Genomic DNA, 57671 nt, shown 5'->3' with positions numbered 1-57671 from the left:
CACTTAATACACTTTTATTGTCGTCTACAATTAATACTTTACCTTTTTGCATAACAAAATTGTTTTGGTTGGTAACAGATTTATAGTTTAAAATTACAAATGATATGGCTTAGTATTTTATAAGTGTAAAAAATATTGACATTATTTGTATATATATTTTACACTTGCATATTCGTACATTCAGTTTAATGAGGTTAAAGCGCTGTTTTCTAGTTGGATACGTTTTTGGCACAACAATAGTATTAGTTTTGGCACACAATAAAATTATGAACTTAAAAATAACACGTATTCTTTTTTTGCTGCTACTAGTTAGCTTGCCTATTAAAGCACAACAAAGTTGGTCTTTAGACGAGTGTATTAACTATGCAGTTTCTCATAACTTAGAATTAACCAACCAAGCTTATACTGTTGCCTCTAGTAAAGAAACGCACAAACAAGCAATACGTAATTTGTTGCCAAGTGTAAATGGGTATGCAGATTATGTTATTAGATATGGTAGATCTACAGACCCAAACAATAATAATGTTATAGACACCGATTTCTTTTCTAATAACTACAGCTTAAATTCTTCTATAGATATTTTTAGAGGTTTTCAAAGAATAAACACAATTAAGGCATCTAAATATATTTACAAGGCAGTACAAGAAGATGCAGAACAACAAAAATACTTACTAGCATTTAGGGTAATGTCTGCCTTTTATGACATTCGTTTTTTTCAAGGAGCTGTGGCTATAGCAAAAGAACAAGTAAGTATATCAGACACCAACTATGCATTTATAAAAAAACAATTAGAGCTAGGTTTAATAGCGCAGGCAGATATGTACGAAGCAGAATCTGTTTTATTAACCGATAAACTATCTGTAACGCAGGCAGAAAACCAATTGGCAGCAGCAGAACTAAATTTAATTCAGGAAATGAATTTAGAGGGTGTATCTACTATAAACCTAAAAGAAGAACTATTAACTTTTAAGGAAAATGAAGAAGTAGATACAACAGTGTCAGATGCTGTTTACGCAAAAGCGAAAGGATTTTTACCAAGTATAAAATCTAGTCAGTTGCGTGTAAAGGCGGCTGAAAAAGATGTTGCAATTGCAAGAGGCGGTTTATACCCATCTATAACGATAAATGCAGGGTATGGCACAGGGTATTACGAGACTAATATAGACGATATTAGTAGAGAAATAATATCGTTTAAAAATCAAATAAGAGACAATGCCTCTAGGTCTATTGGTCTTTCTATGAACATACCAATTAGCAATAAGTGGTCTGGAAGGTCAGAAATTAAGCAACAGAAAATAGCACTGCAACAGGCAGAGAATAATTTAAAAATTCAAGAACAAGAGTTGTACAAATTAATACAACAATTGGTACAAGAAAAAAATGCATTAGAAATAGAGAATTTACAGAGTATAAAAAAGCTAAAAGCACAAGAGCTTAGTTTTTCTATCTCACAAAAAAAGTACGAGAAAGAAATGATTTCTGCTGTAGAACTGTACCAAGCAAAAGTATTATACACCACAGCTAAAAATGAGAATTTACAAGTACAAATAAGATTAAAAGTGAACCATAGTACGTTGGCGTTTTATCGCGGATTACCAGTATTTACCATAAACTAACAATTACAATATAGATGGATATTCAATTAGAAAAGAAAAAAGGATTACGCCCAAAGCACTATGCATATATTGCAATTGGACTAGTAGTTGCTTTTGCAGCCTACAAAATAATTTGGAGCAATTCTGTAGCTACTTTTAGGACAGAGAAAGATAAATTATCTATAGCAGAAGTTACTCAAGGTAAGTTCGACGATTACATTACAATTAACGGTAGCGCAGCGCCAATAGCAACTATTTATATGGATGCTTATGAAGGCGGTAGAGTAACCGAGAAATTGATAGAAGAAGGCGCAATGGTAAAAAAGGGCGACATTATTCTAAAGCTAGAAAACAGCAATTTATACGAACAAATTTTAGCAAGCGAGAGTAACCTAGCGCTAAAACAAAACGATTTAAGGTCTACCAAACTAACCTTTGACTCTAGACAAGTAGAAGGCCGTAAATCTTTAGCAACCACATCTTATGAGTTAACCCGTTTAAAGCGTAATTACCAACAAAACCAAGAGCTTTACAATGACGGGTTAATCTCTAAAGAAGCCTTTTTAACAGCAAAAGAAAACTACGAGCTATCTTTAAAACAGCATGATATTGTAAAAATACAGACAGAACAAGATGATAAAATGCGTAACACATCATTAGCCGGTTTAGATACAGATTTAAACAGAATGCAAAAGACATTATCTATGGTTTACGAGCGTCTAGACCACTTAAATGTGCGTGCGCCTGCAGATGGTCAATTAGGGTTTTTAGATGCCGAAATTGGCCAAAGCATAAACCAAGGTCAGCGTATAGGACAAATAAATGTGCTAACAGATTATAAAATAGAAGCCGAGATAGATGAACACTATATAGACCGTGTAAAAAGAGATTTAAATGCCTCTTTTGAGCGTAATGGAAAAACGTATAATCTGCGTTTACGCAAAGTATATCCAGAAGTTCGTGGTGGTAAATTTAAAGTAGATCTAGTATTTACTGCAGAAAAACCAGAAAACATAAGAGCAGGTCAAAGTTTTAATGTAAAACTACAATTAGGAGCCTCTTCAGATGCACTTTTAATATCTAAAGGCAGCTTTTTTCAAAGCACAGGAGGCCAGTGGATTTTTGTAGTAAACCCAGATGGTGGCGAAGCACTAAAACGAAACATAAGAATAGGCAAGCAAAACTCTAAACATTACGAGGTTTTAGAAGGTTTGCAAGCCGGCGAAAATGTAATTACCTCTAATTACGATAGTTTTGGAGAAGCAGAAAAAATAGTTTTAAAATAGGGTGTTCCCTACGGGCGGGCTTTACGTTTCAATCTTTTTTAAGAAAAATAAAAAAGGATTTACACTACAATCCCTAACACAAGATATAATCACATTAAAAAAATCAATCAACAAAATGATACAAATAAAAGACCTTAAAAAAAGCTTTAGAACCGAAGAAGTAGAAACTTTGGCGCTAAACAGTGTAAACCTAAATGTTGGCGAAGGCGAGTTTGTAGCCATAATGGGGCCATCAGGTTGTGGTAAATCTACCTTACTAAATATTATAGGAATGTTAGACAATCCATCAGAAGGCAGTTATCAATTTGCAGGTCATGAAGTAGGAGGTTTAAAAGAAAACCAGCGTACAGGTTTGCGTAAAGGTAATTTAGGGTTTGTTTTTCAGAGCTTTAATTTAATAGACGAGCTTACCGTTTTTGAAAACGTAGAGCTGCCATTAATCTATTTAAAAATGAACAAAGCAGAGCGCAAACAAAAAGTAATGGCTGTTTTAGAACGTATGAAAATTGCACACAGACAAAAGCATTTTCCACAGCAATTATCTGGTGGTCAGCAACAACGTGTAGCCATTGCCAGAGCAGTAGTTACAAATCCAAAATTAATACTAGCAGATGAGCCAACAGGTAACTTAGACTCTAAAAACGGTATAGAAGTAATGAACCTGTTAACCGAGCTAAACCAAGAAGGTACAACTATAGTAATGGTAACGCACTCAGATAGAGACTCGCATTATGCACACAGAGTCGTAAATCTTTTTGATGGCCAAATAGTAACAGAAAGTCATAACAAACCTTTTGAAGCAGTAGTAAAATAGTAAGAGTTCATCATCAATCAAAACCATCAATCAATCTATCAATCAATTAAAATAGCCAATCACCATGTTCAAAAATTATTTTAAAATTGCATTTAGGAGTCTATTAAAAAATAAAGGCTATAGTTTTCTCAACATATTTGGGTTGGCAATGGGTATAACCTGTGCTAGTCTTATTTTTTTATGGGTAGAAGATGAGGTAAACTACGATGCAATTTTCCCAAATAAAGAACAGGTGTACTATTTGCCAACAAACCAACAGTATAATGGTGAGTGGCGTACGTTTACTTCTACTCCAGGGCCTTTGGCAGAAGCTTTAAAAAAAGAAGTACCAGGCATAGTAAATGCAACAAGAGTTAGAGATGAAGAACATCTTTTTACATTAGATGATGCCTCTTTTTATAAAAAAGGGTATTACGCAGATCCAGATTTTATAGACATTTTTAGCTTAAATTTTATACAAGGTAATGCAGACACAGCCTTTAGTAGTACAGATGCTATTGTGCTAACCAACCAAACAGCATCTCAGCTATTTGGAGCTGGTAATAACGCTGTAGGTAGAGTTTTAAAAATAGACAATACAAAAACGTATACCGTAACAGCAGTAGTAGCAGATTTCCCAGAAAATGTTACTTTAAAATTTAATTGGCTGGCACCTTTTGAGCCTTATGCAAAAGATAACGATAATTTACAAACTTGGGGAAATAACTCAGTAGATACCTATATACAATTAGATAAAAAAGCAAATGCAGCAGTCGTAAATACTACCGTAAAAAAGTTTTTGCAAACCAAAACAGAAGATAGTGATACGTATGCTTTTATGCATAGTATGCTAGATTGGCGTTTGCGCGATAATTTTGAGGGAGGAGTACAAGTTGGTGGTAGAATAACATACGTTAATTTATTCTCTGTAATTGCTTGGATTATTTTAGTAATTGCCTGTATAAATTTTATGAATCTCTCTACCGCACGTAGCGCTAAAAGAGCCAATGAGGTTGGTGTGCGTAAAGTGTTAGGAGCAGGTCGTAAACGTTTAATTTTTCAGTTTATAACAGAGTCTTTGGTTATTGCTACTATAGCTACTTTGGTTAGTATTTTGCTTGTGTTTTTATTGTTGCCACAATTTAACATTGTCATAGAAAAACAATTAATTATGGGAGTAGCCAACCCAATGCATTGGCTCGTATTAGTGGGAATTACACTTTTTTGTGGTGTTTTTGCAGGTTGTTACCCGGCATTTTACTTGTCTTCATTTTTACCTGTAACTGTTTTAAAAGGAATTAGTAGCAATCAAAAAGGATCAATATTTATAAGAAAAGGATTGGTTGTAACACAGTTTGCAGCATCAATAATACTAATTATAAGTACTATAGTGGTGTATAAGCAGGTACAACACGTAAAAAACAGACAGTTAGGGTATAATAAAACCAATCTTGTAACAATGAATGTTAGAGGAGATGTTGTTAAAAACTACACTGCAATTAAACAAGATATGTTAGCCACGGGTATGGTAGATAATGTTGGTTTAAATAGCTATAACACACTATCTATTGGTAATAATGGTTCTGGAGCAACTTGGTCTGGTATGGCAGAAGCAAATAGTGAAATGCTTATTTCTTTTAGGTACATAAATTCAGATTTTCTTGCTACGGCAGGTATGGATGTTATAGATGGTAGAAATTTTAAACAGAAACCAGAATTAGACAGTGTAAATTTTATAATAACAGAGTCGTTTGCTAAGCTCATAGATCCTGTTTCTGCAGTTGGTAAAAGCATTTATTTTGGAGACGATAAATACAAGGTTGTTGGGGTGGTTAAAGACTTTTTATATGGCGATATGTATGGTAAAAGTGATCCGGTTATATTTTTAAATGCACCTAGTGAAGCAAGGTATATGTATGCACGTATTGCTAATAATACAGACATAAAAAATACACTTGCAGGTATGGCTGGTATAATGCAAAAACATAACCCAGCTTTTCCGTTTGAGTATGAGTTTGTTGATGATGCTTTTAATCAAAAATTTAAAAGTGAAATGTTAGTGGGTAGACTATCGCAAATATTTGCCTTACTAGCAATACTTATCTCTTGCTTAGGTTTGTTTGGTTTAGCCGCATACACATCAGAACAAAGAAGTAAAGAAATAGGCGTGCGTAAAGTTTTAGGCGCAAGCGTGGTAAACATTGTAAACTTATTATCTAAAGACTTTTTAAAACTTGTAATAGTATCTATAGCTATAGCAATACCATTAGCTTGGTGGGCAATGTCTAGTTGGTTGCAAGACTATGCTTATCGTATAAATATGCAATGGTGGATGTTTGCGCTTGCGGGTATAGGAGCAATAACAATTGCATTGTTAACGGTAAGTTTTCAGGCCATAAAAGCAGCAATAACCAACCCTGTTAAAAGCTTGCGAACAGAGTAGTTCTTTTTTTTAGCGTCTAAATAATTGACACTTTGTGTAAAAATATTTTACAATTAAATGTGATTTAGGTTATTTATGTTCTGTTAAGGTTCTGATTGGCAGTTACTTAATTGTTTGGCACAGAAATAGAAATACACTTGGCATCCTTAGGGAGTAATTCATCAGTTAAAATTAAAATCATGTTTAAAAATCAACTAAAAATAGCGTGGCGTAATTTAAAGAACAATCTGTTTTTTACTTTTTTAAATGTATTTGGTTTAGCTATAGGTGTTGCAGGTGCGTTGTTAATTTCATTATATATTTATGATGAACTTAGCTATGATAAAATGTTTACTGATGAAGAATTAATTCACAGAATTAATGTAGATATTAAGTTTGGAACACAGGCTAATAATTTAGCTGTTGTTACACCACCAATGGCTTCGGTTTTAGAAAGTGAATACTCAGAAGTACAACTTACAACAAGATTAAGAGGTTGGGGCGGTATGTTAGTACGCCAAACAAATTCTGATAAAAATGTAAAGGTTAATGGAAACGCTTATGCAGACCCATCTTTTTTTAAAATGTTTGGTTTAGAATTGTTACAAGGCACAAAAGAAACAGCATTACTAGAGCCAAATACTTTAATACTCAGCAGGTCAGAAGCAAAAACGCTATTTACAGAAGAAGACGTTGTTGGTAAACAAGTAATTTTAGACAATGATGAGGTATATACAGTAACTGGGGTTATAGAAGATTTTCCTAAGAATTCTTTTTTAAGAGATTATAACATGCTAATGTCTATGGCTAGTAACCCAAATGCAAAAGAAGTTACTTGGGGAAGTAATAACTTTAGCACATTTGTAAAATTAAACTCTAACACCAATATAAAGGACTTTAATAAAAGACTACAAAATATATTTATAAACTACGTTGCTCCTTACGCGCAAAAAACATTTGCTCCAACAATGACGGTGGAGAGTTTTATAAGGGACGGAAACTTTTATGTTTTTAGTGCCATGCCGCTTCGTAAAATACATTTACACTCAGACCGTATTGCAGAACTAAATCAGAATAACAACATACAAAACATCTATATTTTATCTTTTATAGGGTTGTTTTTAGTAGTGTTAGCTTGTGTAAATTTTATGAATCTTTCTACGGCGCAATCCTTAAAAAGAGCAAAAGAAGTAGGTGTCCGTAAAACACTAGGCTCTTCTAAGTCAGACTTAATAAAACAGTTTTTAATAGAGTCAGGATTGGTATCATTAATTGCATTAGTTTTTGCAGTTTTTGTAGCATTTTTAATTTTACCTTCATTTAATGATTTAGCAGATAAATCATTAGAGATTCCGTTTTTAAATCCACTTTTTTGGTTAGCTCTTTTAGGTTTTGCTTTAATTTTGGGCTTGCTTTCTGGTATTTATCCTGCATTTTTTATGTCAAAATTTAAACCAGTAATGGTTTTAAAAGGGGGTGGAAAATCTAGCGCAGGCGGAGGAAAAATAAGAAACGGATTAGTGGTTTTTCAATTTGCAATTTCTGTGTTTTTAATGGGGAGTACATTAGTGGTTTTTCAGCAACTACAATATATAAAAGGTAAAGATATTGGTTACACCAAAGAGCAGGTTTTGGTTTTAGATGATGTTTATGCTGCGGGAGACCAAGTAGCATCGTTTAAGCAAGAAATAGAGAAATTAGCGAGTGTAAAAAGTGTGTCACTTACTAGTTTTTTGCCAACACCATCTAACAGAACAGATCAATCTTTTACAGTAAAAGGAAGAGCTGTTGAAGATGCTGTGGTACAAATGCAAAAATGGGATGTAGATGAAGATTATGTATCAACTTTAAGTTTAAATATTTTAGCCGGAAGAGATTTTGATACAAAGTATAAAACAGATTCTACTGCTATTATTGTAAACGAAACGGCTTTGTCTAGATTAGGAATTAACCCTACGGATGCTTTAGGAATGACATTGGTAGACGACGGTGATAAAATTGAATATAAAGTTATTGGTGTAGTTAAAGATTTTCATATCTCTACATTACGTAATGCTATAGATCCGGTAAGTTTTAGATTAAGCCGTAGAGTAAGCAGTAAATTAGTGGTAAAATTAAGTCAGGGAGATTTTGCAAAATCTATTGCAAGTATTCAAGGACTTTGGGGAAACGTTGCTTCTGGACAACCGTTTAATTACTATTTTTTAGATGATTCTTTTAATGATGTATACCAAGCAGAAGAGCGTTTGGGAAAAATATTTATTGCATTTACAATTTTATCCATCTTAATAGCTTGTCTAGGCCTGTTTGGTTTGGCAACCTTTAATGCAGAAAAAAGAATAAAAGAAATAGGAGTGCGCAAGGTTCTAGGAGCAAGTATTGGCAACATTGTTTACAAGTTAACATTAGACTTTTTAAAGTTAGTAGTAGTGTCTATAGTAATAGCTATACCATTGGCTTGGTTTGTAATGACAAAGTGGTTAGAAGATTTTTCATACCGAATAGAAATAAACGGTTGGTCTTTTGTTTATATAGCATTTTTGGTACTTGCAATATCTGTTGTCACTGTAAGCTATCAAAGTATAAAAGCAGCAATAACAAATCCCGTTAAAAGTTTACGAGCAGAATAAATTCATCAATCAAAAAAATAGAACCTATGAAAATCATTCAAATTAAAAAACTAGCAACACTTTTTTTAGTAGTGATGACTATGAGTGTTACGGCACAAAATAATGTAACCAAAGTAGCTGCTTTTAACAAAGTAATTGTTAGTCCGCATATACAAGTAACCTTTATAGAAGGAGAAACAGAAAGTGTAACAATTGAAAGTAGCACGATAGAGAAACACAAGATAAACGTTGAGGTTTCTGGTAAAACTTTACGTGTGTATTTAGAAGGAGCAAAAGAATATACTAAAAGCGAAAAAACAAATAAAAATGGGTATAAGCAACGTAAATCTATTTATAAAGGTACAGTAGTAAAAGCTACAGTAACATATAAAAAAATTGAAGAATTGTCTTTAAGAGGAGAAGAAACTATAGTGTGTAAAAGCTTACTTAAACAAAACAAATTGCGATTAAAAATATATGGCGAATCTCAGGTGTTTTTAAATGATACAGACCTTAAAGATTTACACGCAACAATATACGGCGAGAGCTTTTTAGAACTAAAAACGGGTAGTGTAGAAAACCTAAAAATTACAGCTTATGGCGAAACTACAATTAACACATTGGGCATAAAAAACGATAACACAAAAATTACAGCTTATGGTGAAGGTAGTTATCGTGTACAGGTTTCTAAAAGATTAAAAGTTACAGCTTATGGTGAAGCAACTGTTGCTTACCAAGGAAATCCAGAATTAGATAAAGGCATTATTATCGGTGAAGCAACTATTCAGAAAATAAAGTAATACTAAAGTTATGTTTAAAAATCATATTAAAATAGCGTGGCGAAGTCTAAAGATGGATAAAATGTTTTCTTCATTAAACATTTTAGGGTTATCTATTGGTTTAACAATTGCCATATTGCTTTTTGCTTTTATCACTTTTGAGAAAAGTTTTGATACCCAGTATAAAAATTATGCAGATACGTATAGAGTCTTGGTTAATACAACTGGCGATGCCTTTGATAAGGAAATTATGGCTACTGCACCGGCTGCAGTTGCACCTACTTTAAAAGATGAATTACCTACAGTAAAACATACTGCCAGAATGTTGCAACACAGCTTTGGTGAAACAGCCTTTATAAAAGCAAACAACAATAATTTTTTAGAAAAAAGATTATTTTGGTGCGACCAAGAATTATTTTCAATTTTTGAAACTAAATTTATTAAAGGAGATGCCGCTACTGCAATTACAAGACCCAACACTGTAGTTTTATCTAAAAGTGCAGCAGAAAAATACTTTGGAACCATAGATCCAATAGGGAAAACGATAAAGGTAGATGACAAAACAGAGTTAGAGGTAACTGGCGTTTTTGAAGATTTTGCAGCAAATAGCACTATAGACTGTAATCTAATAGCATCATTTAGTACTACATATTTTTTTAAAGAACCAAGTTGGAGTAACTCTAGTTTTGAGACCTATGTGCAGTTAAAACAGAACGCCTCTAAATCAACTTCAGAAAAACAAATACAGCAAATTTTAGATAAAAATGTAGATAAGGAAGGGCAATGGTATACACTTACATTACAACCATTATCAGAAGTACATTTATACTCTAAAGATTATACAAGTACGTACACTTCTAGAATAGGAAGTATTTCGGAAATTAAAAACTTATCATTTTTAGCATTGCTTATTTTACTTATTGCCTGTGTTAATTATATGAATCTTATGACGGCTCGTTCTCAAAAAAGAGCAAAAGATGTGGGTATAAATAAAACATTAGGAGCTTCGTCTAAAAGTTTAATAGCTAGGTTTTATTCAGAAACAGGATTGCTAACTTTAATAGCGCTGTGTATTGGCGTTGTGCTTTCTGTGGTTATTATCCCTGTTTTTAATGGTATAACTGGCGCTAGCTTAGACTATAATTTTCTTTTAAGAGCAGATTTTATCTTAGGTATGTTTTTGGTGTGGCTCATAACTACGTTAATTGCGGGTTCTTATCCTGCATTTTACTTAGCTGGTTTTTCACCTAGCTCTATTTTAAAGCCAGCAAACAGAACGGTGAGTAATGCTGTGGTAAGAAAAGCATTGGTGGTATTACAATTTACAGCATCTGTAGTTTTAATTGTTGGCGTGTTAGTGGTTTACCAACAGTTAGAGTTTATGAAAAGCAAGGATTTAGGCTATACCCCTCAAAATGTTGTAGCAGTTTCTACCGCCGCAATAGAAACATATACCAACAAACAGGCTTTAGCAAATGAGGTTAAAAAATTAAGCTCGGTTATAGAAGTAGGTTCTGCTCAAGGTTTTCCTGGTATGGATGTTAGTGGAAGATCTTTACATAAAGATGATCAAGATGAAAATGGCAAAAATATACAGACCAACGTAGCAGATGCTAGTGTTTTAGAGGTGTTGCAATTAAAGCTTTTGGCAGGTAAAACATTGCCAAGTGTAAAACAAGAAGGAGACACGCTTGTAGATGTTGTTTTAAATAAAAAAGCAATTACTTATTTAGGGTTTACGCCAGAAGAGGCAATCGGTAAAAAAGTAGATATGCAATTAGGAGACGATGCTACTATAATTGGCGTTGTAGACGATTTTAATTTTGAGTCGCTACACAAGCCAATTGGTGCTTATGCTTTTCATAACAGTAGGTTTGAAGGAAGACCCTATTTATTGGTTCGTTTTAATAGCGCATCTGTAACAAGTACAATGCAGCAATTAGAAGCAGCATATACCAAGGTTGCTCCAGATTCTAGTTTTGATTATACATTCTTAGATAAAAATATGGAGCAGCTATATGCCCAAGACCGTAAAATGGCAAAGGTTGGATTATTATTTTGTTTACTAGCGATTTTTGTAGCGTGTTTAGGCTTATTTGGCTTAGCTGCATTTACAGCAGAGCAACGCAAAAAAGAAATAGGTGTGCGCAAAGTGTTAGGAGCAAGTGTTGTAGGGATTACACAAATGTTATCTAAAGATTTTTTAAAGTTAATAGGAGTATCATTACTAGTTGCTTTTCCGGTTGCATATTTTCTTATGCAAAAATGGCTAGAGGAGTTTGCTTTTAGAGTACATATAGGCTGGTTTGTGTTTTTTGTTGCAGGTATGTGTGCTGTTTTAATAGCATTACTAACGGTAAGTTTTCAGGCTGTAAAAGCAGCAACAGCAAATCCAATAAAGAGTTTAAGAACGGAGTAATTATAAAATAATGCTATGTATAATTTATATTTAAAGATTGCTTCAAGATACTTGTTAAAGAATAAATTATACTCTTTTATTAATATATTGGGGCTCTCTGTAGGGATTGCATCTTTTGTTTTAATTATGATGTACGTTGCTAATGAACGTAATTATGATAAGTTTAATGGCTCCGAAAACATATACCGTGTGTATATGGATTACATGGTAGGAAACTCGTTTTCTCCAGGAGATGCACAGAGTTATAATTTAAGTGGACCAACCTTAAAAAAGGAGTTCCCAGAAATAGAAGAATATGTTCGCTTTTTTCATCTTCAAAAGGCCGCATTAATTAAAGAAAATGAGATTTTCGAAAATAATAAAGGTGCAATTACAGATGCATCTTTTTTTAATGTGTTTGATTATCCTTTGATTAAAGGAGATGTAAAAAATGTATTAAAAGCTCCCAATACTATAGTACTACAAGAAAATTTAGCTAAAAAAATATTTGGTAAAGAGGATCCTATTGGCAGAACTCTTTCTGTCTTTTGGAAAGGTGAAACAAAAGTTACTGTTACAGGAATATTAAAGGATATTCCATCTAATACCCATCTAAAAAATAATTTTTTAATTTCTTTTGAAACCTTAAAAACATCGAAAGCTATTCCCGGACAGTATGAGCCTAATTGGAGTCAGAATAATTTTTTCACATATATAAAGATTGATAAAAAGGCAGATGTTAATGCTTTACAGTCAAAAATAAAAGAAAGTAATTTTGAAGATGATGTAGATGAGCGCCATAATATAGAATCCTTAGAGAGTATTCATTTAAATTCTAATAAGCCGTATGAAGCAGAAGCTAATGGTAGCGAAAGTAGAGTAAAGTTTTTATTGGCTATTGCATTTATAATTTTAATATTATCGTGGCTTAATTATGTGAATCTTGCAACTACAAAATCTTTGGAACGTGCTAAGGAAATAGGAATAAGAAAAGTTTCAGGAGCACAAAGACCACAGCTTATTTTTCAGTCTTTATTAGAGTCTATTATTCTAAATAGTATAGCAATTGCATTAGCCACGCTTGTTGTTGTATTTATATTGCCCTTTTTTAATAGCTACACAGGTAAAGAGTTAATTTTAACTTCATCTGTTGCGGTAGGCTTACTTCCGTACTTAGGATTTATTTTTTTAGGTACAATTTTATCGGGGTTATACCCGGCAATTGTATTAAGTGGCTATTCTCCGGCGGTTGCTTTAAAAGGAAAAGTAAGGGCTTCCTTTGGTGGACTTAATATTAGAAAAGGTCTTATTATAACTCAGTTTTTCGCGACAATTGTATTGCTTGTAGGCACTATTGTAGTAGCTAAACAAATTAAATTTTTAGAAAATCAACCTATAGGAGCAGATTTAGATCAGGTAGTAGCATTTAATTGGGAGGTTTTAAATAAAAGAGAGGACTCTCTATTAAAAATAGATTCTGAATTATTTGAATCTGAATTACGCAAATTGCCATATGTCAAAGATGTTGTTTCTGCGAAAACATACCCAGGAGGAGGTTATGATAATTTATCTTCTACAGTAGGGATTACCTACCCTAATGGCACAGTAGATGAGAATAGAATATTTTATACCTATAACGTAAGTCCAAACTATTTTAATCTTTTAGATATGGAGTTTGTTGCTGGAAGTTCTTTTTTAGAAACAGCAACAAGGAGTAGCAATAAAATAGTCATTAATGAAAAAATGGCAAGACATATGCAAATTAGTAACCTAGAAGATGCAGTTAATAAGACAGTAAAGCTTTGGGGAGAAGATTGGGTTATTTCTGGAGTCATTAAAGACTATCATCATTTTGGTTTAAAAACAGCGATAGAGCCAATTTTAATTAGGCACCATGAAGATAAGAATAACCTGTTGGTTAAATTTGATAAAAGTGTTACATCTGTAGCAGGCTTTGGTACTGTTTTGAAAGATATAGAAAACATTTGGGACAATGCGCATACCCAGAATGTGTTTAGTTATGCTTTTTTAGACAAAGAGTTTCAGGCACAATATAGCGAAGATAAAAATTTTGGAAGTGCATTTTTAATTTTTACGATTCTAACAATTTTAATTGCGTCTATGGGCTTATTTGGTCTTACGTCATACACGGTTGTCCAACGAAGAAAAGAAATAGGAGTGCGTAAAGTAAACGGAGCTAATATTATAAATATTTTAGCTGCGTTAAATAAGGATTTTGTTAAGTGGATAGCGTTAGCTTTTGTAATTGCTGTTCCAATCTCCTGGTTTACTATGCTTAAATGGTTAGAGGGTTTTGCATATAGAACCACAATAAGCTGGTGGGTTTTTGCTGTTGCAGGGTGCACCGCTTTAGTAATAGCATTACTTACTGTAAGTTGGCAAAGTCTAAAAGCTGCTTTAGCTAATCCGGTAGATGCATTAAAAGACGAGTAAATGTTATAGAAAAGATCATTTATACAAGAACATTATGATTAAGAATTATTTTAAAATAGCGTTTAGAAACTTATGGAATAACAAGCTCTTTTCCTTAATAAAGATTAGCAGTTTAGCCATTGGCTTAAGTGTATCTTTTGTTATTGGTTTAATGGTGTATTACGATTTTTCTTTTGATAAATTTCATCCAGATAAAGATCATATTTACAGAATAACAACAGAGTTTGTAACACCAGAAGGGAGTTTTTATAATCCAGGTGTTTCATATCCGTTAGGAGCGGGTTTGCAAGAAAACGCTACAGGTATAACTGCAGTGTCTTCTTTTTTAACGACGTATCCGTTGCACATAAAAAATACAGCTACAGACAAAACCTTTAAAAATCCAGATTTTGTTATTTATGCAGATAAAGAGTTTTTTAATGTATTTACATACAAGTGGCTGGCAGGTTCTAAAGACACTGCATTAGATAATCCTAACCAGTTAGTACTATCAGAAAAAAGGGCTAAAAAATATTTTCCGAATACAGCCTATACAGATATTATTGGTGCCAATATGGTGTATAACGATACTATACCAGTTAAAATTTCTGGTGTAGTTGCTAATTTTACAGAGCGTACAGATATTGTTTTTGAAGAGTTTATATCACTAAGAACGGCTAGACAGTCAGATATGACAAGTGTTGTTTTAAGTAGCAATTGGAATAATACAAACTCGGCATCGCAATTATTTATAAGGACAGATAAAAACACAAGAGCAGCAGATGTTCGGTTAGCATTACATAAGTTAGCAGATGTCCATAAAGATCCTAATGAAGTAGAATTTGGTAACGAGCGTAAGTTTTATATGCAGCCATTACAAGAAATGCATTTTGATGCAAATTACTATACTTTTGATTTTGATGAAGAAACTGCAAGTAAATCGGTTTTAATAAGTCTAGGGTGCATTGCTCTTTTTTTACTGTTGTTAGGTAGTATTAATTTTATAAATTTAAATACAGCACAAGCAACGCAAAGAGCAAAAGAAATTGGTATTAGAAAAACATTGGGTGGTTCTAAAAAGCAATTAATTTATCAGTTTTTAGGAGAAACATTTTTATTAACGGTATGCGCGGCAATAGTATCTGTAGCGCTTTCTTTTTGGCTACTTAAAATATTTGAAGAGTACATACCTGTTGGTTTAACGTCAGAACTATTTGCTGAGCCAATTGTTATAACGTCTATAATTTTATTATTAATACTTGTTACTTTTTTGTCTGGTTTCTATCCAGCACTTGTACTCTCTCATTTTAAACCAATAGCGGTACTTAAAAATCAGATTGTAGCTGCTAACGATAAAACATCAGTACGTAAATACCTAACTGTTTTTCAGTTTGTAATAGCACAAGTTTTTATAATAGCAACCCTTTTAGTGGGTAAACAAATATCATTTTTGTTACAAAAAGATATGGGTTTTAAAACCGAAGCCATAGCATCTTTTAGAGCTCCTTGGTATACTATGACGCCTGAAAAGCAACAACGATTATTAGCTAAAGTAGAAGCAATACCAGAGGTAAGCACAATTAGTTTAGCAGAATCCCCACCGGCTTCTTTTAGTACAAGCGCAACAAATGTCAGCTATTTTGGTAATGATGTTCCGGTACACACAGAATTACAATTATTATATGGCGATAAAAACTATTTAGAGCTCTACGGAATAGAATTACTTGCAGGCAGAAAACAGAATAACGACAATATAAAAGAATATGTAATTAACGAAACTTACTTGCGTTTACTGGGTTTCACAAATCCAGAAGATGCTATTGGTAAAATGATTAAAAGTGACGGAGAAGAACACCAAATAGTAGGTGTTATCAAAGATTTTAATCAACGCTCTTTAAAAACAGCAATTAAACCCTTAGCATTTATGGGTGCAGGCGGAGCAAATAGGAGTTTTAAAACGTTTCACATTTCTTTTGCCAACGTAAACGGGGAAAATTTACCCGTTACCACTAAAAAATTAGAAAGTGCCTGGAATGAGGTGTATACAGATGAGCCTTTTGAGCTTGTTTTTATGGATTCTGTAATAAAACGTTTTTACAGTCAAGAACGCAAAACGGCGGTATTGCTAAATTGGGCAACAGGTTTGGCTATAGTAATTAGTTGCTTAGGCTTATTAGGTTTGGTTGTTTATACAACAGAACGCAGAACTAAAGAAATAGGCATACGCAAGGTCTTAGGAGCATCTTTACTAGAATTAAATGTATTACTTAGTAAAGAATTTTTAAGTTTAGTAGCAATAGCTTTTGTACTAGCAGCACCAATAGCATATTTTGGATTAGATTATTGGCTGCAAGACTTTGCAAATAAAACCAAATTAAGTTGGTGGGTTTTTGCTATCAGTGGTATTGCAATGTTATTAATTGCATTGCTAATAATGGGTGTGCGCACGTATATATCATCAACTAGAAATCCAGTAAAAAGTTTACGAACAGAGTAAAAAAGATAAATTATGTTATTAGAATTAAACAATATATACAAGTGGGTACAGTCTGGCGGACAAAAAATATTTTTACTAAAAGATATTAATTTAAAAGTAGAAGAAGGCGAGTTTATTTCAATAATGGGTCCGTCTGGCTCAGGTAAGTCTACCTTGCTTAATATTATAGGTATGTTAGATGTTTTTAATGAGGGCGAATATCATTTTTTAGAAGATTCTGTACACAGCTTAAAAGAAAAACACCGTTCTAACTTATACAAGCAATACATTGGTTTTGTTTTTCAGGCATATCATTTATTAGATGAGCTTACCGTGTATGAAAACCTGGAAATGCCGTTACTTTATAAAAAATATAGCTCAGCAGAACGCAAAGCATTGGTAGCAGATATGCTAGATAAATTTAATATTGTAGGCAAACAAAAACTATTTCCTAGTCAGCTTAGTGGTGGCCAACAACAATTGGTAGGTATTGCAAGAGCGTTAATTTCTAGTCCTAAGCTTATTTTAGCAGATGAGCCAACAGGTAATTTAAACTCTAAGCAAGGTGAAGAAATAATGGAGATTTTTAAGGAATTGAATAAAGACGGAGTAACAATAATACAAGTTACACATTCAGAAAAAAATGCCACTTACGGGTCTAGAACCTTAAATTTATTAGACGGAAGAAAAGTATAAAAGGCATAAAAAAAGAACACAACAGCCCCCACCGTTGTGTTCTATCTAGGCCTAAATGCAAAAACCTAGTTATAGTAAGAAGGATCAACTTATTTAAAACCTTCTTATATAAATTATTTAGCTTTAAGTAAAATCATAGAAAATGTTTTTGTTTTGGTTTGTCTGTACTTTTTAATGTACTCCAAATAAGCATTCCTTTTTGATTCGTGATTTTCAAGATAAAAAGCATCGCATTCCATAGTGTCGCATTCTAAATTGCTTAGCGTAGAATTATTATATCTGCGCATTTCTGCTAGGTTATCTGTATTCTCTTGCTTAAGCTCTATTAGTTCTTGGTGTATAGCTTTGCTGTTGGCAATGCGTTCTTCAATCTCCATTAAGTAAGCCAACTCTTCTGTTATAAACTCTAAGTTATCTATCCAGTTGCGCAGCTCTTCCTTGTCCTTCTTCATCATTATGCTGGCGTCTTCCTCGTGGTTGTAAAACAATTTTGAACTCATAATACCGTATTTACATCTATATAATTATTTTTCTGTTCTACATTAGCCACAGTAAGTGTTTTTTCCCCAGAAGGGAACTCCCATAATAGTGTATCGCCTTTAGCGTAACCAATTACGGCAGTGCCCATTGGAGTTAAAATAGAAAGTTTATTATTTTTAAGATCACTATCTGAAGGCTTAACCAATTGAAAATTCTTTTGCCAGCCTTCTTCTGCTGCAATTGTGACAATAGAATTAAACCTAATAACATCTGTAGGCATATCTCTTTCGTCTTTAACAATAGCAGTTTTTAGCTCTTCATGTAACTTGGCAATAGATTTTTTGTACGTAATGTCTTTATGATAGCCAGAAAGAGTCATCAATTTTTTAAGCAGTACATACTCTTTTTTTTCAATAATTAAGCCTCCGTATTTCATCTTCTTTTCTGTTATTTATGGAAAAATTCCTCTTTGTACGTAAGCTTGTTCTAAGCGCTCTATAGCAATATTAAAAGCAGCAGTACGCATATCTATATCTTTTTCTAAAGCAGTTTTCATCACTTTGTTAAAAGATTCTTTTAGCTTTTTGTGCATTTTTTCCATTACTTCGTCTAGTTGCCAAATTTCTCCGTTACGGTTTTGCAACCACTCGTAATAACTACCAATTACACCGCCAGAATTACATAAAATGTCTGGTATAATAGAAACACCTTTATCTAATAATATTTTTTCAGCTTCTACATCTGTAGGTCCGTTTGCACCTTCGGCAATTAAAAAAGCTTTAATGCTGTCTGCATTGTTAGCTGTAATTTGGTTACCTAAAGCCGCTGGCACACAGATATCGCAATCAATACCAAAGAAACTTTCATTAAGAATTGGTGTGGCATTTTTAAAACCGGCAACAGCACCTTTGTGTTCCATTGTATGTTTGTACAAATCTTCTACAGATATACCATTCTCATTTAAAATAGAGCCAGATGCATCTTGTACACTAACCAGTATAGCTCCTTCTTTTTCTAAGAAATGAGAAGTCCAGTAGCCTACATTACCAAAGCCTTGTACAATGTATTTTTTACCTTTTAGATCTACTTTTTTATTTTCTGCCCAAAATTTTATACTTAAATATACGCCGTAACCAGTAGCTCTATCTCTACCTTCAGAACCACCAGCACCAACAGGTTTTCCTGTTACAACGTGCATATTTTTAGAACGTTCTGACGGTGCTTTTGTAGACATATATGTATCTAAAATCCACGCCATTGTTTGCGGATTTGTATTTACGTCTGGAGCAGGAATATCTAATTCCGGGCCAATATTATCTCCTAAAGCATAGGTAAATCTCCTTGTAATACGCTCTAATTCTGCTAGTGAGTATTTAGAAGGGTCTAACTGTATACCACCTTTAGCACCCCCATATGGCAAACCAGCCAAAGAAGTTTTCCAAGTCATCCACATAGCCAATGCTCTAGCTGCATCTATATCTACAGTTGGGTGGTAACGTAAGCCACCTTTGTAAGGTCCAAGTGCATTGTTGTGTTGCACTCTATAGCCTGTAAATATCTCTACATCGCCGTTATCCATTTTTACAGGAAAATGCACAACAAGTTCGTTGTTTGTGATGCTTAATATTTTTCTAATGTTGGGGTTTAAGTTAATACTGTCTGCGCTATAATTAAATTGTCGCATAACATTATCTAGCATCCCTTGCTTCAACTTTTTCTGTTGTTTTGCTATCATTATATTTAATTTAAAACTAATTCTCTTTTGTTTTCTTTTTTAATACTTAAGTCTTCACTTAACGTATAATCGTACTCGCTGCAATTGTATACAGATTTTTTATTTGTTGTTAAAACACAAATCTGCTGATGCTCGCAAGTGCCGCAAAGGCTCTTCTCTATTATTTTTATCATTGTTTTATTATTAACCATTAAAATGCTACTTGACCTTCACAAAAAAACCACACCACTTGAGTTAAACATTTAGAAAGCCAAGTAGACAAATCAATCAATCAACTATAAAAAATTTAATATCATTTTTTATAATAACTTACTCGTGTGTGTATTGGCAAGCTGTGTGCCTAAAAAGAAGGTATACTATTTTTATTATTTAAAATATTGATAATCAATACTTTAAATAATAAAAAATAATTTTAATGAAAAACTGGGGCGAGGAGAATTACCCCAGGTGGGTACTAATTACCCGTTTTTTATTTTAATTTTTGACGCAATGTTTTACGGTCTATTTGAAGAATTTCTGCAGCCTTAGTTTTATTGTTATTTGTAGCGGCTAATACTTTTAAAATGTATTCTTTTTCCATTTGCTGTAAGCTAGAGAATGAAGCGTCTGGAAATTCTATTTTGTATTTTAAATAATCTGGAAAATCTTTAATTTCAATTTTTCCATCGCTCATAATAACAGCGCGTTGTATTACATTTTCTAACTCTCTAATATTGCCTTGCCAATGGTATCTCTGCAACATCTCCAGAGCATCATCAGCAATACTAAGCAAACGGTCTTTATATTCTACGCCATATTTTCTTATAAATTGATCTACTAGTAGCGGAATATCAGACTTTCTTTCTCGTAATGGTGGTACACTTATTTGCACAACAGTAAGTCTGTAATACAAGTCTTCTCTAAATTTTTTATTGGTAATATCTTCTTGTAAATTATTGTTTGTTGCAGCAATAATACGCAAGTCTACCTTTTCTGCTTTTTGAGACCCAACCTTGGTAATTTCTTTTTCTTGTAGTGCTCTAAGTAATTTGGATTGCACAGCGATAGAGGCATTACCTATTTCATCTAAAAACAAGGTACCGTTATTTGCTGCTTGGAAAAAGCCGTTTTTATTCTCATTTGCACCTGTAAAAGCACCTTTTGTATAGCCAAAAAGTTCAGATTCTAATAAGTTTTCTGGTATAGCGCCACAGTTTACGGCAATAAAAGGTTGTTTGGCAAACTTACCAGAAAAGTGAATAGCTCTTGCTACAAGTTCTTTTCCCGTTCCACTTTCTCCATCTATTAATACCGTAGCCTTATTGTCTTTTACGCGCTCTATAATTTCGGTTACTTTTTCAAAAGCAGTGGACTGCCCAATCATTTGTCCGTAACTAGAAGTTATTGCTTGTTTTTTTTGTTTTGGTTCTTTAACTTTTTTAGAGCTTTCTAAAGACCTGTTTACTGCTTGTTTTAATTCCTCTTTTGTAAAAGGTTTGGTTAGGTAATCTGTAGCTCCAGATTTTATTACGCTCATAGCATCATCTACAGATGGGTATCCAGTAATAACTAATTTAGGAATATGTGGGTAATGTTCTGCGGTGTATTTTAATAGCTGCAAACCATCAATCTCTGGCATTTGTATGTCTGTAATTAGTAAATCTATGGTAGAGTCGTGCAATACATACAATGCTTGTTTTACAGACACAGCTTTGTATACGTGGTAATTTAGAGACTGTAAATGTCGTTGTAGAAGTTCTAATATGTGTATATCATCATCTACAATTAAAATATTTTCTTTTTCTAACCCCATTTTTCTACAATTTTGGAATTGTAACAGTAAATATAGTGCCCTTAGGTGTATTTGCGCTATAGCTTATGTTTCCTTTATGACTTTTAATAATACCATGCACCACACTTAATCCTAGTCCGGACCCATCACCAACAGGTTTGGTAGTGAAAAAAGGTTCAAAAATTTTATTTCCTAATTTTGGGTCAATACCAGAGCCTTGGTCTTTAATATGTATTTCTACAGTAGCAGATTTATCTTTAATTTCTAGGTCGATGATTCCCTTTTCCTTAGAAAAATAAATGGCATTTATGACCAGGTTGAAAAGTACTTGAGTAAGTTGTATACGATCTATTTTTAAAGCAATTTCAGGATTGCTAGAGGTCGTATTAATAGCGATACTTTTTGTTTTTAGAATAGGTTTAAGTAATTCTATCGCTTCTTTACAAATAGGAATAATATTTACTAGACTTTTTTGTTGCGGCATTTCGCAAGCAAAAAACATTAATTTTTTCACCACTTCTCTAGAGTAAATAGCGCTATTTATTATTTTATCTAGATCTTTGGTTGCTTGTTTGTCTTCTTTTGTTCTGTCTTTTAAGAGCTCTGCAAAACCAAGTATATTTGCTAGTGGTGTATTTAATTCGTGAGCAATACCAGCTGTAATTTCTCCTAAAATACGTAACCTATCAGACTGTTCTACTTGTCTTTTAATTAGAATTTCGTTTTCTTTAATTTCTTTTCGCTCAAGTAGGTTTCCTACCTCTAAACATACATTGTTTAAGAGCTGTTGTTCTTCTTCAAGAAAATCTAAAACACTGTATTTTTTAGAAGGGTATCCAACTTTTATAGTTCCAATTTCTTTATTAAAAAGAGTAATAGCAGATGTTAAAAAAACATAGTCGTTGTGCTCTTTTTTAGAAGTGATAGAATAATCGTCAGTCTTTAGAACCACATAGGTGTCTTCTGTATGTTGCCACGCATTTTTTAAACAAAATACAATAGCACGTAAACCAACTTCAACCTCATTATAATCGCAATTAACTATAATAGAAGTAACGTCATACAAACAAGTAAGCTCTTTAATACGTTCTTTTAATTTTTCTTCAGCAGTTACCATAAACCGTAAATTTAGGAGGGTTAAATTTACTACAAAAAAAATAGCTCTAGTAAACAAAATGAATACTAGAGCCAGGTTTTATACAAACAACTTGTGTTAGGCAGTAGGGTCTGGTGTCATCCTTAAATAAGGTTTAATTTCTTCTACTCCTTTTGGAAATATTTTTATGGCATCACTGGTCGCAATAGCCGGACTAACAACTACTTTTTCGCCATTTTTCCAGTTAGCTGGTGTAGCTACTTTATGGTTTGCAGTTAATTGTAAAGAGTCTATTACACGTAACAACTCGTAAAAATTACGACCTGTAGATGCAGGGTATGTAAGTGTTAATTTAACTTTTTTATCTGGGCCAATAATAAACACAGAACGCACAGTTAAACTGCTATCAGCATTAGGGTGAATCATATCATACAAAGTAGATACTTTTTTATCCTCATCTGCAATTATAGGAAAAGTAACTGTAGTATTTTGTACTTCATTAATATCTTTAATCCATTCTTTATGAGACTCGGCACCATCTACGCTTAACGCAATCATTTTTACGTTACGCTTATCAAACTCATCTTTAAATTGTGCAGCAGTACCTAATTCTGTAGTACAAACTGGTGTAAAGTCTGCAGGGTGAGAAAAAAGAATTCCCCAGCTATCACCTAAATAATCATATAAATTTATTGTTCCTACAGAACTATCTGCAGTAAAATTTGGTGCTTCATCACCTAATCTTAAACTTGCCATATTATTGTGTTTTAAATTAAAAATCTAGTTACCCTACAAAATTAATAGATTAATACCTTTTAAAGCGTTAAAATAGGTTAAACTTTGTGTAAACTAATCAATTAAAATAGAAACTTCAATTGCACGCTAATACTCTCTTGTTCAGGTTTTTTCTTGTCTGAAGTGTTTAAATTTGCTAATGAAATACCTAGTAAACGTACCGAATTTTCAAGCTTTTCTTGGTATAATAATTCTTTGGCAATTTCTAGTATTAGGTCTTTATCTGCTATAAAATAAGGAATAGTTTTACTTCTGGTTTGTAATGTAAAATCGCTATATTTTATTTTTAAAGTAATTGTTTTGCCTGCAATTTTAGTTTTCTTAAGTCGGCGTTCTAATTCACCAGCAATATTTTCTAATCGCTCTAACATAAAAACTTCACTACTTAAATTTTCATTAAAAGTACGTTCTGCACCAACAGACTTTGGTATTCTGTTAGGTTTAACTGGGCTGTTATGTATGCCTCTAACTACGTGGTAATAATAGGCGCCACTTTTACCAAAATGTTTTTCTAAAAACTCTAAGGTTTTATTTTTAAGATCTAAGCCGGTAAAAACACCAACTTTGTACATTTTTTCTGCCGTAACTTTACCAACACCATAAAATTTACGAATTTCTAGTTCTTCTAGAAATGAAAAAACTTCTTCAGGATTAACCGTTTTTTGCCCGTTTGGTTTGTTGTAATCACTAGCAACTTTAGCAATGAATTTATTGATAGAAATACCAGCAGAAGCGGTAAGTCCTAACTCATTAAAAATACGTTGTCTAATTTCCTTTGCGAGTAAAGATGCAGATGGGTTTCCTTTTTTATTTACAGTAACATCTAAGTATGCCTCGTCTAAAGAAAGCGGTTCTACAAGATCTGTATAGTCGTAAAAAATGGCTCTAATTTTTTGCGATATCTCCTTATATCTATCAAATCTAGGGGGCACAAAAATTAAATCTGGACAGTTACGTTTTGCCATATAGCCACTCATAGCAGAGCGTACACCAAACTTGCGAGCCTCATAGCTGGCAGCAGAAACCACACCTCTTTTTTCGCCACCACCAACAGCCAATGGCTTACCAATAAGCTCAGGATTATCTAGCTGCTCTACAGATGCGTAAAAGGCATCCATATCTACATGAATAATTTTTCGTAAAGGTAAATCCTTGGTCATACACAAATTTACGGTATATTTAGGTTGATGAAAACAAAAGAAAAAACAGCTATTGTCTTGGGTGCAACCGGTGTAACTGGTAGTGCATTGGTGTCTTTATTAACACACCATAATGCCTATGCAAAAATAAAGCTATTTTCTAGATCTGTAAGTGGTTTTACACATCCAAAAATTGATGAATATTTAGTGGATCTTCAGGACCTAGAAAAACATAAAAGTAGCTTTACTGCAGATGAGGTATATTGCTGTATCGGAACTACAAAGGCTAAAACTCCAGACAAAGAAACCTATAAAAACATAGATTACGGCATACCTGTACAAGCCGCAAAATTATGTAAAGAAAATAATATTAATACGTTTATGGTGATATCTGCATTAGGTGCAAATGCATCTAGTTCTGTTTTTTATAATAAAATAAAAGGCCAGATGGAAGATGATGTAATTGCGTTACAAATACCAAAAACATATATATTACAACCGTCTTTAATAGCAGGAAAAAGAAAGGAAAAAAGGTTGGGAGAGTGGTTGGCAAAACAGTTTTTAAAGGTGTTTCAGTTTTTATTAATTGGATCTCTAAAAAAATACAAACCAATACACCCAGAAACAATTGCAAAGGCTATGGTTTGGTTAGGAAATAATGAAGAAAACGCCACAAAAATACAATCTGATAAGATTAAGGAATTAGGAAAAGAATAGAATGTTAGAAATAGAACGTAAGTTTTTAGTGAAGAGTGATGCTTTTAAAACGGAAGCGATAACAGAAAAAAGAATAGTACAGGGTTTTTTAAATACAGATCCAGAGCGTACGGTTAGGGTCCGAATAAAAGGGGATAAAGGCTTTTTAACTATAAAAGGGAAGTCTAACCGTACAGGAACATCTAGGTTTGAGTGGGAAAAGGAAATACCAATCAAAGAAGCTGAAGCATTACTTAAACTTTGCGAAGAAGGAGTGATTGATAAGATACGATACAATGTTCCTGTTGCAAAGCACTTGTATGAGGTTGATGAGTTTTTTAGTGACAACGAAGGTTTAATTGTTGCGGAAGTAGAACTAAAAGATGAGGATGAAGAGTTTGTGAAGCCATATTGGCTAGGGGAAGAAGTCACTGGAGATATTAAATACTATAACTCCCAGTTAAGTAAAAAACCTTTTAAAAAATGGAGCTTGTAAAAACTAAAAAAGGCTAGTAAATTTTACTAGACTTTTTTAGTTGTATTTCTTTTGATTTAGTTAGAGGTGTAATTCAGTTTTTTCTCAATAGACTTAATCATAACATTAGCTATATCTAAACCAGTAGCTGCCTCTATGCCTTCTAATCCTGGAGAAGAATTTACTTCTAATAATAAAGGTCCTTTGTTAGAGCGTATAATATCTACACCAGCAACAGCAAGGTTTAATATTTTTGCAGCTTTTACAGCAAGTTTGCGTTCTTCAGCAGTTATTTTAATTAGTGATGCTATACCTCCTTGGTGAATGTTGGCTCTAAATTCTCCTTTTTGAGCTTGGCGTTGCATAGATGCCACAACTTTACCATTAACTACAAAACAACGTATATCTTGGCCGTTAGCTTCTTTAATAAATTCTTGTACTAGAATGTTTGTCTGCACACTTTTAAAAGCGTTAATAACACTCTCCGCCGCTTTATTTGTTTCTGCTAAAACAACACCTTTACCTTGTGTGCTTTCTAATAATTTAATAATTAGTGGTGCACCATTAACCATATGTATAAGGTCTTTGGTGTCCATTGGAGATTTTGCAAAACCTGTAATAGGAATGTCAATATCGTTTTTAGAGAATAGCTGAGATGCAAATAATTTATCTCTAGACTGTGTAATGGCTTCTGCAGTGTTTAAACAATACACTCCAAGATTATCAAATTGTCTAATTAATGCACAGCCATAAAAAGTAACAGATGGCTTAATCCTAGGAATAACAGCATCAAATTTATTTAAAACATTACCACCTCTGTAACGTATTTGTGGTGACTTTGTATCTAGTTTCATATAAGCGTTTTCTACATTTAAAAAAACAACTTCATGTCCTCTAGCTTCACCAGCTTCTACAATTCTCTTATTGCTATATAAATTTGGATTACTAGCTAATAAAGCAATAGTTAATCCAGATTTTTCTGCCATATGAGATGCATATTTTTTCTGAATTTCTTCTTCAGTAAAGTTTTGCACACAATAGCTTTCTGCAGGGTTAACTATATAACGTTGATTTAAAGCCTCGCGACCTAAAAGCATACGGTACTCCATAGTATCTCTGTTGGCAAGTGTAAGTTCTATACTATACACATTCTCCCCTAATTTAACATCTGCTCTTACTACCAAGCGTTCCTCAGAAATACCAACAGAACTTTTTACGGTTCTACGGTCTACTAAAGGAGCCTCACAAGTAATAGTTACACTTCTATTTTCTTGTATTGGATTTACCTCAAACCTTACCCATTCTTCAGAACCTTTGTTGTAGATTTTTACATTATTTGCTTGTATAGATGATGTTTTTGCGCCAGAATCTACACGTGCTTTTACAGCTGGTATTCCTAGGTCGCTAAAAACGCACCATTCTTCTGCTCCAATAATTTCTAATCCTTCAAATTTAGTAGTACTGCTCATAGGTAATATCTTAGTTTTTTTAAAAAGTGCGAATGTAACTTAAAAATAAATATTCCTATGTTTTCTTAAGGCTATTATTTTGCTAATATTCCGTCTTTTTCAATTAATGGAATTGTAGTTAAATTTGCTTCGGTAACTGTGTTCTTTTCAAAAAAGAAACGTTTTTCAAAAAGTTTATTATCAGCAAAGAAGGTTACAAAAAACTCATTGTTTAGTTGTAAAACATCTTCTTGCAACATTTCTACTTTGGCATACGAATTACCTTCTAAACTGGCAATAGAATGTCTCATTGTAGAGGTTAGCTTATCATCATCATATCCCTTAGACACAATAAGAACCATTTCTATAGGTTCTGCTCTGTTGTTAAGTACATAAGCATTCCATTCCTTGTCTAAAAACTCTTTGTTAAACTCGTGTATAATAGCAACGTTTACATCTTTAACAACAGGTATTATGATGTCTTTTTTCATCAATTTATAACTTTAAGTAGTTTTACAAGGCGCTTTTAAACTGTTCTAAAAAGCGTACATCGTTTTCACTTAACAAACGAATATCTGTAATTTGGTGTAATAACATAGCAATACGATCTATACCAACACCAAAGGCAAAGCCAGAGTATTCTTCTGGGTCAATACCACAGTTTTTAAGTACATTAGGATCTACCATACCACAACCACCAATTTCTAACCAACCGGTTCCTTTGGTAATTTTATAGTCGGACTCTGTTTCTAGTCCCCAATACACATCTACTTCTGCACTAGGCTCTGTAAATGGAAAGTATGATGGACGCAAACGAATCTTAGATTTACCAAAAAGCTCTGTCGTAAAAAATTGTAATGTTTGTTTTAAATCTGCAAACGAAACATCTTTGTCTATATATAAACCTTCTATTTGATGGAAAAAGCAGTGAGAACGAGCAGAAATTGCTTCGTTTCTGTATACTCTACCCGGAGAAATTGTACGTATAGGTGGCTTGTTGTTTTCCATATACCTAACCTGTACAGATGATGTGTGCGTACGCAACAACACATCTGGATTGGTTTGTATAAAGAATGTGTCTTGCATATCTCTTGCTGGGTGATATTCTGGCAAGTTAAGTGCAGTAAAGTTGTGCCAATCGTCTTCAATCTCTGGACCTTCAGAAACATTAAAGCCTATTCTAGAAAAAATCTCTATAATCTGATTTTTAACTATAGATATTGGGTGTCTTGCACCAATAGACATTGGTTGTCCTGGGCGTGTTAAGTCACCATAAACACTATCACTGGCTGTTGTGCTAGCTAATGCATCTTTTAAAGAGTTAACTTTATCTGTTGCAGCATTTTTTAGCTCGTTTATAGTTTGTCCAAACTCCTTTTTTTGTTCGTTAGGAACGTTTTTAAACTCGGCAAAGAAGTCATTTAATAATCCTTTTTTACCTAAATATTTTATTCTAAAACTTTCTATTGCGTCTAAGTCTGTCGATGTAAACTCGTTAACTAAGGCAATATGTTTTTTTATTTCATCTATCATAACACAAAAAATCCAATACGGGGCAAATTTAGCAATTATTCCCGTATTGGATTGTATTAATTAATGTTTTGTAACTACTCTAGTGTTTATCTTCTACATTTTCTTTAGTCCACTGTACGGCAGCATCAAAACTAGTAAAAATATGCTCTTTGGGTATTAAGTCTGGAATTATGTCTATACGTTCCATCATATATCTAGGTTGTTTTAATAAATTAACAAAGAGTACATTTATATTGTTCTTTCTTAAGTCTACTAAAACGTCTTCCATAGCATACAAGCCTGACTGGTCCATATACTGCATTCTACCTGTTCTAATAATTACAGTGTTTGCTGTAGTTGGAATTTGACTTGCCAGTTGCTGAAAATCACTAGTAGAACCAAAGAATAAAGGACCTTTTATATGTTTAATAAAGACTTCTTCTTTTAAATTTACAGGAAAGTTAGCTTCATCTTTCCAGGCTTTTTCTTGTAAGAGCGATTTAACATCAGAGCGTTCTGCGGTTAAGTCGCCAATTTTTTTCATAAACATTAAGGATGCAATAACAAGTCCAATACCTACGGCATACACTAAGTTCCAAGTTGAGGAAAGCACCAATACAACAAGCATTATTATAACTTCTGAGCTTACTTTAAGTGGACCAATTTTTAAATCGCGCGGCAAACTAGGAATAGCTTTTAAGCCTTTGTAATCCATAACGCCGATACCTACAGTAATTAAAATACCTGCTAAAACACCAGCTGGAATTTCAGAAGCAATAGGTCCTAAGGCTAATAAAACAACCAAAAGTAAAACACCTGCAACCATACCAGATAATTTGGTTTTTCCACCAGAATTAATATTCACCACAGTACGTATTGTTGCACCAGCACCAGGAATACCATTGAAAATAGCAGCTATTGTGTTACCAATACCTTGGCCAATTAACTCTTTGTTTGGTTTGTGTTTTGTCTTTGTCATATTATCTGCGACAACAGATGTTAGTAGGGAATCTATAGCGCCTAAAAGTGCTAATGTTAAAGCAGTAAAAACATAGGGAGTTAGAGATGTTATACTAAACTGAGAGAAAATTTCTAAGTTTGGCGTTGGAATGTCAGAAGGAATTTCTTCAATTCGCCTATATGGTAGTTTAAATAAAAAGGCTACGGCAGAAACGGATATAAGTGCTACCAATGTACTTGGTACAGCGGTAGTGATGCGCTTAAATCCATATATAATTAGTATTGTTGCTAATGCTAATGCGAGCTCTAACCAGTTAATTTGATGTATGGCCCTTGGAAATACTTTAAAAGCGCCTAATACTCCAGAAGCCTCTTTAGCAGCTAGCGTTTTAGCCTCTTTCATCATATCTTCTTGAGATACAGAACTGGCTCTTGTAATTGTTTCTTTAAAGTTTTCTAAAACTAAAATACCTTCGCCAGCTTCTTCTTTAAGTATGTTTTCTAAAATTACTTCTTCAGCTTGTGGTTTAAAACTATTGACTAAATCCGTATCTTCTTTAGGGTAATATCCAATAGCAGGTAGTATTTGGGTTATTAAAATGATGACACCAATAGCCGTCATAAAACCAGATACAACAGGGTATGGAATATATTTTATGTATTTACCCATACCAAGTAAGCCAAGGGTAATTTGCATTAACCCGGCTAAAATAAATACGGTTAATATGTAGGGTAAAGCTGTTTCTACATCGCCGTCATGAACAGCAATGATACTTGCAATAACCACCATACTTACCGCAGTCATAGGTGCTGTAGGTCCAGAAATTTGTGTGCTAGTGCCACCAAAAAGGGCAGCAAAAAAACTTATAAATATAGCTCCGTATAATCCGGCTGCTGGGCCAAGACCAGAACTAACACCAAAGGCTAAAGCTAGTGGTAGTGCCACAATACCTGCGGTAATGCCACCAAAAACATCCCCTTTTATGTTAGAGAAAAGATTTTTCATATTGTTAAAATGATTTTTAGAACGATTAAATTTTGATGACTTAATACGAACTAACGATTTATAAAATATACAATAAAAATGCTAGAACTGCTAAATTGTAGTTTGTTATAGCTTAAAAATTTTTGTGTTAATCTAAAAATTTTACTTCACCAGAATTAATATCGTACATGGCACCAACAATTTTTACTTCACCATTTTTTTGCATTTCTGCAAGAACATCACTTTCGGCTACAATTCTATCTATAGTTAGCAATACGTTTTTTTCTGCAACATGATCTACAAAGTCTAGGTTTTTAGAGTTACGCAAGCTTTCATCTTTTGGCTCTGTAACAGCATTTACAGCTGGCTTAATTTTAGCTAACATTGCAGTTAAGTTCCCTAATTTTGCATTGTCGCAAGCCCCTTTAATTGCGCCACAACTTGTGTGCCCTAAAACAACAATAAGTTTAGTGCCTGCTAGTTTACAGCCAAACTCCATACTACCTAAAATATCTTGGTTAACAAAGTTACCTGCAATACGCACACTAAAAATATCTCCTAAACCTTGGTCAAAAACCAACTCTGCAGAGACTCTTGAGTCTATACAGCTTAAAATAGTTGCAAATGGGAACTGGCCGTCACTAGTGTCGTTTACTTGCTCTAGTAAGTTTCTGTGTGCTTTTAGGTTATTTTGAAATCTTTGGTTTCCTTCTTTTAAAAATCTCAATGATTTTTCTGGGGTCATTGTAGATTGTGTTTCTTTAGTATGTGCTTTCATAAGTAAGTTTTTGTAATCTCATATTGTTTTATTCAAAGTAGAATACAACAAGTAATCTCTGTATAGAGATCTATTATTTAGAGCAAGTAAAATTGCTCTGGTTAAATTATTAAATAAAAATAGAATAATACTTTTAGGGTGTATACAATATAGACAAAGATTTGTCAAAAATATAACCTAAAATTAATTTACTTCTGGAGGAGGTACTAAAAGGATTAGCTGTGGTTTTTGGTAATTTTTGAAGTAATACATTGGCGTGTACAAGTCTTTTTTTGGTTTAAAAAAGGCGAGTTCTACTTTTTTAGCTATGTTAAAATCTTCTAGGTTTAAAACATTTACATTTTCTTCTTCTTCACCAGCATTATAAAAGATAGTTATGTCTATAGAATCATCAACAGTAAGCAATACCGCAGGAGTAATTATAAAACCTGTTAGTAGTATTGTAAAAAATAATGATAGTATTCTTTTTTGCATATTGCGTGTTAGCGAAGATGCTAAAATATAAAACAGAAGTTAGAATTTAGTTAAATTAGAGCTTTAAATTACTTTAATTCTTTAAGATCTTCTTGTTCTATCCAACCAGTTTTTCCGTCTATTAGTTTAATTTTATAATAGTTTTTTAATTGGTCTAAGACAAATACTTTGGTGCCTTGGTGCAGCTTAAAAACTTCTTTACCTCTAGAGTTTGGTTCTCCTATAACCAAAGATTCTTCATTAAAAACTATGGCTGGCCTATTCTTTTTAAAATCGGAATAATTAAAATAGGCTGCGGTTATTGCTAGTATAGAAAGAAAGAGAAAAGTTGTGCTAGCAATAAAAGAGATTCTCTTTTGCGTAGCATAATTAAAAAATTTAAAAGCAATGTACGCAACTACAAATAGCAGCATAAATAAGATGCTAATGTATGCCCATTCATCAAAAGTATAATAACCAATAACTTTATTGTAGGTAGATCTTAGGGTTGTAACCGGTAATGGGTTAATAACATCCAAAGTCATATTCTTTGCATACCCTAAATTGTTTTTTATTTCGGGGTCATTAGGTTTTAGTAGCAGTGCTTTTTCATAATAATAAATACTAGGAGCAACTTTATTAAGTTTATAATAGGCGTTACCTAAATTGTAATAAAGCTCAGCAGAGTGTTTGCCATTATCTATTATTGCTAAATAATCTTTTATAGCAGTATCATACTTGCCATCATTATAAGCTTCTGTAGCTTTTTTAAATAGGTCGTTATTTTGGGAGTATCCCAAAAATGAAATACATAAAACAAGTATAAAGAGTATCTTTTTCATAATTATAGTTGTTTATCCATTTGTGAAATTACTTCACCTGCTTTATCGTAATCTTGTTTCATTTGTACATTAGAAAATGGACTATAACGTGCCATTTCACAATTTTTTAAGAGTGATAAAAATCCGTCTATTGTACTCTTGTCTATTTCTTTTTCATTTAGCAACTCGGTTATTTTATCTTTACTAAAATCAGACGTTTCAATTTTTAATTTCGCTTTTAAGTAGTTGTGTAACGCTTTTTCTAAAGCAACATAGAAAGCATCTTTTTTACCTAAGGTTTTCTTAGCGGCAGATAAATATTTACGAGCTAATCTATTCGCTTTTCTCACTTTATTACCAACGACGTCTTTTGCAATGGCATCTCTTTTACGTCCCAAAAATATGGCAATTGGAATTAGTAGTATTGGTAATAATAACCATAAATAATAGTTTCTAGAATTAAAAAAGTAACTAGTATCAATTGGCTTTAAATTCCCTTCTGTTTTAATAAAATTAAACTGCTTACTTTTTATTTCTACAGATTGTTTAGTAGGTGTGTTAGAAGCCGTATCTATTTTGTCCTCGTTTTTTGTAGGTCCTTCTAATACATTTATTACGGTCTCGGTCGAGTTTAAAGTGTGGTATTTTTTAGTAGCAGGATTAAAATAACTGAATGCTATTGAAGGTATAGGGTATTTACCTCTGTATTGCGGTACAATTGTATAGCTATCACTTATTTTTCCTTCCATACCAGAGTACGAAGTGCTAATTTTTTCATTATGTTCAGGGTCGTACACCTCTAAAGACCCAGGTAGGTTTAAGGTAGGAATTTCAAATAATTTTAAATTTCCTTTACCTGTAACTTCTACTTTAGCTTGTAAAGACTCTGCTGCGTTTAGGTGTGTTTTACTTGTTGTTACAAAGAAATTAAAATCTCCTACTGCACCCGTAAAACCTGCAGGTTTTCCTTCCTCGGGTAATGCCTTGACATGTACAAATCTGTTTCCTGCAGAAACTCTTAAATTAGCTTGCGCATATATTGGACCTCCAAAGAAATCTCTTCCTTGAGTAGGTACTTGTACGCCCACATCTAAAGAAAGTGGTTCTAATACTAATTTTCCGGTTTTCTGTGGATATAAAACAACACGTTTTAATATTACAGATCTATATTCTTCTCCTTTGTATTTATCATCTTTGGTAAGATATCTTTTTACAGGAATATCTTGACTCCAAAAATTATTATATTTTGGGTTGTCTACAGCCTGAAATCCAGAAACCTCAATAGACGGACTAACATATAATTTGTAGACTACCGTTATAGCTTCATTTAAATAGGGGTCTCCTTTTGTTATTTCGGCTACTAAGTGCAAGCCTTCTTTTGCTATATCGCTTGCAGATGGTGGAGCATTAGGGTTTACAACAGCTTCTGTAACAGTTATTGTTTTAGCATCTGACTTGTATAATTGTCCGCTAATGGTAATTGTTGCGGGGTTTATAGTGATGCTCCCTTTTTTATTAGGTTGTAAAATATAGGAGTACGATAATGAAAATTTACGAACACCATTGTTCCAGGACCTACTAATAGCTGTAGATGGGCCCATTAAAACATTAAAGCCATTAAAGTCTGGTGCTGTAAAATTATCACCATCTTTATTTGTGGTAAATTCAACTTTAAGCCTTTCGTTAAGACCTAGTTTTTCTTTGCTAATCTTTACAGAAAACGTAACATTACTGTCTTGTGCATTTGCGCCTAAAACAGTAAAAAAAGTTAAAATATATAGTATGTACAGCTTTGTTTTCATTATATCTACTACCAATCTTTTTCGTTCTTTACTTTAGCGCCTTTTACTTTTTTGGCATCCATTTTTTCTTGAACCTTTTTTTCTTCGTTTTGCATTGCTTTTAGCAAGTTCTGAACCTGTTGTTTAGACAATTGGTTTGGTCTTGGTTGCTGTTGTTGTTCTTGAGGCTTATCACCTTTATCATTAGGTTTTTTCTGATCTTTTTTCTGATCATCACCCTTACCATCCTTATCGTCTTTGTTCTCTTTATCGCCTTCGTCTCCTTTGTCTTTTTTATCTTCGCCGTCTTTCTTGTCCTTGTCTTTTCCTTGGTCGTCTTTTTTATCGTCGCCGTCTCCTTCGTTTTTTTCTTTGTCCTTATTTTTTTCTTTTTGGTCTTCCTTGTTGTCTTTTTTATCGTCCTTATTTTGGTCGTTTTTCTTCTCTTCGTCTTGTTGCTTTTTAAGCATTTCTTTTGCTAAAGCAAAATTGTATCTGGTTTCCTCATCAGTAGGGTTGTTTCTAAGGGCTTGTTTGTAAGCTTCTACTGCTTTTTCGTATTCTTTATTTTTCATAAAAACATTACCCATGTTGTGGTATGCCTTATGTTTATCTTTTTTATTTGTAGCTAATTCGCCAGCTTGTTTAAAACGGCCAAAAGCTTCGCTATATGTTTCGTTACCGTAATAAGCATTACCTAAGTTATAAGGTGCGGCAGCATTACCATTACTTTTAGAAATAGCTTTTCGATAGTTTGCTTCTGCTTCTGCAAACTTATTTTCAGCCAACTCTTTATTAGCTTCCCAAGTTAGAGTTTTAGATATGTTTAGTGCTTTTTCTTTTTCTTTAACGTCTGCATCTTGTGCATAAGTAAAGCATCCTGCTAAAAAAACAATGTATACTAGCTTTTTCATTTATTCTACTTCTTTTTCGTTAAACAAATTAAGTTTTTGAAGCCATTTTGTTTTTCGGTCTAAAAGAAAAATGTCTAAAAACAAGAAAAACAATCCTGCACCAATAAACCATTGAAACTGGTCTTTGTACTCAGAAAATTGTTTGGCTTCAAACTCGGTTTTATCCATTTTATTTAATTCTTCCTTTATAATTTTTACAGCAGCTTCAGTATTTGTGCCATCTATATATTGTCCGTTTCCATCATCTGCAATATCCTCTAGAACATCTTTGTTTAGTTTGGTAATAACAACATCACCTTGTAAATCTTTTTTAAGACTTTCTAAAACACCGTTTCTTTTTATAGGAATTGGCGCACCTTTTTCAGACCCAACACCAATGGTAAATATTTTAATACCTTGGTCTACTGCTTTTTCTACAGAACCTGTTGTAGAACCTTCAGAATGGTCTTCTCCGTCAGAAATAATAAACAAAACTCTGTTGGTTTGTTCGTCATCATCATAATAGGTAGATGCTAAATCTAACGCTTGGTTTATAGCTGTACCTTGAGAAGAAAGCATATCGGTGTTTAAACCTTGTAAAAACATTTTTGCAGCACCATAATCTGTTGTAATTGGTAACTGGGGATACGCTTGCCCTGCATAGGCTATAATGCCAATACGGTCGCTGCCAAGTTGTGATATAACTTCTGATACTATACGTTTTGCTTTTGCTAATCTACTTGGCGCTATATCTTCTGCCAACATACTTTTAGATACATCTACGGCAAATACAATATCTACACCTTCTCTTTTTACTGTTTCTAGCGTTGTTCCAATCTTAGGGTTTGTTAAACCTATAATTAATAATGTTAAGCCTAGAATAAAAACAATAAACTTTAAGATTGATTTAAAGCTAGATTTTGTTGGAGTTAACCTTTTTAATAAATAAGAATTAGCAAATTTCTTTTGTGCTCTTTTTTTCCAGATTAGGAGCAGCACAAAGATGATCACCATTACAGGAATGATGAAAAGTAAATAGAAATATGATTTTTCGTCTATTTGTATCATTTGTCTTTCTTAATCTTATTGTTTAGATAAAACTTCTAAATAATGTGTTGCGCATTACCCATTCTAGTAAAAGCAAAATACAAGCCAAAAGAATTAGAGGTCTAAATTTCTCTTCAAAATTGGTGTATTTAATTTCTTCTATATCTGTTTTTTCTAGCTTATTAATTTCATCATAAATAGCAGCTAACTTTTTGTTGTCAGTGGCTCTAAAATATTTTCCGCCTGTAACTTGTGCTATTTCTTCAAGTAATTTTTCGTCAATCTCTACTTGCCTCATTCCATATCTATAGGTGTGGTCTGGATTAAAAGCAATAGGCGTTAATGCATTTCCATTTGTACCTAGGCCAATAGTGTAGGTTTTTATCTTGTATTCTACAGCTAAATCTGCAGCAGTTTTTGGCTCTATAAAACCAGAATTATTTACACCATCTGTAAGCAGAATTATAACTTTACTTTTAGACTTGCTGTCTTTTAATCTGTTTACCGCAGTTGCTAACCCCATGCCAATTGCAGTACCATCCTCTAACTGTCCGTGTGTAATTTGTCTTAAGGAAGATAGTACTATAGACTTGTCACTAGTAATTGGTGTTTTTGTATAACTTTCGCCAGCATAAGCTACCAAGCCAATACGGTCGTTGGGTCTCTTTTTAATAAATTTTGCAGCAACTTGTTTAAGAGCAGTTAACCTGTCGGGCTTTAAATCTCTAGCCAACATACTAGAAGATACATCTATAGCCATAACAATGTCTATACCTTTAGTAGTTTTTGTTCTGGTAGATACATCTTTAGTTTGCGGTCTTGCTAAAGCAGTTATAATGGCCGCCAAAGCCAACAAACGAAATATAAAAAGCAGTGGCTTTAGCTTGACTAAAATACTAGTATCGGTAAAACCTTTAGTGCTAGATATTTTTAAAGCAGCAGTTTCTTCTTTGCGTTTAAAGAAATACCATAGCATAGCCAAGGGTAGCAATAATAGCAACCAAAAAAGCTGTGGATTAGCAAAAGTGATATTCTCTAACATTTATTCTTTTTTATCTTCTTTAACTTCAATTGAATTAAAAATACGGTCTGCAATTTCTTTAGAATAGCTATCGTCTGCTAAATAAGTGATAAGTATTTGCTGCTGAAAACCTTTGCCTCCAAAACAAATTAAAGCGTATTCTCCGTTAACCAATTCATCAGATTTAGGGGATTTAAATTTGCCTGAACCATATATTTTTAATCCTTTAGATTCTGATATAAAGGTTGTAAATTCTTCTTGTTTTGTTGTGATATTTTTAGCGCCAGAAGCCTCTAGTTGTTGTAAGACTTTTTCAGCAACCTGATTAAAATCTGGGTCTGTTTCTGGATTTACAAAAGTTGATGATGAAACGCTAACAGCAAATAACGTGTTGTTGCTATTATATGTAAACAATTGTAGTTCTTTAATAACAGCTTTTGCTTCTTCAGGTAAATCAACAGTTTGTCTAGACAATACCTTAGGTGTTTGTATGTGTATTGGTGGGTAGCCATAAGAACTCTGTACCCAGTCACTTTCTAGAAGCTCTTTAACAGGATGACCAAAAGCGGTGTCTTTAACCGTTTTAAAACCATAAACTTTTACAAGAACACCAGTAGCAATTAGCAATACGCCAACAAAAGTAGCAATGGCAATAATCCATTTTTTCTTTTCTTTTTTACGAGCCTGTTCTTCTAAGTATTCCTCATTCTTAAGCAATTCTTCTTTTGTAGGTTCTGGTAAAGCTTCGTGTGTTTTTTCTACAATTTGTGCAATAGCCATACGGTCTTGCTCTGCAATAGACGTTTCTGGTTTTTTCTTAGCAAACTTTACCAAATCGGCAGTTTGTAAAACACGCTTAAATTGTGAGATTGTATCGTTGTCTAATTTAAGCTGTCCGGCATCTTTAAGCATTTCTAATTTGCTTATAAGCTGATCTGTTGTGCTTTCTAGAGCAGATATTTTTACATCTTCTTCTAAATAAGAACGTACAATTGTAGTAAGTTCAGAATAATACTCTTTGTATTCATCCTGAATAATATATTTAGAATTCTCTAATTTTTTAAGTTCTATTAAAGCCCGATCATATGGAGGTAATAATGCTATTTTTTCTTGTTCAGTTAAAGGCTTTTTTCGTAGAATAAACCAATAGATTAAAAAGACAACAAGTAACAAGCTTACCGCAATTATAGAAACAAGTACCCAAGGAAATGTAGATGGTTTTTGCACTTCTATAAGTGGCTTTATGTCGTACATTTTTTGAGCAAAAGTATCTACTTTAACTGTGCCAACATGTACTCTTAAAGAGTCTGTGAAAAAAGCTTGTCCGTTTACATCTATACGTTGTCTTGGTATTGTGTATGCACCTGAATCGAACTGAGTTAATGCATACGCACGTTGTAGAGTTATACGATCTTTGTATTTTGTAGTGTCTATTTCTAATGCTTCAACCATTTCTAAAGGAGAAAAGGTTTGGTCTTCAGGAAATATAACTTGTGCTGTAGAATCGGCATCTACTAAAATGGTGTACTTTATTTGTTCGCCAATTCTTATTGCAGTGGTGTCTATGTCTGCCGTTACTTTTGGTTTATTTTGCGAGTAGCTAGTAAACGAACCTAAAAAAAGACACACTAGGGCGCACATTGTTTTTAGCAATGTGTTACTATTATTCTTTATTTGATCTTTAATAATTGTCATTATCCTCTTCGCTTAAAATAGCCTAATAATTTTTTAACATAACTCTCATCTACTCTACAGCTTAGTGTTCCACAACCAGATTTGGTAAATGTTTCTTTAAAATAAGTCACTTTGTCTTGGTAATGTTTACCGTAAGCTAGTCTTACTTTTTTAGATTGTGTATTAACTAGTTGTATAGCTCCAGTCTCTGCATCTTGCATTTGTACCATACCAATATTAGGTATCGTTTCTTCTCGCTCATCATAAATGCGTATGCCAGTAACATCATGTTTTTTACCCGTTATACGCAGGGTTTGTAAATAATCTTCGGTAATAAAATCTGATAGCACAAAAACAATGGCTTTCTTTTTCATTACGTTGGTTAAATACTTTAAAGCTTCTGTTAAGTTGGTTTTAGTGCTTTTAGGTTTAAACTCTAAAAGTTCTCTAATAATACGTAGTGCGTGACTTTTTCCTTTTTTAGGCGGAATAAAAAGTTCTACTTGATCAGAAAATAAGATTAACCCAACCTTGTCATTATTTTGCAATGCAGAAAAGGCGAGTGTAGCAGATATTTCTGTAACAACATCTTTTTTAAATTGATTGGTAGTTCCAAAGTTTTCAGATCCACTTACATCTACCATAAGCATCATTGTAAGTTCTCGTTCTTCTTCAAAAACCTTAATGTATGGCTCGTTATAACGTGCTGTTACGTTCCAATCTATGGCGCGCACATCGTCTCCAAATTGGTATTGGCGTACCTCACTAAACGTCATACCACGTCCTTTAAACGTAGAGTGGTATTCCCCGCCAAAAATATGGTTGGAAAGACGTCTCGTCTTTATCTCAATTTTACGAACTTTTTTAAGTAATTCTTTAGTATCCATTTCTCAGATTGCAGTGTACATTAACAAGGTTCAGTTACTGTGTTTAAAATGTAAACAAAAAAGCAACTGCGATATAATAACTGACGACTGATTTAAGGCACTTCTACTTCGTTTATAATCTTGTTAATGATTTCTTCAGAAGTAATATTTTCTGCTTCAGCCTCATATGTAATTCCAATTCTGTGTCTTAAAACATCATGCACAATTGCTCTAACATCTTCAGGAATAACATAACCTCTACGTTTTATAAAAGCATAACATTTTGCTGCAGTAGCTAAATTTATACTACCACGCGGGGATGCTCCAAAACTAATAAGTGGCTTTAAGCTTTCTAGATTGTATTTTTCTGGGTAACGAGTAGCAAAAATTATGTCTAAGATGTATTTTTCAATCTTCTCATCCATATAGACTTCCCTAACTGCTTTTTGTGCATTTAAGATTTGCTGTACAGTGACTACTGGCTTAACCTCGTCATAAGAACCTTTTAAGTTTTGACGCATAATTAATTGTTCCTCGTTTAATTTAGGATAATCAATTACTGTTTTTAACATAAAACGGTCAACCTGTGCTTCTGGCAATGGGTAAGTACCTTCTTGCTCTACTGGGTTTTGGGTAGCCATTACTAAAAAGGGCTTTTCTAAAACAAAAGTTTGATCCCCAATAGTAACTTGCTTTTCTTGCATTGCCTCTAGTAAAGCTGATTGTACTTTTGCAGGAGCCCTGTTAATTTCATCAGCTAAAACAAAATTTGCAAAAATTGGACCTTTCTTAATAGAGAAATCATTCTCTTTCATATTAAAAATCATTGTACCTACAACATCTGCAGGTAAAAGATCTGGTGTAAATTGTATTCTACTAAACTTGCCTTTTACGGCTTTAGATAACGTGTTAATTGCAAGTGTTTTAGCTAGTCCGGGAACACCTTCTAATAAAATGTGACCTTGACCAAGCAACCCAATTAGTAGGCGTTCTACCATATGCTTTTGACCCACAATTACTTTGTTCATCTCTAGCATTAGTAGATCTATAAAAGCACTTTCTTGAGCTATCTTCTCATTAACCGCACTAATATCTACTGTAGTATTTTCTTCCATAAGCCATTAAAAATTGTTGTGCAAAATATAAAAGTATTTAATAACACGCAAAATCTAAATTTATTTGCGTTTCTGCTGTTAATAATAGGTTAAATGTTGCGTAATACTACTATTATTATGAACTATTTAAGGAATTAATTTCTAATTTTCACATACTGTTATGAAAACCAGACAAGAACGGTAAAAAAGGAAGTTAGAGGTGTTGTCCTGAAAAATTACAGAACTTACCTTATAAAATGTAGAAGAGAGTTTGTTGTTGTAGAGGAAAGGTAATACTAGTTAACTATCTTTAAATTTGTTAGAGGCTTCTTGGATAATTGGTTTTATAAAGATGGTTTCAATTTCTAATGGCGAGAATTGAATTTTATAAGTTGATAGTTTTTTATTGAAAATATTACTTTTTTCAATTTTGTTATCTGTTAACTCATTTAAAATGTAATAATATGTGCTTTTATTTAAACTCTTTGTTAATGTAAGATCAAACTTTTTGTTATTAAAAAGGACATAGGCTAGTAACGAGCAATGCCATTCTTTGTATTCAGTACTTTGCTTAATTTCTTGGACAATTTTAGAATTATCTTGTTGAGAAAAGCAATTGAAAGACGTTAAAAATAAAAGTGTTACTGTGATATTTTTCATAGCCAAGTTATTTGTTAATATTAAGCATTCATTAATGTAAGAAAAAACTTTAAAATATAAAATTAATATAATTAAACACTTCGGAATATTATTCCTTTTCTATTGTTATTTGGTGGTGATTTTATTTTTTACTTTTACAGCTATTATGAAAACAACACAAAACTACTCAAGAATTATTGCTGGCACAATGACCTGGGGAAACTGGGGCAGAGGACTTTCTGAATCTGAAATTATTAAATTAATGCAACATTGCTTAACTGTAGGTGTAACTACTTTTGATCATGCAGATATTTATGGCGGCTATACAAATGAGGCTATGTTTGGTGCTGCCTTTGCAAATAGTGGCATTTCTAGAAAAGATATGCAACTTATCACCAAATGTGGAATTCAGCATGTTTGTGAAGCTAGGAGCAATAAAATTGGCCATTATGAATACAGCAAGGAGTATATTATCAATTCTGTTAATCAGTCTTTAAAAAATTTAAAAACTGATTATATAGATTTTTTGTTGTTACATAGACCTAGTCCTTTAATGCATCCATTAGAAGTTTCAGAAGCTATTTATCAATTAAAAAAAGAAGGTAAAATAATAGATTTTGGAGTGTCTAATTTTTCGCCATCTCAAATACAAATGATAGAAACTGCGGTTCCTGTTTTAGGGAATCAAGTAGAGTTTTCTTTAACTCAGAATAGGGTTATGTACGATGGTACTTTTGACGATTGCATTACAAATAAAAGAATGGCAATGGCTTGGAGTTCTTTAGGATCTTATTTTAAAGAGAAAAATGAGAAAACTACTAGAATTAAAGAGGCTTTAGAGGGACTCACAAAAAAATACAATGCAACAGAAGATCAGCTTTTATTGGCTTGGGTATTAAAACACCCGGCCGTAGTTTTTCCGGTAATTGGCACTGCAAATCCGGACCGTATAACAGCTGCTATTAACGCCTTAGAAATTAATTTAGAGTTAGAAGATTGGTTTGTTTTATTAGAAGCAAGCCAAGGGCATTCTGTTCCTTAAAACATAAAAAATGAACATAAAAAACAAAGTGGCACTAATAACTGGTGCTACAAGTGGTATTGGCAAAGCAACAGCTGAAATTTTCGCAAAAAATAATATAGACTTAGTCCTTTGTGGGCGTAGACAAGATCGTTTAGATGCGCTTAAAAAAGAGTTGGAAAAAGAGGTTGCGGTACATACTTTAAATTTTGATGTGCGTAACAAAACTACAGTTTTAGAACAAATAGAGGGCTTGCCGCTTGAGTTTGCTAATGTAGATATTTTAATAAATAATGCAGGTAATGCACATGGTCTACAGCCTATACAAGAAGGTAGTTTAGAAGATTGGGACGCTATGTTAGATATAAATGTTAAAGGTTTATTATATGTTTCTAAAGCTATAATTCCTAAAATGGTAGCTAAAAAAGCCGGACATATTATAAATATTGGGTCTACAGCAGGGAAAGAGGTGTATCCAAATGGTAATGTGTACTGTGCCAGTAAGCATGCGGTAGATGCAATAAACCAAGGTATGCGTATAGATTTAAATCCGTTTAATATTAGAGTTGGTGCTGTAAATCCAGGAATGGTAGAGACCGAGTTTAGTGAGGTTAGATTTAAGGGAGATACAGCAAAAGCAGCTAAAGTCTACCAAGGTTTTAAACCATTACAACCAAACGATGTTGCGGATATTATACATTTTGTGGTTACAAGGCCATACCACGTAAATATTGCAGATTTGGTAGTTATGAGTACCGCGCAAGCAAGTAGTACAATTATAAATAAAAATTGATTTTCTATTTTGTAATTAACATTTTTAAAAAATGATTAACAAGCGTCTTTTAGTTAAAAACCTTCTGGCTCATAATGACGAGAATAGTTTTTATGACAAAAAGCGCTTTATAGACATTGGACAAAAAGAAGGAAAAGCAAAATTTTTAAAACACGTTTGTGCTCTTGCCAATAGCAACCCTAACAACAATTCTTTTATTGTAATTGGTGTAGAAGATGAGGACAATAAAATAGTAGGGGTAGATTTTTTCGACGATAGTAAAATACAAAATCTGGTAAATGCGTATCTAGATAATCCTCCCTTAATTTCTTATGAGAACATACCTTTTCCTCAGCTTTCAGAGGGCAAAGTCGTGGGTTTGGTTACTATAAAATCTAATGGTAAGGTATGTGTGTTGCGTAAAAATATTTGGAAGTATTACGGAGGTTCTGTCTTTTTTAGAGAGGGCAGTATTAGTATGCCAAAAGCATACGGAATAGAATTAAAAGATATTAATTCTGACGTTGTAGCAACCATAGAACAACACGCCAAAAATAATATTGAGTTAACTTTAGATGGAGTAATAGATTTTATAAATAATAGGCATAAAAACTTAACAAGTAACTATAAAGTTTTTAAAGAGCAGTTTGTGGTTTGTTGGGCAGGTAATCAGAAAATAACAAAAGATAAAACGTATTATTCTAGGGTAGATATAGAGTTAATTAACGAGCAAGTTAAACTGTTTTATTCTACCTTAGATGAAATAACAATAGCCTTTAATGAAGATTCTTTTACTATAACAGAATTTGTGCAATTAGGTTTGGGAAAGGAACAAAAGTACTATCCGTTTGAAAAAGTAGTTCTAAATTTTAACGATAACGGAACCTATTTTATTCATAGTAATTTAATTTTTGAACCGCCGCGATACAATAAAAAAGGGCTGCATCATATTTTTAATGCTACCAATTTTATTGTAGATAAGTTAGATAAAAAACAAAAGTTAAGCAGTCAAGAAGAGGAAGACTTAAAACATTTGCCAGATGTATATTTAATCTGTTTTTTAAATGATTTTCCAGAGGCATTTGTGCAAATGGAAAAGGCAAAGCCACTACTTAAAAAGTATAACAAAGAAGTTTATCAATCTTTAAAAGAAGCTTTCAGAATTTTAAGGAAAGTAAAGTATAATTAAAAAGATAACAGGCAGAACTATTTGTAATTTTAGTTTGAGTAATTGGCCTAAAAACGTTATCTTTTTTGACTAAAAATAAAACACAACCAGAATGGGAATATTTGATGAAATTAAAAAGAAGTTAAGTCACGAATTTATAGATATAATTGAGTGGTTAAACAGCACAGATGATACCATTGTGTATCGTTTTGAGCGTTACCAAAACGAAATAAAAAACAACGCACAATTAATTGTTAGAGAAGGGCAAGTAGCCGTTTTTATTAACGAGGGACAGTTGGCAGATGTTTTTAAGCCAGGAACATACACCTTAAATACACAAAACTTACCAATTTTAACAACCTTAAAAGGTTGGAAATATGGTTTTAATAGTCCGTTTAAAGCAGAGGTTTATTTTGTTAGCACAAGCTTATTTACAGATGAAAAATGGGGGACTAAAAACCCAATTATGCTTAGTGATGCTCGTTTTGGATTAACTGAAATTAGAGCATTTGGTACGTATAGTTTTAGAATACAAGATGCTGGTAAATTTGTAGTAGATGTTGTTGGTACCGATGGTAACTTTACCAATTATGAAGTTAATGAGCACTTAAAAAGTTTAATAGTAACGCGTTTTACAGATACTGTTGGTGAGGCTAACTTGCCAATAGAATTATATGCAGCAAACACATCAGAGCTTTCTGAAACCTGCCAAGAGGTAATGCAACCTGAGTTTGGGCGTATTGGTATAGAATTAGAGAAATTCTATATAGAAAATGTCTCTATGCCAGAGGAACTTAAAAAGGAAATTTTTGAGTACAGTAGGTTAGATAAAATAGATTTAGGAAAGTTAACTCAGTTTAAAACAGCTAAAGCAATTGAAGCTGCTGCCAAGAATGATGGCGGCACAGCAGGAGCAGGTATGGGAATGGGAATGGGCTTTGTAATGGCGCAGCAAATGGGCGGAATGATGAATCCTCAAATGATGCAACAACAACCGGCGATACAGCCACAGGGAGGCGCGGTGCCGCCACCAATGCCAACCCAAGTACAGTATTTTTATGCTGCAAACGGACAACAAATGGGTCCTGTTGCTTTTGATAAATTAAAAGAGCTTTTTGCAAACAGAACCATAAATAAAGATTCTTTATTATGGAAGCAAGGAATGCCTAGTTGGACAGCTTTACAAGAGATTGAAGAATTGAAAGTATTTTTAGGAGGTAATACACCGCCACCATTGCCAACTGTTTAATTAATTTTTAGGGTGATGAAAAAAATGACTTGTAGAGAATTGGGAGGCGCTTGTGAGAAAGAGTTTTTTGCAATTACTTTTGAAGAAATATCGGAACAAAGTAAACAGCACGGTATAGAAATGTATAAGCTGGCAGATAATGCACATTTAGAAGCAATGAAAGAAATGCAAGATTTGTGTAAAGATCCTTCTGATTATCAAAAATGGGTTCAACAAAAAAGAGCAGTATTTAACATGCTGTAGTTTTTGATCATCAACCTAAAATAATAGTTTTTTACTGCTTTATTAAGCAGTAACTTTTATGGAAGAATTAAAGCAATCTGAACAAAAGAAATCTTGTGCCAATTGTGGCGCAGAATTAAAGTATAAACCTGGCTCGCAGCAATTAAACTGTGGGTATTGCGGGTACGAGGAGTTTATAGAGCAGGCTAAAAGTAGTTTTGAAGAATTAGAGTTAGATCACTATTTAAAAGTGGTTGGCGATAATGCGTATACAGAAACTATAGAATTGCTGCACTGTAAAAACTGTGGTGCCAACCAGCATATAGAAGAAAACTACAAATCTTTACATTGTGTTTACTGTAGTGAACCTTTAATTACAGAAGATATAGAAAAAGAAGGATGGATTTTGCCGAGTGCAGTTCTCCCCTTTCAAATAGATGCAAATAAGGCTAGAAGCATTTTTAAAAGCTGGGTAAATGGTATTTGGTTTGCTCCAGATAAGCTAAAAAAAGCAGCTTTAGATCCAGAGGGTATTCGTGGTTTATATATGCCACATTGGACTTTTGATGCAGATATGACTGCAGATTATATAGGCAAACGTGGGGAGTATTATTATGTTACCAAGACATATAAAACAAAAAATGGTACAAGCACCAGACAAGAACGTAGAACAAGATGGTATTCTGCATCTGGCAGGGTAAACGGTTTTGTAGATGATATTCTAATTAACGCATCAGAAAAAAAACAAAGGGAAGTGCCTGCAAAAGTGGCATTTTGGAACCTAAAAGAGCTAAAGCCTTATAACTCTGGGTTTTTAGCCGGTTTTGTTACCGAAAAATATACAATTTCGTTAAAAGATGGTCACCATCAATCCTTTGCAAAAGCAAAAGAAATTGCTCACAATTGGATACGAAAAGATATTGGTGGGGATACACAACAGATATCTTCGGCAGACATTAAGCTAGAGGAAGAAACATTTAAACATATTTTATTGCCTATTTACGTTAGCGCATACAATTACGATGGTAAAGAATATCGATTTTATGTAAATGGACAAACTGGGAAAATAAGTGGTACAAGGCCATATTCTTTCTGGAAAATTTTCTTTTTAGTACTTTTACTAGTATTAATAATTGGACTATTTATTTTATTTACTCAATGAGAACATTAGTTATAGGAGATATACATTCAGGATTAAAAGCATTACAGCAATTGTTGCAAAAAGCAGCCGTAACTAAAGAAGATCACCTTATTTTTTTAGGAGATTATGTAGATGGCTGGAGTGAGGCGGTAGAGACAATTAATTTTTTAATTGAATTAAAAAAGACTCATAATTGTACATTTATAAGAGGTAATCATGATGAGCTTTGTCTTAACTGGTTAAAGACAAAAGAACATAACGATACTTGGGTTTTACATGGCGGTGTATCTACAAAAAAATCTTACGCAGATGTAGACGATACTACCAAAAGTGAGCATATGGATTTTTTAGAAAGTCTAGAAAACTATTATTTAGATACTAGCGATAGACTTTTTTTACACGCAGGTTTTACCAATTTAAAAGGAGTAGATTATGAATATTTTTCAAAATCTTTTTATTGGGATAGAACTCTTTGGGAGCTTGCTTTGGCTGTAGACCGTTCTTTATCCAAAGAAGACAATAGGTATCCGCATCGATTATTACTATATAAAGAAATATATATAGGACATACACCTGTTACGCGCATAGGTAAAACTGAGCCACACAATGCTGCTAATGTATTTAATATAGATACAGGTGCCGCTTTTAAAGGTCCATTATCTATGTTAGATATAGATACAAAAGAGGTGTGGCAAAGCGATCCGGTAGCTTCGTTTTATCCTACAGAAAAAGGAAGGAATTAAAAATTATTAACGACATTTGTAAAAACAATCATTAAACATGTCTGCACACAATATAAGATTAGAAGTAATGAAAGCCATAGAAGGCAAGGTAGATGGTTTTATAGACTCTTACCTTGTTCCTATAGATAAAATATGGCAACCAACAGATTTTTTGCCAGATTCTCAAAGTGATAACTTTTTTAGTGAAGTAGAGCAAATAAGAGAAGAAGCTAAAGAATTAGGTTATGATTTTTGGGTTACACTAGTAGCAGATACCATTACAGAAGAGGCTTTGCCAACATATGAGTCTTGGTTAATGGATGTAGAAGGTGTAGATCAACATGATGGGCCAGAGAATGGCTGGTCTAAATGGGTAAGACACTGGACTGCAGAAGAAAATAGACATGGAGATGTGTTAAATAAATACTTGTACTTATCTGGAAGGGTAAATATGAGAGAAGTAGAAATTACTACACAGCATTTAATCGCAGATGGTTTTGATATTGGAACAGATAGAGACCCGTACAAAAACTTTGTATATACTTCTTTTCAAGAATTAGCAACAAACATATCTCATAAGAGAGTGGGGCAAATGGCTAAGAAAAAAGGGAATACCTTACTTGGTAAAATGTGTAATATTATTGCAGGAGACGAAATGCGTCACCACTTAGCATATAGAGAGTTTGTAAAAATTATTATGGATCAAGATCCTAATGGTATGATATTGGCTTTTGCAGATATGATGAAGCGTAAGATTGTAATGCCAGCTCATTTTTTACGTGAGTCTGGAGGAAGCATAGGTACAGCTTTTGAAACTTTTAGCAATTGTGCTCAGAGATTAGGTGTGTATACTGCTCAAGATTATATAGAAATTCTTAGCAAGTTAAACGGCTATTGGGATATCGAAAATGTAAGAGGTTTAAATGATTCTGCTGAAAAAGCAAGAGATTATTTAACGAAGTTACCATCTAGATTGCAACGTATATCAGACCGTATGAAGATTGATGATGATCAGTACCACTTTAAATGGGTACAAGCTAACGGCTTACTTTAATACAATAGTATAAAAAAGTAAAACCCGATTCTATTATTTAGAATCGGGTTTTTTTAGCTTTTTATTTGTCTTCTAGTTTTAAAATTCCAGTGGTGTAAGCTCTAGTGCTTAAACAGAGTTCTTCGTCTGTAATTAAAGACCTGCCTAAGCTAGGAATCATTTGGGTTAACTTTTGTTGCCAAGCCTTAGATTTTACCTGCATAGGAAAACATTCGTTTAGTACAGATAACATAATAGATACAGAGGTAGATGCTCCTGGAGATGCTCCTAACAATGCAGCTATTGTTTTATTTTTATTGGTTACAATCTCGGTTCCAAATTTAAGTACACCACCTTCTTTTGCGTCTTTTTTAATAATTTGGACACGTTGCCCTGCTGTAATAAGTTCCCAATCTTCTATTTTGGCATTGGGATAATATTTTTCTAAAGCCTTAAAGCGCTCTTCTGGCGACTGTACTACTTGTTCTATTAAGTATTTTGTTAGGGATAGGTTGTGTAAGCCAGCTCTTAACATTGGAAAAATATTGTGTGCATCTATAGAAAGAGGCAGGTCAAAATACGATCCGTTTTTTAAGAATTTAGTAGAAAAACCAGCATATGGTCCAAAAAGCAATGAGCGATCGCCGTTTAACATTCTGGTGTCTAAATGTGGAACAGACATTGGTGGCGCACCAACTTCTGCCATACCGTAAACTTTAGCCTCGTGTTGTAGAATAACATCTTGGTTGTTGCACTTTAAAAACTGACCACTTACGGGGAATCCGCCATAGCCATCTGCTTCTGGGATATCAGATTTTTCTAATAGTTTTAATGCGCCACCACCGGCACCAATAAATACAAAGTTACTGTGTATGGTTTTTTCTTCATTTGTGTGTAAATTTTTAACTTCTATTTCCCAAGTGTTATCTTTTCTATCGTCTATATCTTCTACTTGGTGACCTAGAAATACTTCCACGCCATCGCAAGATTGCAAATAAGAGATCATACCTCTTGTGATAGTTCCAAAATTTACATCTGTACCAATGGGCATTCTAGTTGCGCCTATTTTTTGATCTTTATTACGGCCCGTCATCATTAATGGGGCCCATTCTTTAATTTCTTGAAAATTTTCTGAATGCAACATATCTTTAAACATTGGATATGCGGTAAGTGCTGTATGTCTTTTTTTTAAAAAATCAATATTTTCAGTACCCCAAACAAAACTCATATGGTCAATATCATTTATAAAAGGGTTGTTCGCTGGGAGTAAATTGTTTTTTACAAGGTATGCCCACAACTGTTTAGAAACCTCAAAAGACTCACTAATTTTTAGTGCTTTGGAAATATCTACTTGTCCGGCTTCGTTTTCTGGAGTATAATTAAGTTCGCAAAAAGCTGAGTGACCAGTACCTGCGTTGTTCCAGGCATCAGAACTTTCTGCGCCAACCTTATCTAGTCTTTCGTAAATAGAAATTTTAGCATCTGGAATTAATTGTTTTAATAAAACGCCAAGCGTAGCGCTCATAATACCTGCTCCTATAAGTGTAAAGTCTTGTTTTGCTATCATATGTGGTGGTGTTTACTACAAAGCTACTAAACGTTTTAATAGGGTTGGTTGTTGTGCTTTATTAATTTTAGTGCCTGTTTTTAATTTTATGAAGTAGCCAACAATAGGATTATTAACTATGCTTTTGTACTAAATTTGTATAAAGTTACGCTATGGTATTCTTCTTTTGGTTGTAGTATAACAGTAGGGAAATCTGGATTGTTTGGGCTGTCTGGGTAGTGTTGTGTTTCTAAACAAAATGCAGCTCTTGGGTGGTATTTTTTATTTGTTTTACCTACAACAGTATCGGGTATAAAATTACCTGTATACAATTGTACGCCGGGTTCAGTGGTAAGTACCTCCATTGTAATACCTGTTGTGGTTTCTGTTACTTTAGCCGCTAAGTTTAAAGTTTCGGTGTGGTTTATAACGTAGTTGTGGTCGTAACCGTTTCCTATTTTAAGTTGCTCATCATCTGCAGTAATATCTTTGCCAATAGTTTTTTCTTTTGTAAAATCTAGAGGTGTATTTTTTACAGGAGTTAGTTCACCTGTAGGTATACAGGTTTGATCTACACTTGTAAATTTAGTTGCGTTTATTTGTAAATTATGATCTAGAATATCACCATTGCCTTCGCCCTTTAAATTAAAATAAGAGTGGTTGGTAAGGTTTATAATGGTTGTTTTATCTGTAATAGCCCAATATGTTATTTTTAAGGCATTGTCTTCTGTTAATTGGTATTGTACAGTAATGGCTAAATTACCAGGGTAGCCCTCTTCCATATCCGCAGAAACGTAAGTTAGCTCTAAGGTGTGCGCACAAGTTTGTTTGGCAACCCATACGGCAGCGTCAAAACCCCTTGTGCCTCCGTGTAAGTGGTTCTCTCCGTTATTTGTTGCAAGTGTATAAGTTTTGTTGTCTAATGTAAATTTACCCTTTGCAATACGGTTTGCATACCTGCCTACAATAGAACCAAAGTATGCATTTGGGTTGGTTCTGTATTCTTCTAATGTTTTATAACCAAGTACAACATCTTTAAAATTGCCTTCTTTGTCTTTTACCCATAAAGAGACAACAGTACCTCCGTAATTTGTAATTTGAGCAACAGAACCTTGTTTGTTGGTTAGTGTATAAAGCGCTACTTTTTTGCCATTTAAAATAGTATCAAAATCGGCAGCATTTAGTAATTGTGGCAACATTGTAAAAGGTATTATTTGGTTTATTTTTTTTGAAGCTCTACTAAAATAGGGCAATGGTCGCTGTGTTTGGCTTCGGATAAAATAACAGCTCTTTTTAAACGACTTTCTAAGGTTTTGCTCACCATACCATAGTCTAAACGCCAACCTTTGTTGTTGTTTCTAGAGTTAGCTCTGTAGCTCCACCAGGAGTAGTTGTGTGGTTCTTTGTTAAAATGTCTAAAACTATCTATAAAACCACTATCCATAAAATTACCAATCCACTCACGTTCTACAGGTAAAAAACCAGATACATTTTTGTTGCGTACAGGATCGTGTATATCTATTGCCTCATGACAAATGTTATAATCGCCTAGAACCACAATGTTTGGAATGTCTTTTTTTAGTTTATCAATATAGATCTGAAAATCTGACATATATGTAAGCTTAAATTCTAGTCTGTCTAAGTTTGTTCCAGAAGGCAAGTACATACTCATTACAGATACATCTCCAAAGTCTGCCCTAATGTTGCGCCCTTCAAAGTCCATATAATCTATTCCTGTGCCATATTCTACGTGGTCTGGTTTAGTTTTAGATAAAATAGCAACACCACTGTATCCTTTTTTTTGTGCACTATACCAATAATTATAGCCGTAACCAGCATCTTCAAACAAAGATAAATCTAGTTGTTCTTTTAAGGCTTTAATTTCTTGAAGGCATATAACATCTGGGTCTGTGGCAGTAAGCCAATCTATAAAACCTTTGTTTATTGCTGCACGAATACCGTTAACGTTATATGAGATTATTTTCATTTTAGAATATTAAAACATTAAAAATAGTCAAAACAATGGGTTCTATGAAAAATGAATGAGAGAGATTCTTACAAAAAGTCCTATTTTCGCAAACTGAAAAATAAGACATAGAAAATAATACATTATGAAAAAGGGATTATTAGTACTATTATTTATACTAACGGCAAAAATGGTGTCTGCACAGGCTTATTCTAACTTTGATAAAAATCAAGAAGTTAGGTTTAATATTGGAATGTTTTTGGCAACAACATCTGTAGAGTTTGGTTACGAGTATTTTTTAGGTGATGACACAAGTGTTGGTGCTATTCTTCATTTTGATGGAGATGCAGAAGATTACAATGGCAGCTTTGGTTTTGGACCAAATTTTAGAGCCTATTTTGGAGATACGCCAAGAAGCGGAGCTTTTGCTGAAGCTTTAGGGTTGTATATTAAAGGAGAAAAAAAAGTAACAGAGTCTGGTTCTAGGATTAAAAAGGAATATGGTAATGTAGCCCTTGGTTTAGGAGGAGGTTATAAATGGGTAACCCGCAGCGAGCGTTTTACGTTGGAGCTTAATGGTGGTTTTGGAAGAAACATTAACCCAAAAGATTTTCAGGACGATTTTATTTTTAGAGCAGGACTTTCTATTGGTTTTAGATTCTAAACTAAAATCCGAAATATAAAAAGAGCTCACTATTGGCAAATGCTATAGTGAGCTCTTTTTTTTTTATCAACTTAAAAACTTAAATTCTTTTAAGCCATTCTTTCATAGATACTTCTGCATCTATAATAGATTTTAAATCTGTAATGGCAACACGTTTTTGTTCCATAGTATCTCTATGGCGTATTGTTACTGTTTTATCTTCTATTGTTTGGTGGTCTACAGTAATACAAAAAGGAGTACCATTGGCATCTTGTCTTCTGTAACGACGACCTACGGCATCTTTTTCATCATAAATTACTTTATAATCCCATTTTAAATCTTCTATAATTCCTTTAGCAATCTCTGGTAAACCATCTTTTTTAACAAGCGGTAAAATAGCGGCTTTAGTAGGTGCTAGTACTGCAGGTAATTTAAGAACAGTTCTGGTAGATCCATTTTCTAATTCTTCTTCTACAAGAGAGTTAGAGAAAACGGCTAAAAACATACGATCTACGCCAATAGATGTTTCTACAACATATGGTACGTAGCTTTCGTTAATTTCGTGGTCAAAATATTGTAGTTTTTTACCAGAATGCTTTTCGTGACTGCTTAAATCAAAATCTGTTCTAGAGTGTATGCCCTCTAATTCTTTAAATCCAAAAGGAAATTTAAATTCTATATCTGCAGCAGCATCTGCGTAGTGTGCTAGTTTATCGTGATCATGGAAACGGTAATTATCTTCTCCTAAACCTAAAGATAAGTGCCATTTAATACGATTTTCTTTCCAAGACTCATACCATTCTTTTTGTGTGCCAGGGCGAACAAAAAATTGCATTTCCATTTGTTCAAATTCACGCTGACGAAAAATAAATTGTCTTGCGACAATCTCGTTTCTAAACGCTTTTCCTATTTGGGCAATACCAAAAGGAATTTTCATACGTCCAGTTTTCTGTACGTTTAAAAAGTTTACAAAAATACCTTGTGCTGTTTCTGGTCTTAAGTAAAGATCCATTGCGCTATCTGCGGACGCTCCTAATTTAGTCCCGAACATAAGGTTAAACTGTTTCACATCTGTCCAGTTCTTAGTGCCAGATACTGGGCAAACAATGTCTAACTCATCAATAAGGTTTCTTACATCTTCTAAATCTTCTTTTTCTAAAGAAGATCCCATTCTAGATAAAATTGTATGTATCTTTTCTTGGTAACCTACAACACGTGGGTTGGTTGTAATAAACTCTTGTTTGTTAAAAGAATCACCAAAACGCTTAGCAGCCTTGGTAACTTCTTTTTCTATTTTATTTTCTATTTTGGCGCAGTAATCTTCTATTAAAACATCTGCTCTGTACCTTTTTTTAGAATCTTTGTTATCTATTAAAGGGTCATTAAATGCATCTACGTGTCCAGAAGCTTTCCAAACCGTTGGGTGCATAAAAATAGCAGAGTCTATACCAACAATGTTATCGTGTAGTTGCACCATTGCTTTCCACCAATATTGTTTAATGTTGTTTTTTAGCTCTACTCCGTTTTGTGCGTAATCATATACAGCACTTAAACCATCATATATTTCACTAGATTGAAATACGTAACCGTATTCCTTAGCGTGGGATATAACCTTCTTAAATTTGTCTTCTTGATTTGCCATATGGCAAAAATAGAACTTTAGTGTTAATAGATTGAATTATTTTAATTCAAATTCTATAGAAGAAAGCAATTTTTGATCTTCAAACACATTTAATGTGTAGATTCCGGCCTTTAAAGAACCAGAAGGCACTTTGATATTATCGCAAATTTCTTCGTTTACACCCGTGTAAATAATGTCTATAGACTTACTATATTCATTTCCATTTACATTAATTATGTTGGCGTTATTTGCAATAACACTTTTATTAGGGTTTAAAAACTGAAGATATAATCTTTTCTTAATATTAATATCTTTAGGGCTTCCTGTGATTACGGTGCAAGCTCTAATTTTAGAAATAAGATTGGCTTTGTTTGTGTTTATATCTCTACCGCTACGTATTCTAAAAGCATGTGCTTCTGTACGGTTTAGTTTTAAAAATGTTTTGCTTTTTAATTCTTTATTTAGTTTGCTGGTGGCATCTTCTAAATTATCTTTTTCTGATAATGCTAGAGCTTGTGACTTGTATTGCTCAGCTCTTTTCTTTGCTTTTTCTACGCTTTCACTTAAAACAACATTGCTGTATTTAAGAGAATTATATTTTATATTTAAGCTATCATATTTAAGTTGCCACTTGTATAAAGCCTTTTTATTTTCTGCGTATTTTTCTATGTCAAAATTTAGCTGGCCAATAGAATCTAATAACATAGAAACATTGCTGTTTGCTACTTCTAAATCTATATTGCTAACTTCGTTTTCTGAAGATAAGCTTTCTATGTTGGCTTGCATTGTAGATAACTTGTCTGTAAGCACCTTTTTTTGACTCTCTAAATAAGTTATATTGCTGTTTGATTGGGCGTTACTATAATAAAAAGCAATTAAGATACCCAGTATCACGGCCGCAAGCGCAGCTATAATTACTTTGTATTTTAAATTGTTATCTTGTGGGTCCATCAAAAGTAGGGGGTAATTTTAAGTAGGGTTATAATTGGGGTACTATAAGTTTTCAAATATACTAAATCATATCAATAAAATACTAATGCCATTGGGGTGTTTTGGATGTAATACACCTTTGCTATTAGGTGAACGGTTAATTTGTACCGTTTGTCGAAATCAACTACCCCTTACCGAGTACAATTTCACCGATGAAAACCCAGTTGACCGTATTTTCTATGGTAGAATTGATATAAAAAAAGCAAATTCTTTCTTATTTTTCACTAAAAATGGCATAGTAAAAAACATAATTCATCACTTAAAATACAAAAACCAGGAGCAGATAGGTGCTTTCTTTGGACAGTGGTACGCACAATCTATAAAAGAACGCTTAGATATAGATATTGTTGTACCTGTTCCGTTACACAAGAGAAAATTAACAAAAAGAGGCTACAACCAAGTAAGTTTATTTGGAAAAGAACTTGCACTACACCTAGGTGCAACGTATAATGAAGCTGCTCTTTTTAAAACAGTAAATACAAGAACTTTAACAAAACGAAATAGGTTTTCTAGATGGAAAGCCAATCAAGATTTATATAAAGTTTTAGATGCAGAAAATATAATGGGTAAAACCATTTTATTGGTAGACGATGTTATAACTACAGGAGCTACAATAGAGGCTTGCGCAACAGCATTAAAAAAGGTAAAAGGAGTTACAATTTATGTTGCAACAATTGCGGTGGTTCCATAATTTTATCTTTGTGTAAATTGTTGTTTCTTTGCGCTAATATTTAGGTTATGGCAAGACGTATTTTAAGCTTACTTTTTTTATTTTTGATGGTATTGGCAATAGTGCAATGCGCAAGAAGGGGAACGCCGTCTGGTGGACCAAAAGACATTACGCCTGCAGAAGTAATAAGCGCGGTACCAGCGAATAGAACTACAAACTTTAAGTCTAAAACTATTAGATTAGAGTTTAATGAGTATATAAAGCTTAAAGACATACAAAAACAACTTATAGTTTCGCCTCCTTTAAAGTATGAGCCAGAAATTACACCACAAGGATCTGCGAGTAAGTTTATAGAGATTACAATAAAAGATACTTTAAAAGAAAATACAACCTATACTTTTAATTTTGGACAAAGTATAGAAGATAACAATGAGGGGAATCCTAGTAGTTTTTTAAGCTATGTGTTTTCTACAGGAGATTATATAGATTCTTTAAGTTTAACAGGTGTTGTAAGCGATGCCTTTAAGAAAAAAGTAGATAATTTTGTAACTGTACTGTTGTACAAAAAAGATAGTACTTATACAGATTCTATTATTTACAAGGAACTTCCGTATTACATTACCAATACACTAGACAGCACAAATATATTTTCGCTTAAAAATTTAAAGGCTGGTGAGTATGCTTTATTTGCTTTAAAGGATGAAGGTGGTAATCATAAGTTTGATCAAGGTTTAGATAAAATAGCCTATTTAAACCATACTATTACTGTGCCAACAGATTCTATTTATGAGCTAAATTTATTTAAAGAAGTTTCAAATTTTGCTGTTTCTGTGCCAAGTTATGCTGCTAAAAATAAAATTATATTTGGTTACCAAGGGAATGGAGATGCTTTAAAAATAGAAGGCCTAAGTTACCTTCCAGATAGCGTAAAGACTAAAGTAACTAGAGAAATAGATAAAGACACTTTAAATTACTGGATTAGCCCTTTTGAAGCCGATTCTTTAAACTTTAGAGTGATAAATGATTTTGAAAAAACGATAGATACATTTACAGTTAAGACAAGAAAACTGCCAGCAGATTCATTAAAGTTTAATGTGGTTTCTAATAAAAGAATAAGTGAGGAGAATCCGTTTTGGATTTCAGCTAATATTCCAATACAGAAAATAGATACCTCTAAAATAAAAATTGTAAATAAAGACACTATCGCTGTTTCTGTGCCTGTAAAATTGGACACTATTAAAAATAGATTGGATTTTGATAT

At 33.2% G+C, this 57671-nt stretch carries 52 protein-coding genes (2 of these 52 cut by a window edge); 23 read left to right on the top strand and 29 right to left on the bottom strand.

From position 1 onward, the window contains the following. Positions 1 to 52, bottom strand: partial view of a sigma-54-dependent transcriptional regulator gene (locus tag M4I21_RS11255; RefSeq protein ID WP_249559263.1) — the 5' end (the start) only. The gene continues 1319 nt to the left of window position 1, outside the view; 52 of the gene's 1371 nt are visible here — the first part of the coding sequence; it begins with the start codon at positions 50 to 52; its stop codon lies beyond the left edge, outside the window. Between the two features lie 214 nt (positions 53 to 266). Here M4I21_RS11255 and M4I21_RS11250 point away from each other — a divergent pair, with 214 nt between their 5' ends. From M4I21_RS11250 to M4I21_RS11205, 10 genes are all read left to right on the top strand, one after another. After that, entirely contained in the window at positions 267 to 1616 is a 1350-nt protein-coding gene (locus M4I21_RS11250) for a TolC family protein (RefSeq protein WP_249559262.1), read from the top strand. Positions 1617 to 1630: 14 nt separating this feature from the next. Further along, positions 1631 to 2881, top strand: a complete 1251-nt coding sequence (locus M4I21_RS11245) for an efflux RND transporter periplasmic adaptor subunit (protein ID WP_249559261.1) — start codon at positions 1631 to 1633, stop codon at positions 2879 to 2881. A gap of 115 nt (positions 2882 to 2996) precedes the next feature. Next, on the top strand, positions 2997 to 3695 hold the full coding sequence (locus M4I21_RS11240) for an ABC transporter ATP-binding protein (RefSeq protein ID WP_249559260.1): 699 nt from the start codon (positions 2997 to 2999) through the stop codon (positions 3693 to 3695). A gap of 64 nt (positions 3696 to 3759) precedes the next feature. Then, a complete protein-coding gene (locus tag M4I21_RS11235; RefSeq protein WP_249559259.1) occupies positions 3760 to 6117 on the top strand; it encodes an ABC transporter permease in 2358 nt (785 codons plus the stop codon). 179 nt (positions 6118 to 6296) lie between these two features. Further along, positions 6297 to 8726, top strand: coding sequence for an ABC transporter permease (locus M4I21_RS11230; protein ID WP_249559258.1), 2430 nt, complete (start codon positions 6297 to 6299; stop codon positions 8724 to 8726). 26 nt (positions 8727 to 8752) lie between these two features. Then, positions 8753 to 9505, top strand: a complete 753-nt coding sequence (locus M4I21_RS11225; protein ID WP_249559257.1) for a head GIN domain-containing protein — start codon at positions 8753 to 8755, stop codon at positions 9503 to 9505. A 10-nt stretch (positions 9506 to 9515) separates the two neighbouring features. Then, a complete protein-coding gene (locus tag M4I21_RS11220) occupies positions 9516 to 11903 on the top strand; it encodes an ABC transporter permease (protein WP_249559256.1) in 2388 nt (795 codons plus the stop codon). 15 nt (positions 11904 to 11918) lie between these two features. Then, complete coding sequence (locus tag M4I21_RS11215; RefSeq protein ID WP_249559255.1) at positions 11919 to 14336, top strand: ABC transporter permease; 2418 nt, start codon at positions 11919 to 11921, stop codon at positions 14334 to 14336. Between the two features lie 34 nt (positions 14337 to 14370). Continuing rightward, positions 14371 to 16812: an FtsX-like permease family protein gene (locus M4I21_RS11210; protein WP_249559254.1), complete on the top strand. Its 2442-nt coding sequence runs from the start codon at positions 14371 to 14373 to the stop codon at positions 16810 to 16812. 12 nt (positions 16813 to 16824) lie between these two features. Then, positions 16825 to 17487, top strand: a complete 663-nt coding sequence (locus tag M4I21_RS11205) for an ABC transporter ATP-binding protein (protein ID WP_249559253.1) — start codon at positions 16825 to 16827, stop codon at positions 17485 to 17487. 113 nt (positions 17488 to 17600) lie between these two features. Here M4I21_RS11205 and M4I21_RS11200 read toward each other — a convergent pair whose 3' ends face one another. The 8 genes from M4I21_RS11200 to dinB form a co-directional block, all read right to left on the bottom strand. Then, positions 17601 to 17987: a hypothetical protein gene (locus tag M4I21_RS11200; RefSeq protein ID WP_249559252.1), complete on the bottom strand. Its 387-nt coding sequence runs from the start codon at positions 17985 to 17987 to the stop codon at positions 17601 to 17603. Beyond that, on the bottom strand, positions 17984 to 18403 hold the full coding sequence (locus M4I21_RS11195) for a GreA/GreB family elongation factor (protein WP_249559251.1): 420 nt from the start codon (positions 18401 to 18403) through the stop codon (positions 17984 to 17986). Before M4I21_RS11195 ends, M4I21_RS11200 begins: the two co-directional genes overlap by 4 nt. 15 nt (positions 18404 to 18418) lie before the next feature. Next, positions 18419 to 19702, bottom strand: coding sequence for a Glu/Leu/Phe/Val family dehydrogenase (locus M4I21_RS11190; protein ID WP_249559250.1), 1284 nt, complete (start codon positions 19700 to 19702; stop codon positions 18419 to 18421). A gap of 5 nt (positions 19703 to 19707) precedes the next feature. Further along, the gene (locus tag M4I21_RS11185) at positions 19708 to 19875 is read right to left on the bottom strand and encodes a hypothetical protein (RefSeq protein WP_249559249.1); all 168 of its coding nucleotides are present in this window, start codon (positions 19873 to 19875) and stop codon (positions 19708 to 19710) included. 296 nt (positions 19876 to 20171) lie between these two features. Continuing rightward, positions 20172 to 21494, bottom strand: coding sequence for a sigma-54-dependent transcriptional regulator (locus M4I21_RS11180; RefSeq protein WP_249559248.1), 1323 nt, complete (start codon positions 21492 to 21494; stop codon positions 20172 to 20174). Between the two features lie 4 nt (positions 21495 to 21498). Beyond that, entirely contained in the window at positions 21499 to 22590 is a 1092-nt protein-coding gene (locus M4I21_RS11175; RefSeq protein ID WP_249559247.1) for a sensor histidine kinase, read from the bottom strand. Between the two features lie 96 nt (positions 22591 to 22686). Beyond that, on the bottom strand, positions 22687 to 23325 hold the full coding sequence (locus tag M4I21_RS11170) for a peroxiredoxin (protein ID WP_249559246.1): 639 nt from the start codon (positions 23323 to 23325) through the stop codon (positions 22687 to 22689). A gap of 101 nt (positions 23326 to 23426) precedes the next feature. Continuing rightward, positions 23427 to 24524, bottom strand: a complete 1098-nt coding sequence (gene dinB, locus M4I21_RS11165; protein WP_249559245.1) for a DNA polymerase IV — start codon at positions 24522 to 24524, stop codon at positions 23427 to 23429. Between the two features lie 27 nt (positions 24525 to 24551). Here dinB and M4I21_RS11160 point away from each other — a divergent pair, with 27 nt between their 5' ends. Together M4I21_RS11160 and M4I21_RS11155 are read left to right on the top strand one after the other, a co-directional pair. Next, on the top strand, positions 24552 to 25220 hold the full coding sequence (locus M4I21_RS11160; protein ID WP_249559244.1) for an NAD(P)H-binding protein: 669 nt from the start codon (positions 24552 to 24554) through the stop codon (positions 25218 to 25220). 1 nt (position 25221) lies between these two features. Beyond that, positions 25222 to 25695 carry a CYTH domain-containing protein gene (locus M4I21_RS11155; RefSeq protein ID WP_249559243.1) on the top strand — a complete coding sequence of 158 codons (474 nt, stop codon included), beginning with the start codon at positions 25222 to 25224 and terminating at the stop codon, positions 25693 to 25695. Between the two features lie 56 nt (positions 25696 to 25751). Here the strand turns inward: M4I21_RS11155 and rimK are convergent, their stop codons facing one another. From rimK to M4I21_RS11080, 15 genes are all read right to left on the bottom strand, one after another. Beyond that, on the bottom strand, positions 25752 to 27143 hold the full coding sequence (gene rimK / locus M4I21_RS11150; RefSeq protein WP_249559242.1) for a 30S ribosomal protein S6--L-glutamate ligase: 1392 nt from the start codon (positions 27141 to 27143) through the stop codon (positions 25752 to 25754). Positions 27144 to 27217: 74 nt separating this feature from the next. Further along, complete coding sequence (locus M4I21_RS11145; protein WP_249559241.1) at positions 27218 to 27613, bottom strand: hypothetical protein; 396 nt, start codon at positions 27611 to 27613, stop codon at positions 27218 to 27220. A gap of 22 nt (positions 27614 to 27635) precedes the next feature. Next, positions 27636 to 28655, bottom strand: coding sequence for a phenylalanine--tRNA ligase subunit alpha (gene pheS / locus M4I21_RS11140; protein ID WP_072303886.1), 1020 nt, complete (start codon positions 28653 to 28655; stop codon positions 27636 to 27638). A 79-nt stretch (positions 28656 to 28734) separates the two neighbouring features. Further along, the gene (locus tag M4I21_RS11135; RefSeq protein WP_249559240.1) at positions 28735 to 30600 is read right to left on the bottom strand and encodes a SulP family inorganic anion transporter; all 1866 of its coding nucleotides are present in this window, start codon (positions 30598 to 30600) and stop codon (positions 28735 to 28737) included. A gap of 127 nt (positions 30601 to 30727) precedes the next feature. After that, a complete protein-coding gene (locus M4I21_RS11130) occupies positions 30728 to 31357 on the bottom strand; it encodes a carbonic anhydrase family protein (protein ID WP_249559239.1) in 630 nt (209 codons plus the stop codon). A 183-nt stretch (positions 31358 to 31540) separates the two neighbouring features. Then, on the bottom strand, positions 31541 to 31831 hold the full coding sequence (locus M4I21_RS11125) for a hypothetical protein (RefSeq protein WP_249559238.1): 291 nt from the start codon (positions 31829 to 31831) through the stop codon (positions 31541 to 31543). A gap of 68 nt (positions 31832 to 31899) precedes the next feature. Beyond that, positions 31900 to 32652: a tetratricopeptide repeat protein gene (locus M4I21_RS11120; RefSeq protein WP_249559237.1), complete on the bottom strand. Its 753-nt coding sequence runs from the start codon at positions 32650 to 32652 to the stop codon at positions 31900 to 31902. A 2-nt stretch (positions 32653 to 32654) separates the two neighbouring features. Beyond that, entirely contained in the window at positions 32655 to 34433 is a 1779-nt protein-coding gene (locus M4I21_RS11115; protein WP_249559236.1) for a BatD family protein, read from the bottom strand. Positions 34434 to 34441: 8 nt separating this feature from the next. Further along, entirely contained in the window at positions 34442 to 35326 is an 885-nt protein-coding gene (locus tag M4I21_RS11110; RefSeq protein WP_249559235.1) for a tetratricopeptide repeat protein, read from the bottom strand. After that, positions 35327 to 36373, bottom strand: coding sequence for a VWA domain-containing protein (locus M4I21_RS11105; protein WP_249559234.1), 1047 nt, complete (start codon positions 36371 to 36373; stop codon positions 35327 to 35329). A 22-nt stretch (positions 36374 to 36395) separates the two neighbouring features. After that, positions 36396 to 37394, bottom strand: coding sequence for a vWA domain-containing protein (locus M4I21_RS11100; protein ID WP_249559233.1), 999 nt, complete (start codon positions 37392 to 37394; stop codon positions 36396 to 36398). Beyond that, positions 37395 to 39068, bottom strand: a complete 1674-nt coding sequence (locus tag M4I21_RS11095) for a hypothetical protein (protein ID WP_249559232.1) — start codon at positions 39066 to 39068, stop codon at positions 37395 to 37397. Next, a complete protein-coding gene (locus tag M4I21_RS11090) occupies positions 39068 to 39934 on the bottom strand; it encodes a DUF58 domain-containing protein (protein WP_249559231.1) in 867 nt (288 codons plus the stop codon). The genes M4I21_RS11095 and M4I21_RS11090 overlap by 1 nt, the downstream gene beginning before the upstream one ends. A gap of 92 nt (positions 39935 to 40026) precedes the next feature. Then, positions 40027 to 41028: an AAA family ATPase gene (locus M4I21_RS11085; RefSeq protein WP_249559230.1), complete on the bottom strand. Its 1002-nt coding sequence runs from the start codon at positions 41026 to 41028 to the stop codon at positions 40027 to 40029. 279 nt (positions 41029 to 41307) lie between these two features. Beyond that, the gene (locus M4I21_RS11080; protein ID WP_249559229.1) at positions 41308 to 41667 is read right to left on the bottom strand and encodes a hypothetical protein; all 360 of its coding nucleotides are present in this window, start codon (positions 41665 to 41667) and stop codon (positions 41308 to 41310) included. Between the two features lie 145 nt (positions 41668 to 41812). On the opposite strand from M4I21_RS11080, the gene M4I21_RS11075 reads away from it, so the two are divergent. From M4I21_RS11075 to M4I21_RS11040, 8 genes are all read left to right on the top strand, one after another. Continuing rightward, the gene (locus M4I21_RS11075; protein WP_249559228.1) at positions 41813 to 42688 is read left to right on the top strand and encodes an aldo/keto reductase; all 876 of its coding nucleotides are present in this window, start codon (positions 41813 to 41815) and stop codon (positions 42686 to 42688) included. Positions 42689 to 42698: 10 nt separating this feature from the next. Next, the gene (locus tag M4I21_RS11070; RefSeq protein ID WP_249559227.1) at positions 42699 to 43460 is read left to right on the top strand and encodes an SDR family NAD(P)-dependent oxidoreductase; all 762 of its coding nucleotides are present in this window, start codon (positions 42699 to 42701) and stop codon (positions 43458 to 43460) included. Between the two features lie 31 nt (positions 43461 to 43491). Continuing rightward, positions 43492 to 44628 carry an ATP-binding protein gene (locus M4I21_RS11065; RefSeq protein ID WP_249559226.1) on the top strand — a complete coding sequence of 379 codons (1137 nt, stop codon included), beginning with the start codon at positions 43492 to 43494 and terminating at the stop codon, positions 44626 to 44628. A 91-nt stretch (positions 44629 to 44719) separates the two neighbouring features. After that, positions 44720 to 45856: an SPFH domain-containing protein gene (locus M4I21_RS11060; RefSeq protein ID WP_249559225.1), complete on the top strand. Its 1137-nt coding sequence runs from the start codon at positions 44720 to 44722 to the stop codon at positions 45854 to 45856. A 24-nt stretch (positions 45857 to 45880) separates the two neighbouring features. After that, positions 45881 to 46099, top strand: coding sequence for a DUF1059 domain-containing protein (locus M4I21_RS11055; protein WP_249559224.1), 219 nt, complete (start codon positions 45881 to 45883; stop codon positions 46097 to 46099). Positions 46100 to 46157: 58 nt separating this feature from the next. After that, on the top strand, positions 46158 to 47240 hold the full coding sequence (locus M4I21_RS11050) for a TFIIB-type zinc ribbon-containing protein (RefSeq protein ID WP_249559223.1): 1083 nt from the start codon (positions 46158 to 46160) through the stop codon (positions 47238 to 47240). Beyond that, complete coding sequence (locus tag M4I21_RS11045) at positions 47237 to 47962, top strand: metallophosphoesterase (protein ID WP_249559222.1); 726 nt, start codon at positions 47237 to 47239, stop codon at positions 47960 to 47962. The genes M4I21_RS11050 and M4I21_RS11045 overlap by 4 nt, the downstream gene beginning before the upstream one ends. A 37-nt stretch (positions 47963 to 47999) precedes the next feature. Beyond that, complete coding sequence (locus M4I21_RS11040) at positions 48000 to 48995, top strand: acyl-ACP desaturase (RefSeq protein WP_249559221.1); 996 nt, start codon at positions 48000 to 48002, stop codon at positions 48993 to 48995. Between the two features lie 61 nt (positions 48996 to 49056). Here M4I21_RS11040 and mqo read toward each other — a convergent pair whose 3' ends face one another. From mqo to M4I21_RS11025, 3 genes are all read right to left on the bottom strand, one after another. Further along, positions 49057 to 50541, bottom strand: a complete 1485-nt coding sequence (gene mqo / locus M4I21_RS11035; RefSeq protein ID WP_249559220.1) for a malate dehydrogenase (quinone) — start codon at positions 50539 to 50541, stop codon at positions 49057 to 49059. Between the two features lie 116 nt (positions 50542 to 50657). Then, positions 50658 to 51773 (bottom strand): aldose epimerase family protein, encoded by a 1116-nt coding sequence (locus tag M4I21_RS11030; protein ID WP_249559219.1) that lies wholly within the window; start codon positions 51771 to 51773, stop codon positions 50658 to 50660. Then, positions 51740 to 52507 (bottom strand): exodeoxyribonuclease III, encoded by a 768-nt coding sequence (locus M4I21_RS11025; RefSeq protein WP_249559218.1) that lies wholly within the window; start codon positions 52505 to 52507, stop codon positions 51740 to 51742. Before M4I21_RS11025 ends, M4I21_RS11030 begins: the two co-directional genes overlap by 34 nt. Before the next feature lie 124 nt (positions 52508 to 52631). Here M4I21_RS11025 and M4I21_RS11020 point away from each other — a divergent pair, with 124 nt between their 5' ends. After that, a complete protein-coding gene (locus M4I21_RS11020) occupies positions 52632 to 53150 on the top strand; it encodes a hypothetical protein (RefSeq protein ID WP_249559217.1) in 519 nt (172 codons plus the stop codon). A gap of 79 nt (positions 53151 to 53229) precedes the next feature. On the opposite strand, the gene M4I21_RS11015 is transcribed toward M4I21_RS11020, so the two are convergent. Both M4I21_RS11015 and M4I21_RS11010 read right to left on the bottom strand, forming a co-directional pair. Continuing rightward, positions 53230 to 54771, bottom strand: coding sequence for a glycine--tRNA ligase (locus M4I21_RS11015; RefSeq protein WP_249559216.1), 1542 nt, complete (start codon positions 54769 to 54771; stop codon positions 53230 to 53232). A 36-nt stretch (positions 54772 to 54807) separates the two neighbouring features. Beyond that, a complete protein-coding gene (locus tag M4I21_RS11010) occupies positions 54808 to 55701 on the bottom strand; it encodes a DUF8428 domain-containing protein (RefSeq protein ID WP_249559215.1) in 894 nt (297 codons plus the stop codon). 85 nt (positions 55702 to 55786) lie between these two features. On the opposite strand from M4I21_RS11010, the gene M4I21_RS11005 reads away from it, so the two are divergent. After that, positions 55787 to 56431: a ComF family protein gene (locus M4I21_RS11005; RefSeq protein WP_249559214.1), complete on the top strand. Its 645-nt coding sequence runs from the start codon at positions 55787 to 55789 to the stop codon at positions 56429 to 56431. A gap of 47 nt (positions 56432 to 56478) precedes the next feature. Then, positions 56479 to 57671, top strand: partial view of an Ig-like domain-containing protein gene (locus tag M4I21_RS11000; RefSeq protein WP_249559213.1) — the 5' portion only. 421 nt of this gene lie beyond the right edge of the window; the window shows 1193 of its 1614 coding nt (coding positions 1-1193); its start codon is at positions 56479 to 56481; the stop codon falls past the right edge of the window.

The sequence above is a fragment of the Cellulophaga sp. 20_2_10 genome (assembly GCF_023476645.1).
In the GTDB taxonomy this organism is placed as follows: domain Bacteria; phylum Bacteroidota; class Bacteroidia; order Flavobacteriales; family Flavobacteriaceae; genus Cellulophaga.
The sequence above is the reverse complement of the archived record's forward strand: the minus strand, read 5'-3'. Positions and strand labels throughout refer to the sequence as shown.

Bases quoted from the DNA above. Each gene is read 5' to 3' on its own strand.
- M4I21_RS11250 (WP_249559262.1), top strand. From the start codon at position 267: ATGAACTTAAAAATAACACGTATTCTTTTTTTGCTGCTACTAGTTAGC.
- M4I21_RS11245 (WP_249559261.1), top strand. From the start codon at position 1,631: ATGGATATTCAATTAGAAAAGAAAAAAGGATTACGCCCAAAGCACTAT.
- M4I21_RS11240 (WP_249559260.1), top strand. From the start codon at position 2,997: ATGATACAAATAAAAGACCTTAAAAAAAGCTTTAGAACCGAAGAAGTA.
- M4I21_RS11235 (WP_249559259.1), top strand. From the start codon at position 3,760: ATGTTCAAAAATTATTTTAAAATTGCATTTAGGAGTCTATTAAAAAAT.
- M4I21_RS11230 (WP_249559258.1), top strand. From the start codon at position 6,297: ATGTTTAAAAATCAACTAAAAATAGCGTGGCGTAATTTAAAGAACAAT.
- M4I21_RS11225 (WP_249559257.1), top strand. From the start codon at position 8,753: ATGAAAATCATTCAAATTAAAAAACTAGCAACACTTTTTTTAGTAGTG.
- M4I21_RS11220 (WP_249559256.1), top strand. From the start codon at position 9,516: ATGTTTAAAAATCATATTAAAATAGCGTGGCGAAGTCTAAAGATGGAT.
- M4I21_RS11215 (WP_249559255.1), top strand. From the start codon at position 11,919: ATGTATAATTTATATTTAAAGATTGCTTCAAGATACTTGTTAAAGAAT.
- M4I21_RS11210 (WP_249559254.1), top strand. From the start codon at position 14,371: ATGATTAAGAATTATTTTAAAATAGCGTTTAGAAACTTATGGAATAAC.
- M4I21_RS11205 (WP_249559253.1), top strand. From the start codon at position 16,825: ATGTTATTAGAATTAAACAATATATACAAGTGGGTACAGTCTGGCGGA.
- M4I21_RS11200 (WP_249559252.1), bottom strand. From the start codon at position 17,987: ATGAGTTCAAAATTGTTTTACAACCACGAGGAAGACGCCAGCATAATG.
- M4I21_RS11195 (WP_249559251.1), bottom strand. From the start codon at position 18,403: ATGAAATACGGAGGCTTAATTATTGAAAAAAAAGAGTATGTACTGCTT.
- M4I21_RS11190 (WP_249559250.1), bottom strand. From the start codon at position 19,702: ATGATAGCAAAACAACAGAAAAAGTTGAAGCAAGGGATGCTAGATAAT.
- M4I21_RS11185 (WP_249559249.1), bottom strand. From the start codon at position 19,875: ATGATAAAAATAATAGAGAAGAGCCTTTGCGGCACTTGCGAGCATCAG.
- M4I21_RS11180 (WP_249559248.1), bottom strand. From the start codon at position 21,494: ATGGGGTTAGAAAAAGAAAATATTTTAATTGTAGATGATGATATACAC.
- M4I21_RS11175 (WP_249559247.1), bottom strand. From the start codon at position 22,590: ATGGTAACTGCTGAAGAAAAATTAAAAGAACGTATTAAAGAGCTTACT.
- M4I21_RS11170 (WP_249559246.1), bottom strand. From the start codon at position 23,325: ATGGCAAGTTTAAGATTAGGTGATGAAGCACCAAATTTTACTGCAGAT.
- dinB (WP_249559245.1), bottom strand. From the start codon at position 24,524: ATGACCAAGGATTTACCTTTACGAAAAATTATTCATGTAGATATGGAT.
- M4I21_RS11160 (WP_249559244.1), top strand. From the start codon at position 24,552: ATGAAAACAAAAGAAAAAACAGCTATTGTCTTGGGTGCAACCGGTGTA.
- M4I21_RS11155 (WP_249559243.1), top strand. From the start codon at position 25,222: ATGTTAGAAATAGAACGTAAGTTTTTAGTGAAGAGTGATGCTTTTAAA.
- rimK (WP_249559242.1), bottom strand. From the start codon at position 27,143: ATGAGCAGTACTACTAAATTTGAAGGATTAGAAATTATTGGAGCAGAA.
- M4I21_RS11145 (WP_249559241.1), bottom strand. From the start codon at position 27,613: ATGAAAAAAGACATCATAATACCTGTTGTTAAAGATGTAAACGTTGCT.
- pheS (WP_072303886.1), bottom strand. From the start codon at position 28,655: ATGATAGATGAAATAAAAAAACATATTGCCTTAGTTAACGAGTTTACA.
- M4I21_RS11135 (WP_249559240.1), bottom strand. From the start codon at position 30,600: ATGAAAAATCTTTTCTCTAACATAAAAGGGGATGTTTTTGGTGGCATT.
- M4I21_RS11130 (WP_249559239.1), bottom strand. From the start codon at position 31,357: ATGAAAGCACATACTAAAGAAACACAATCTACAATGACCCCAGAAAAA.
- M4I21_RS11125 (WP_249559238.1), bottom strand. From the start codon at position 31,831: ATGCAAAAAAGAATACTATCATTATTTTTTACAATACTACTAACAGGT.
- M4I21_RS11120 (WP_249559237.1), bottom strand. From the start codon at position 32,652: ATGAAAAAGATACTCTTTATACTTGTTTTATGTATTTCATTTTTGGGA.
- M4I21_RS11115 (WP_249559236.1), bottom strand. From the start codon at position 34,433: ATGAAAACAAAGCTGTACATACTATATATTTTAACTTTTTTTACTGTT.
- M4I21_RS11110 (WP_249559235.1), bottom strand. From the start codon at position 35,326: ATGAAAAAGCTAGTATACATTGTTTTTTTAGCAGGATGCTTTACTTAT.
- M4I21_RS11105 (WP_249559234.1), bottom strand. From the start codon at position 36,373: ATGATACAAATAGACGAAAAATCATATTTCTATTTACTTTTCATCATT.
- M4I21_RS11100 (WP_249559233.1), bottom strand. From the start codon at position 37,394: ATGTTAGAGAATATCACTTTTGCTAATCCACAGCTTTTTTGGTTGCTA.
- M4I21_RS11095 (WP_249559232.1), bottom strand. From the start codon at position 39,068: ATGACAATTATTAAAGATCAAATAAAGAATAATAGTAACACATTGCTA.
- M4I21_RS11090 (WP_249559231.1), bottom strand. From the start codon at position 39,934: ATGGATACTAAAGAATTACTTAAAAAAGTTCGTAAAATTGAGATAAAG.
- M4I21_RS11085 (WP_249559230.1), bottom strand. From the start codon at position 41,028: ATGGAAGAAAATACTACAGTAGATATTAGTGCGGTTAATGAGAAGATA.
- M4I21_RS11080 (WP_249559229.1), bottom strand. From the start codon at position 41,667: ATGAAAAATATCACAGTAACACTTTTATTTTTAACGTCTTTCAATTGC.
- M4I21_RS11075 (WP_249559228.1), top strand. From the start codon at position 41,813: ATGAAAACAACACAAAACTACTCAAGAATTATTGCTGGCACAATGACC.
- M4I21_RS11070 (WP_249559227.1), top strand. From the start codon at position 42,699: ATGAACATAAAAAACAAAGTGGCACTAATAACTGGTGCTACAAGTGGT.
- M4I21_RS11065 (WP_249559226.1), top strand. From the start codon at position 43,492: ATGATTAACAAGCGTCTTTTAGTTAAAAACCTTCTGGCTCATAATGAC.
- M4I21_RS11060 (WP_249559225.1), top strand. From the start codon at position 44,720: ATGGGAATATTTGATGAAATTAAAAAGAAGTTAAGTCACGAATTTATA.
- M4I21_RS11055 (WP_249559224.1), top strand. From the start codon at position 45,881: ATGACTTGTAGAGAATTGGGAGGCGCTTGTGAGAAAGAGTTTTTTGCA.
- M4I21_RS11050 (WP_249559223.1), top strand. From the start codon at position 46,158: ATGGAAGAATTAAAGCAATCTGAACAAAAGAAATCTTGTGCCAATTGT.
- M4I21_RS11045 (WP_249559222.1), top strand. From the start codon at position 47,237: ATGAGAACATTAGTTATAGGAGATATACATTCAGGATTAAAAGCATTA.
- M4I21_RS11040 (WP_249559221.1), top strand. From the start codon at position 48,000: ATGTCTGCACACAATATAAGATTAGAAGTAATGAAAGCCATAGAAGGC.
- mqo (WP_249559220.1), bottom strand. From the start codon at position 50,541: ATGATAGCAAAACAAGACTTTACACTTATAGGAGCAGGTATTATGAGC.
- M4I21_RS11025 (WP_249559218.1), bottom strand. From the start codon at position 52,507: ATGAAAATAATCTCATATAACGTTAACGGTATTCGTGCAGCAATAAAC.
- M4I21_RS11020 (WP_249559217.1), top strand. From the start codon at position 52,632: ATGAAAAAGGGATTATTAGTACTATTATTTATACTAACGGCAAAAATG.
- M4I21_RS11015 (WP_249559216.1), bottom strand. From the start codon at position 54,771: ATGGCAAATCAAGAAGACAAATTTAAGAAGGTTATATCCCACGCTAAG.
- M4I21_RS11010 (WP_249559215.1), bottom strand. From the start codon at position 55,701: ATGGACCCACAAGATAACAATTTAAAATACAAAGTAATTATAGCTGCG.
- M4I21_RS11005 (WP_249559214.1), top strand. From the start codon at position 55,787: ATGCCATTGGGGTGTTTTGGATGTAATACACCTTTGCTATTAGGTGAA.